The sequence below is a fragment of the Paenibacillus sp. 2TAB19 genome (genome assembly GCF_052115185.1).
GTDB lineage: Bacteria > Bacillota > Bacilli > Paenibacillales > Paenibacillaceae > Pristimantibacillus.
The window spans coordinates 57,672-115,342 of record NZ_JBFRGE010000011.1 but is presented as its reverse complement, the minus strand read 5'-3'; the positions used below and the strand labels follow the sequence as shown (position 1 = coordinate 115,342).

Sequence of the window (57,671 nt, the reverse complement as noted above, 5' to 3'; positions counted from 1 at the left end):
CTCGGCATGGGCTGGATCGACAGTCCGGTCATTTGGCTTCAAGATCCAAAGTATTTGCTTAACATTATGATCATCGTATCGCTTTGGGTCAGCTTCAGTGTAGGCTTCCTCGCCATGTTGGCAGGTCTTCAGACCGTCAATCGCGAGCTTTACGAGGCAGGCCGCATCGACGGCATATCGAATCGCCTTCAAGAAGTGTTCTATATTACGGTGCCTTCGATGAAGCCGCAGATGCTGTTCAGCGCCGTGATGTCGATTGTCGGCACGCTAAAGGCAGGCAGCATATCGACGCAATTGACGGGCTTGCCGATCACGCCTTCTTATTCGGGACATTTAATCATTAACCATATCGACGATTACGCTTTTATCCGTTTCGAGCTCGGCTATGCTTCGGCAGTCTCGGTCATGCTGCTGCTTATCAGCTACTTCGCCATGAGATTTGCCTATCGGCTGTTCGGATCCAAGGAGGAGCTGTAAAACCATGATTCGAAAACTTCGCAGCGTGACGCCGTTTCAAGTAGCGCTCGTCACTTTCTTCACCGCGCTGGCCGCGTTCATGTCGCTGCCGATTATTTTCATACTGAACCATGCGTTCAAGCCGCAGAATGAGCTGTTCTTGTTTCCGCCGAGGTTTCTCGTGCAGAATCCAACCATTCGCAACTTCGAATCACTCATTCTGCATGCATCGAACGCGACCGTGCCGTTCACGAGATATTTGTTCAACAGCATTATCGTAGCCGGATTAACGCTTGCATGCGTCATTATCGTCAGCACGATGGCCGGTTACGTCCTTGCGAAATATCAGTTCCATTTCAAGGGACTCATCTTATCGCTCATTACGCTGTCTCTGATGTTCGCGCCGGAGACGGTCGGCATTCCGAGGTATCTCATCATTAGCGGTATCGGCATCAACAACACGTATTTCGGGCATATATTGCCCGCGCTTGCCTCACCGATTGCCGTCTTCATGCTCGTTGGCTTCATCTCGCAAATTCCTAGCGAGCTGCTCGAGGCGGCGAAGATCGACGGAGCAAGCCACTTCGGGATCTTCACGAAAATGGTGCTCCCGCTGTCTGTACCCGCGATCGCCACAATCTCGATCTTCACGTTCCAAGGCGTATGGGGAGACGTCGAGACTTCGACGCTGTTCATGCAGGACGAGACGATGCGAACGCTGCCTTTCTATGTGAACAGTCTGCTCAGCGGGCTTCAGAACAGTGTCGCCGGGCAGAATATGGCCGCCGCAGCAGGCTTGCTCATGTTCGTGCCCAACCTCATCATCTTCCTGCTCTTCCAGCGGAGGGTGCTCGAGACGATGGTTCATTCCGGCATTAAGTAATTCAAATCAGCAAAGGAAGTCGAAACGATGAAGAAATTGTTATTGTTGTTGCTTCTAGCGGCGACCTCCATGCTCGCCGTTCCGGAAGCGATCCACGCGGAGTTGCCGTACCGAACGTTCTACTACGACAGCAATCAAGCGACATTCCTCCGTATTCAGCCGATCTATACGCCGGCAGATATGGACAGCGCGAGGTTCGCCGAGCCAGTCGACTTGCATGTCGGTGCGGACGACAACGTATACGTCATGGACAAAGGGGCGAATCGGGTTGTCGTCCTTGATCCTGACGGAACGGTTCTGCGAACGATCGGCGCAGATGAGGGAGAGAGCATGCTTAGCGCGCCTGAAGGCCTGTTCGTTACGCCTGAAGGGATAATCTATGTCGCAGACTCTGGCAATCAACGGATTGTCGTGTTCGACAACGAAGGCAACTTTCTCCGTGATTATAAGAAACCCGAGTCCACTTACATGGAGACCGGTCATTTCGTACCGACGAAGATCGTTGTCGACCGCCGGGGCGTCATGTACATCAACCTGAATTCATCCTACGACGGATTGCTTCGCATGAATCAGGACGGGGAGTTCATGGGTTTCTTCGGAGCTAATAAAGCGCAGCAGACGGTGCTGAACTGGCTGAAGAAGCTCATCCTGAACAAGGAGCAGCTGCTCAAAGAAACGGCTAATCTTCCGCGGCCGATTACGAATGTCGCCCTCGACCAGGACGGCTTCATATTCACGGCTACATCGGGCGGATTCGGCCAAGGCGCCATACGCAAGCTGAACGCCGGCGGCGTCGACGCGCTCAAGAACAAGACGCTGGTGAACGGTCACGGTATCGTGGACGTGGCAAGCGATGCGGACGGCTTCCTGTATAACGTCGATATGGAATCCGGACGGGTCAATCTATACGATCAGAACGGCGAGGCGTTGTTCGCGTTCGGCTATATCGACAACGAGACGCAGCAGTACGGCGTGTTAGGTTTTCCAACATCTATCGGCGTTGATTCCAAGAAAGATATATGGATAGCAGACAGCCGCACCGGAACGATTCATAAGTTCGAGCTTACCGAGTTTGGCGGCGACGTTATGAATGCGCTTACGCTGTATCTTGCCGGGAAGTACGAGCAAAGCGAGCCGTACTGGGATAAAGTATACGCTCGCAATGACATGTACAACGGCACGTTCCAAGGACTCGGTAAAGTATATTTGCACGAGAATAATGAAGAAGAGGCGCTCTCATTCCTGAAGACGGCCTTCGACACGAAGGGTTATTCCAAAGCGTTCTGGCAAGTAAGGCTGAACTGGCTGCAAAATAACTTCCTCATGCTCGCATCAGGCATCATCATCGCCTTATTGCTCATTCGGTACGTGCCGCGGTTGGTACGCAGGCAGTTGAAGCGTCACCCGTTGCCGGCTTCATGGGATCGTCCAATCAGCGATTTGCGATTGTTATGGTATGTGATGCTTCATCCGTACCACGGGTTCTACAAGCTGAAGGAGGCTCGCGTATCCTCCTGGATACTCATTCTTATATTGGCCGCGACGATTGGAATGAAGCTGCTATCGCTTTATTTCACCGGATTTCTATTCAATCCGATCGAGACTTCGCAGATTAATCTAGTCAGCAGTCTCGGGTTGTTCGTTGTACCGTGGATCACTTGGATAATCGCCAATTATCTCGTGTGCAGCGTGAAGGACGGGGAAGGAAAGTTCAGGGAGGTTATTCAGGGCAGCACGTACGCGCTCGCACCTTACTTGTTCTTCTCGGTGCCGCTTCTGCTGTTGTCGAATCTCGTGACGCTCGACGAGAGAGTGCTCGTCGATTCGATTAATTCGCTGATGTTCATCTGGATCGGCGTCATGCTTATCGTGATGACGCAGGTAATTCACAACTTCGACTTCTTGGAATCGCTGAAGAACATTGCGATTACGGTGTTCACGATCGGTACGATCTGGCTCTTCGCCTTCCTCGTCTTCGGTCTATCTTACAACTTATACGATTTCTTCTATCAGCTTTACAAGGAGGTCACTTTCTATGGTTGAGTTCATCAAGGGAACGTCCCTCCGCGTAAAGCTGACAACCATCGCTTTGCTTGCGCTAGTTATCATCGTGCTCTCGGTCGTTCTGCAAGGAGAGGATCTGACGCCTGCCAAAGCAATGGAACTCGCGGGTATCGAGACTCACCAGTCGGAGACGGCTGAGCTCTATACGGGAACGCCGTGGAAGCCGGAGACGGGAGCCGATGGTTACGCCGAGGCGCTAAGCAACGAGAAGTTCACTCTTTACGTCGATCCGGCCAACACGCAGATTGCGCTGGTCGACAACCGAACCGGTTATCGCTGGCGAAGCAATCCGAGCGAGGAGGAGCTTGCAGCCGAGACGGTTAAGGGCGTGCTGCTCGCGAATCTGAAGTCGCCTTTCGTTCTAACTTACGTGAGAACGCAAGGCAAGGATCAGACGATCAGAGAAATGCTGAACGCAAATGATCCAAAGATGGTGAAGGAGTTAATTCGAACGGATAAAGGTTTGCAAGTCTCTTATTCCTTCCCTGACAAGAAGCTCGGAGTGTCGTTTCAATACGAGCTTACCGACAAAGGGCTGCAGGTTCGCATCCCGACGAAAGGGATCAAGGAGGAAGGCGATTTCAAAATGTTCTCCCTCGACTTGCTGCCTTACTTCGGAGCGGCAGCGGCCRGAGAGGACGGTTACATCTTCGTACCGGACGGTCCGGGCGGCTTGATCCGCTTCGAAAGCGAACGGCCGGGCGTATCGAGAGGTTATATTCATCAGGTGTACGGTCTCGAGCTGACGAATACGGGCAACTGGAGCCGTTCCGGCGAATGGCGGGAAAATATCGCCTATCCGGTATTCGGCATGAAGCGAGGCGACAACGCTTTCGTCGCGGTGCTTAGAGAAGGCGGTGACTCTGCCGATATCGCCGCGCTGCCGCCGGGGCTGAAGTCCACGACGTACAACGTGTTCGCTAGCCAAATCTATCGCGAGGAATATTTGTACCGGATGAGCAGACTGGCTGCCCCGATCAAGGCGATCCAGAAGCAGCGGCTCGATACCGACCGCGTGCTGGAGTACCGTTTCCTGAACGGAGACGACGCCGATTATGTCGGGATGGCGACCTCCTATCGCGATTACCTGACGGAAACGGAGCAGTTAAAGGAGCAGCTGAAGCCTGTCGATCATACGCCGCTTTATTTGAAAATCATGGGCGGCAATTATACGGAAGCGTATAACCAAATCAAGTATGTGACTGCAACGAGCTTCCCTCAAGCGACCGAAATTGTTAATGCTTTGCGGAAGCGTGGAGTCGAAAGCATGAACGTCATTTATTACGGTTGGCAAAATCAAGGCGATTACGATTTGTACGATCGTTTCCCGATCGAGAAGTCGCTCGGCGGCGAGGCGGAGGCGAAGAAGTTCGTTTCCAGCATGAAGCAGCAAGGCATCGACGTTCTATTCGAGGATGACATGGTATGGATCGATTCGGATAATTCCAATTTGTCTKGCAAGAAGAACGGCATTCGCAGCATCGACGAAACGGTATTTCTCGATGAGGGCTGGTTCATAAGCAAACCGGCGCGCACGGTTGCGATGGCTTACGAGACAATCGATAAGCTGAAGGATATCGGCATTTCCGGCATTCTGTACAATTGGGTCGGCGAAATGGTGTTCCACGATTACGATCCCGACGGCATAATGACCCGCAAAGACACGATGGACGTGTATAGCGGCATGCTGGATTACACCCGGCAGACGCTTGGAAAGTCCAGCGTCTATCGCGGCAATGATTACGTCATCGGCCACACGGACTTTATTGCGAATTTGCCGCATGAATCAAGCTATGACTTCTTGGTCGATCAGACGGTACCGTTCTATCAGATCGCTCTGCATGGCTACGTCGCTTATTCATTCGGAGACGGCAACCTGCGCGGTGAAGTGGAGGATGAGTTCCTCAAAGCGATTGAGTACGGAGCAGTGCCTTCCTTCTACCTGACTTACGATGAGTCGAGGAAGCTGAAATACACAAACTCAGGTTTCTTGTTCAGCAGTCAATATTCGAAGTGGACCGATCGCATTGAGAAAGAATATAAGGCATTCGACTCGTTGGCCAGTCTGCACTCGCAACGAATCGTCGATCATGAGCAGTTGTCCAAAGACCGGTTCGCTACCGTGTACGAGGATGGTACGCGCGTAATCGTCGATTATAGCAGCAAGACGTTCGAAGTTGAGAAAGGAGCTGGCGCATAGTGCAACCGAAAGCAAAAATACGCGCAGAGCGCCTCTATCACTGGAAACGTTACGGCACTGGCTTCCTGTTCATGCTTCCGTGGATTATCGGCTTTGCCATATTCGTACTGATCCCGATCAGTTGGTCGCTGTTCATGAGCTTTAATAAGGTGCAAGTTGCGGTAGGCGGCTTCCGATACGAATGGCTCGGCATGCAAAACTATCGCGATGCGTTTCTGAAGGATAATATTTTCCCGATTGAGCTGATCACATACTTCCAGGAAATGCTGCTGATGGTGCCGATTATCGTCATCTTCGCTCTTCTGATCTCGCTTATGCTGAATCAGCGGTTTCCCGGACGCTTCCTGTACCGCGCGTTGTTCTTCCTTCCGGTTATCTTCGCAACCGGGCAGGTGCTGAACGAGCTGTTCGTGCAGGGCGCCGGCGACATCCCGTTCCTGGAGCAGTACAACCTGCAGCCGCTTGTTGAGGAGTACGTCGGCAAGCAGTTCGGCGAGACCGTCATGGAGGTGCTTGGACGGGCGATTCTCATTCTATGGTATTCAGGCGTGCAAATTCTGATCTTCATCGCCGGGTTCCAAACCATCTCTCCTACGATCTATGAAGCGGTCCGCATAGACGGCGCATCACCGTGGGACAGTTTCTGGAAAATAACGCTGCCGGCATGCGTGCCTTTCATCAGCCTTAATGTGCTGTACACGATCATTGACCTGTTCACGTTCCCGCTTAACCCGGTTCTTGAGCATATCAGGGAGAACATGTTCAAGGTCGATACGGGCTACGGCTATGCCAGCGCGCTCGCCTGGATCTATTTCGCCTTCATCTTCCTGCTGATCGCCATCGTGCTGTGGATGTTCAACCGGAGCATGAAGACAAGGAGGATGCATTCATGATTACTGCGATGAAAACCGAGCTGGAGAAGCTGAACGGGCGAGTACGCGGCATATTCTGGAGCCGCAGGGCGCAGAAAACGAAGATGCTGGTTCTCGGCAGAAGCGTATCGGACGGCTTGCTAGCCAAGCTCATCATCTACATGCTGCTCTCGATCGTCGCTTACCTGTACTTGCAGCCGATTCTGTATATGGTAAGCACGATGTTCAAGACGGTCAGCGACCTGCTTGACCCGACCGTGAAATGGATTCCGCGCGATATGACGTGGGAGAACATTACGAAGGCGTACAAGGGCTTGCAGTATCCGGAGGCGCTGCGGAATACTTCAATAATTGCGCTTAGCTGCTCGCTTGTACAGGTCATTATTTGCGCAATGACCGGTTATGCGCTCGCGCGGCTGGCGCTACCGTTCAAGTGGCTCTTCATGGCACTGATCATATTGACGTTTTTGATTCCGCCTCAGGTCATCATTATTCCGTTATACGTTATTTTCAGCAAGCTGGGGCTTCTGAACACGCTCTTCGTGTTCCTCATCCCCGCCATATTCGGGCAAGGGCTGAAGGGAGCGCTCTTCATTCTCATCTTCCTGCAGTTCTTTAAGTCGCAGCCCGCAAGTCTAGAAGAGGCGGCTAAGCTCGACGGCGCATCGACGACGAGATTGTTCTTCGGCATTATGCTGCCGCTGGCGAGATCAGCCTGCTTGGTCGTGTTCCTGTTCTCCTTCATCTGGTATTGGAACATGTACTACGAGCCGTCCATGTTTTTGGCGAAGGGTTTCACGCCGCTGTCCATCAGACTCAATATGCTTGAGGAAGTGCTGAATCCGGCGCTGCTCGGCAACACGTTCACGATCACCAATCCGATTACGGAAGGAACGAAAATGGCCGCCGCGTTTATGATCATTTTGCCGCCGATCGTTATCTTCATGTTCCTGCAGCGTTGGTTCGTAAGCGGTATTGAAAGAACGGGGATCGTGGAATAGTCCATTAACTTGCTGCCAATCTGACTCACCGAGAGGGGTGATGCTCCAGGATCGTTTTCAGCGATGCAAGAAGCAACAACGGTTAGGATCTAAGGGGTAGGCATTTGGGGGCGAACATGGCTCGTAACTGATGACTCATGGCTCCCACACAAAAACGAGGAGGTTTGCGAAGTGAAAAGAAAACGCGCGTTGACCCTTGCATTAAGTCTGGTACTTATGTTCTCAATGGTATTAACGGCTTGCTCCGGCAACAATTCGAAAGGCAGCAACGCGGGCGAAGGTACGAATGCGCCTGCCGAGACACAAGCACCTGCGGATGAAGCGACTGCTGCGCCAGAGGTGAAGAAAGACCCGGTTACGCTCAAGCTGATCTCATGGTCTGACTCCTACACCGAATTGTATGAAATGTTCACTAAAGAGTATCCATGGATTACGATCGAACAAATTCCGGTTAACAGCCAACCGATTATGGAGATCATTGCTTCGCTCGAAGCGGCTGGTACGCCTGCCGACTTGACTTGGATCGATTCCGATCTAATCACGTTCGACCAAGCAGGACTGCTTGAAGATTTGACGCCTTATATCGAAAAAGATCCTACGTTCCAATCGGTTCAACTTCCTGATGGATTCTACGACACGATGACGTACAAAGGCATGCGTCTTGCTGTTCCTTTCGTCGACGTACCAATGTGGATCTTGGTTAACAAAGATTTGCTCGCTAAGCATGGCGTTGAGATGCCTGCTAACGATTGGACTTATGACGACTTCCGCGAAATCGCCAAAAAAATCACGGATCCAGTGGCTGGCGAATACGGTCTCACGACGCAGCCTGAATTCCAAATGCGCGTGCTTAGCACGAAAGCGATCGCTGACGGCCATGCAGCCAACATTCATTACCTGAATGAAGACTTGACGCAAAGTTTGCTCGCTACGCCTGAAGTTATGAACGACGTAAGATGGCTGTCGGACTTCGTATGGAAAGACGGCTCGATGCAATCCAATGCAAAAGCCGCAGAAACAGGCGACGTGACGAGAGAATTCATCAACGGCAAAACAGGCTTCGCTATCGGCGGCGACTGGGTACTGCCTAACCTGAAAAATAACGCAAACTTCGAGTGGGACGTACTGCCGTTCCCTAAAGGTAAAGTCAGCCAGCCTGGATACAGCATCTATGGCCCAATGTCCTTGCTTAAAGGCTCGAAGCATAAGGAAGAAGCGTTCCTATGGATCGCGTTCCAATTCTCGAAACAAGCGCAAAAGTGGAAGATCGACCAAGGCGCGAACGCTTCGGTTATCGATCCAGAATTGACGGCTTATTATGACGAAACGCCAATGTGGCAAGGTAAAAACAAAGAAGCCGTGAAGATCGCGAAAGAAAACGCGAAAATTCAACCGGGCGTAACGATTCCGGCTTGGGGCGAATACAACTGGAACAATATTTTGAACGAAATCATCTTCGACGGCGCCGACATCAACCGATTGATTCCGGAAACGGAAAAATGGAACAAGCGCACGCTTGAAGTTGCCGAGACGTTGAAGTAAGAGCACATGACAAGGACGGTTATTCATCAAGCATCCGTAAGGACGCTTGAGAATAACCGTCTTTTTTGACCTTAAAAACGAATTAACGGTAATTCCAGCCGTTGCCGATGACAGGATGATACTGCGGATAAGGCGGCTGCTCGTCGCGGTGCAAATAAACCTTTTTGCCTTGACTCGGTACGAACTGGCTTTGCATCGATTGATTCGTATGAGCGACGTTGCCGGTAGCGGCGCCTTGTACTTGATTATTATTGCAATTGGCAGGCGGGCCGATGACGACGGTGTTCGTAATTGGCGCAAGCGCCTCTTCGACAAGCTCTTCATTTAAGCAATACGTGTGGGCGAGTACGCTGGCTGGAGTAAGGCGCAGCATATCGGAAGCACCGATGAATTCCGGTATCGGAGCATCGAAGATGGCGAGCAGATGAGTATTGTCGACGGTCGCGATCTCATAATGCCACCAGCCCTGAGGGATGTTGGCCACTTGACCCGGTTGAATCGGATAATTAAGCAGTTTGCTCGTGAACGGATTAATGAGCGATACGACGGCTGAACCGGTGATGCAATAGACGAGCTCGGATGCATTTTGGTGAGTATGCGGCTCGACCACATTGCCTGTGCTAAGGAAGATGTCCAGAAGCGATACATTTCCTAGCGTATTGAGTTGATTAATCGACAACGTATTGATGTAGTTGCGATTGTCTTTCGTAAACGTATTATTATTACGTAGATCATAAGTAAATTGTACGGTTGGAGAAGTGAAGTCCATATAAGATACAGCCACTTGATTCCCTGCCTTTCGTATGCGCGCAAGCATGTTCGGATTGTAGGCGTATGACCTACCGTATACCATATGTACGCATGACAAAAACCGTTCCGGCGATCGGAAACGGTTATGTGGCGCTGTCTCTCTGGTTTTATGGAATTTAGCGAAACTTGCACGCAAGCTGTGCGTACATACCCCGTATGCCTAATAAGTAATCATATGGAAGAAGTACAGGGGAGGATAAGCGGTGCGGCTTATTTTGGATCAAATCGTCAAGACATTCGATGCGAAGCAAGTATTGCAAAGCGTGGAATATTCATTCGAGCAAGGTAAGATATACGGTCTGCTAGGACGCAACGGTGCGGGCAAGACGACGCTTTTCAATTGCTTGAGCCGGGAAATTGCGACGGATGGCGGCAAAACTTGGCTGGAGCAGGATGGCGTGAAGCGGGAGCTGACGGAGACGGATGTCGGTTATGTGTATTCGATGCCGATTTTGCCAGAGTTCCTTACGGGCTATGAATTCGTCCAGTTCTTCCTGGCTGCGAATCCAAGCATGAAGCGTCAGGATGCTAAGATTGACGAATGGTTCGATCGGATGCGCATGAGCCGAGAGGATCGCCATCGTCTGATCAAGGGGTACTCGCACGGCATGAAGAACAAGCTGCAAATGCTGCTGTTCCTTATTGCGAAGCCGCCAGTCATTCTTCTAGATGAGCCGCTGACGTCGTTCGACGTGATTGTAGCGCTAGAAATGAAAAATATGCTGCGTGAAATGAAAAGTGAACATATTCTTATTTTTTCGACCCATATTTTGCAGCTGGCAACCGATCTCTGCGACGAATTGGTTGTGCTGAACAATGGTCAGCTGACATCGGTGCCTTCCGAGCTGATGCACAGTCCGGAATTCGAACGTGAAGTCATTGAGCTGCTGAAGGACGATCCGACCCATGCTTAAGGCGTATCGGCTGCTGCTAGACGTATCGGTCTCTTCCTTCCTCAATCGTACGGTTTATTACTTGCGCCGGTTGCCGCTTGTCGGCCGCGCCATACCGGAGTCGCTATACGGCAGCTTGGAATGGAAGCGGGCTATCGCTTGGCTCGTTCTTATTGCACAGCTGCTATGGGCGGTCCTTAACAAAGGGATATATCTTGGACTTATGGCGTTCATGCCGGCGATGGCGATAAACGAGCGCAATCCGGAGCTTCATTCGCTAGAGTTGTTTCTAGCCATATTGTTGCCGCTTAGCTTCCTGACGGCAAGCATATGGAATGCCCGAGTGCTCGAGCCGAAGCGCGACAAGTATGTTGCCGTGAAGCTGCTTCGTATCTCGGCAACGGCATACATGAAGGTCACTTTAACGATGCGGTATACGCAATTCTTCTTATCCTTTGCAATCATGCTGTCGTTCTTCATGGCGGTGCTAGGAGGAACGGTGATTGAAGGCGTGCTCGTTGCAGCTGTTATTACGGGCTGGAGGCTGCTTGCCGAGTTGACGCATTTAGTCGTATTCGAACATACGGGCAAAATCATCATTCGAAGCACTCTGCTTGTCTGGTCAAGCATTTTTGCCGGCGGTGCGCTGGCCTATGGACTGCCTCTGCTCGGCGTCTCGCCTGCTTATGGGAGGATATTGCTGTTTCTACCGATTGTTTTGCTCGTTATCGCATCGGGTATAACGGCTGGGCTGCTGCTCGCGCGCTATAAGCGCTACCCGGAGGCGGTAGAGTCGGCGACGAAGCGGGATGATCCACTGCTTAATCTCGGTCAATACATGGCTGATTCGCGGAAGGCAGAGGTAGCGATGAAGACCGATGATCTGACGGAAGAAGAGACCTTCCGCACCGATGGGGCGGCGCTTCCTCGTGCAGACTCGGACGGCTACGATTACTTGAACCGGCTATTTTTCCGCCGTCATCGTCGTCTCGTTAGGAAGCCGCTATGGAATCGGCTCGCGATCAGCGTTAGCGTGAGCGCGATTGCCGTTTTGGCGCTAGCGTTAATCGGTGAGGGAGCAACATTGACCGAGCTGGCGAGGTTCGTGCCGTACTTCGCTTTTAGCGTATTCGTAGGTGAGAAGCTATGCCGCGCTCTATTCTACAACTGCGACATGCCGCTTATGCGCTACGGGTTCTACCGGCAAGCGGTACGGAAGCATTATGTGCTGCGTCTCGCCAGGCTGTCCGGCATGAATTTGCTGCTGTCGGTCGCGGTTGGCGCAGTGCTGACGATTGCGGCAACGTTCACCGGCAGCTTGCCGAATACAAGCGAGCTGATCGCGTTATGGATATTGCTGCTTGCTATGGCTCTGCTAATATCGGTCCATCATATGACGCTTTACTATTTGCTGCAGCCGTATACGACGGAGATGAATGCAAGGAATCCACTGTTCCTTATTGTGAACATGATGCTTTCTGCCGTATGCGCGGTCGCATTCGTCATTAGTCCTCCGATCGCAACACTAGCCATTATCGCACTGACGCTGCTGCTGTTATACTTGGTTATTGCCCTACTGCTCGTGAGTCGCTTCGGAGCGGTAACATTTAGAATCAAATAAGCTTTCGCGATATTCATCGTTGACACTCTTGGGCGGCTGTGTTGCAATCATAGTGCAGTCTAATTTGTGGATAGCGGGTGAGCGGGACGATGGCGAGAGCGCGGTTGTACAAAGATTTTTTTCTTCATACGGATATTACGGTTATGTTCGTGCTGCTGCTGGTGCTTGTTGGGGCGCATCTGGCGTTGTTCGGAGTGGGCATTCGAAGTCTGATCTGCTTCGGGGCGGGTCTCGTTGGGTTTATGTTCAGCGAATATATGACGCATCGGTTCTTCTTTCATCTGAAGGCGCCCCGCAACTCTACGTTTTTGAGATTGCTCAAGCGCTTACATTACGATCATCATACACATCCGAGCGACTTGAAGCTGCTATTCCTGCCGCTCTGGTACAGCTTGCCGAACTTAGTCGTGTTCGTTGGCGTATTTTATCTTATAACAGGTTTGCCAGACGCTTCCGCCGCGTTCGCTGCGGGACTAATTACGATGCTGCTTATGTACGAATGGAAGCATTACGTCGCCCACCGTCCGATGCAGCCTAGAACGAGGCTGGGCAAGTGGGTGAAGAAGACGCATCTGCTGCATCACTTCAAGAACGAGAACTATTGGTACGGCGTATCGACGCCGTTCGTGGATGCAATCTTCGGAACGCTTAAGGACGAGAAGCAAGTGCCGACCAGCGCGTTCGTGAAAGATTTGGAAGGGCGCCCAGAGGGGCAATAGTACGTTGGTGCGAGAAGAGGGGGGCGAGTCGCCCCCCTCTTCCTTTATTTATTCTCGTTTTTTTGTCCTGCGGCAAACTCCGCTTCGTAGATGGAGCTGACGAGCTGAAGTACCTTGCTGCCTTGATCTTGCCTGAAAAAAACGGGTATGTCGCTAGATGAGATGAAGCCGTTCCTAAGCTTGACGACACGTTCCGATCTTATGGATTTTCCAGAGCTTCACGATAGGATCGTGAACCATAAGCGGAAGATTGAGAGCCAGATCGCTTCGCTGCAGGAGGTTGTCGAGTTTATCGATTCGAAGCTGATTCATGGCGAGGCAGTGCCGCAGAATTGCACATTAACCGGCGATAGCAGTCGGAAATTGCCTGTTCGTAAACCGTAGGGCAATTAAACGAGTGGAGGAATTGACAGATGAGAAGATGTCTGTTACGTTAAACCTAATAAAACACAGTTAAATAGTTGGGATTAACGTCGTGTGAAACGGTAATGGCAAGGAGAGGTTCGGCATGAATATTGAGAATATTGAAGCGTTCGTATATGTCATTCACTGCGGGAGCTTCAACAAAGCGGCCGAGGCGCTTTATTTGTCCCAACCGTCGGTAACGGCCCGGATCAAATCGTTGGAGCAGGAGCTTGATTGCCGATTATTCGATCGTCAGGGCAAGCAGGCTCAGGTGACTGAGGACGGGAAACGATTTCTGCCTTACGCCCAGCAGCTCCTTATGATTTATCAAAAGGGGAAGCTTCATCTGAATCAGAAGAAGTCGGAGCTTAGCGAGCTGCGGATCGGATGCACCGTATCGGTATCCAACTATATCATTCCAGAGCTGCTTCCGCGGCTTAAGGAACGGTTTCCCGAGACGCATTACAAATTTACGACAGGCACGACCGACGAAATCGTAAGCAAGGTGTTAAGCAGAGAGGTCGATATCGGATTCGTTCGCAACATCTCGCATCCGAATCTGCAGTCGACGAAGTTCTACGAGGATCCCATTCGTCTCTATGCATACGATGGTCATCCGTTCATTCATAATCATAATCCGACCATTGAAGAAGTCGCCGAGCAACCGCTTGTTTTCTTCGAGTGCGGCTCGATGGATTGGCTCCGCATTCATCGGATTTTCGAGCATTTGGAGAAGTCGCCGAATATTCGGATTCATACCGATAATTCGGAGATGGCCAAGAAGCTGGTCATCCGCAAGACGGGAATCGGCTTTCTGCCCGGTCTATGCGCGCAGCAGGAAGTACGCGAAGGGAAGCTGCATGCAATAAGCGTTCCCGAGGCCGACGGCATATCTCTGCAGACGAATTTGATTGCACAGCACGGCGAGTTTGCCGAAATCATTACTGAAATAATTGATATAGGCAGAAGTTTGTTCGAGGCGAAGCCTAGCCTCTCCGCTATATCTTAATAAGAGTGCGCCCGTTGATCCTACTAGGATTGCGGGCGTTCTGCATGTCGGAAACCAAAGATTGAATTGTTGAATCGACATATAGAATATCTCTATTAGCAATAGCATTGACGAGTCGGCGAGCCAGGTGATAAAGTGAATGCAACACTAATCCTTACTTATCCACTAGGAATTATGAGGATAACAAATTAACCATTATTAGGGGGAAAAGAAAATGAAAAAATCATTATTGCTGTTAGCGTCTTCCGTGCTCGTATTAACTTTAGCAGGCTGCGGCGGAAGCAAGGATAACAACGCCGAACCGGCCAGCGCAGACGGCGCCGGCAAAGTGACAAAGATCGTTGTAGGAACGGGAACACAATTCCCTCAAGTATGCTTTATCGATGAAAACGGCAAGCTGACCGGCTTCGACGTGGAGCTGATTCGCGAAATCGACAAACGTCTGGATGAATACGAATTCGATATTCAAACGCTGGAATTTACGAATTTGCTGCTAAGCCTTGAGACGAATAAGATCGATCTCGTAGCGCATGAAATGGAGAAAAATCCGGAGCGCGAAGAGAAGTACCTATTCAACAAAGAACCGTACGCGCATTGGAGAAACAAAATCGTTGTCGCTAAAGACAACAATTCCGTTCAGTCGCTCGACGATCTGAAAGGTAAAAAAGTGTTGACGACGGCAACGAGCGCGCAAGCAACGATTCTTGAAAACTACAATAAAGAAAACAACAACGCGCTTGAAATCGTCTACCAGAACGGCGGAGCAAATGATACCGTGCAACAAGTGACATCCGGAAGAGTGGAAGCTTTCCTGGCAGCTGACTTCACCCTGTCACTCGTCGATTCGAAGCAAGAATTGAAAACGGTTGGCCCGGCGCTTAGCGAAGCAGATATTTTGTTCATGTTCCGCAAAAACGACCCTGACCAGCAAAAGCTTTCCGATCGCGTCGACGAAGCGATTAAGGAATTGAAGGCTGACGGAACGCTTGGTAAGCTGAGCTCGGAGTGGCTGGGCGATGACTTCACATCGGAAGAATAGTCTAGTAAAAGAGACTGAAGGAGGGGCACACCATGGGAGAGCCGTTTGACTTTCATTACTTGCTTGAATACTTCATAAAGCTGCTGCCTACGTTACAGATGACTCTGCTCATCGTCGTGTGCTCCATCTTGATCGGTCTGGGGATCGGGCTTATCGTAGCCCTTCCCCAGCTTTACAAAATACCGGTATTAAGACGAGTATCGCAAGTCTATCTATCGTTCTTCCGCGGAACGCCGATTCTGATCCAGTTGTTCCTATTCTATTACGGCTTGCCGGAAATATTGAAGATGGTTCAAGTAGATGTCTCGAGGGTTCCTGCTCTGTACTTCGTTATTCTGACTTATGCGCTTCATAGCGGCGCATACATGTCGGAGATGATAAGAGCGGCGGTTGGCGCAGTCGATCGCGGGCAAGTGGAGGCGGCTTATGCGGTTGGCATGACCGGCTTTCAAGCGTTCACAAAAATCGTGCTGCCGCAAGCGGCTGCCATCGCGTTGCCTGTCTTTTCCAATCTCGTAATCGCCAATCTGAAGGATACATCACTTGCCTTCTCACTCGGCATTATGGAGCTGACTGGCAAGTCGCAGACGTTGGCCGTCATGTCGAGACATTTTGTGGAGACGTATATTTCGCTCGCTATTATCTATTTCATTATTAGCTTTGGGCTTGAGAAGCTGTTCCATCTTGTCGAACGGAGGCTGCTTCGCCATGAACGCCAGATCGTTACGGATGAGAAACCATCCCGTTTCGTGAAGTGGAAGCAACGTCGATTCGCTATTACACCGGGCTTCGGCAGAGGGGGGCAAGAGAATGAAGCTTGATTTCGGATTCATCTGGACCGCATTCGTTGCCTTGCTCTCGGCGGTGCCGACAGCGCTTGCGATTACGGCAGTCTCGGTCTTATGCGGACTGATCATCGGAACGGCTGTAGCTGTTATTCGGCTCTATAAAGTTCCCGTCCTTTATCCGCTGGCCTCTGCATACGTAACCGTCATTCGCGGTACGCCGATGCTCACTCATCTCTTAATTATTTATTTCGGGCTTCCCATGCTTATCGATGGGATTGCGGAGTCGCTGGGTCTAGCATTCCGTTCCGTGTCCATACCAATGATTGGCTTCGCGTACATTTCATTCTCGATCACAGCCGGTGCCTACATGTCCGAAGTCGTTCGTTCAGGCTTGCTGGCGGTTAACCGAGGCCAGATCGAGGCCGCGTATTCGATTGGCATGACGACGCCGCAGGCGATGCGGCGGATTATTCTTCCGCAAGCATTCGCGGCAAGCCTGCCGAACCTATCGAATATGGTTATCGGCATGCTTCACGGCTCGACGCTTGCTTTCACCGTGTCRGTCGTCGAGATTAACGCCAAAGCGCAAATAGTCGCAACAACGAACTGGAAGTTTTTCGAGGCATACATCGCGGCAGCACTCATATTCTGGGGATTAACGTTCCTAATCGAGCGGCTGACTGCATTGGCAGAGAAACGATTTAATCTTTATAACCGAGGCGGTGTCTCATGATTAAGCTAACGCAAATTCGCAAGAGCTTTGGACGAAATGAAGTGCTGAAGGGCATCGACCTTACAGTCGAGAAAGGCGAGGTTGTCGCCATTCTTGGGCCGAGCGGTTCGGGCAAGACGACGCTGCTGCGCTGCATCAATTATTTGGAGAAGCCGAATGACGGTCATATCGTCATCGATGACTTCTCGGTGCAATGCAAGCGGCCGGATAAGAAGGATATTCATACGCTGCGCCAGAAGACGGCGATGGTGTTTCAACAATACAACCTATTCAAGCATAAGACGGCTCTCGAGAACGTAATGGAAGGGCTGGTCGTGGTCAAAAAAGTGCCGAAGGAGCAAGCCCGGAAGCGCAGCGTTGAACTGCTGGAGAAGGTCGGACTCGGCAACAAGCTGGATTCTTATCCGAGCGAGCTGTCCGGCGGACAGCAGCAGCGTGTCGGGATTGCGAGAGCGCTGGCGCTTAATCCCGAAGTTATTTTGTTCGACGAGCCAACATCGGCGCTCGATCCGGAGCTAGTCGGTGAGGTGCTGGCTGTAATTCGCAAAATCGCGAAGGAAGGCATCACGATGATCATCGTGACGCATGAAATGGGCTTCGCTCAGGACGTAGCGAGCCACGTCGTCTTCATGGACGAAGGCGTCATTGTCGAGCAAGGCAAGCCGAACGAACTGTTCACGTCTCCGAAGGAGGAGCGGACGAAGCAGTTTCTGAAGCGCATTACGCCCGAGGCGGCCTATTCCATCTAACGAACAGAGGAGAGAGTCAAGATGACACTTACATTTGGCATATTGGATCAAAGCATTGTTTTTCCGGGCCAGACGGCTGCGGAGGCACTTGGCAATACGGTAAAGTTGGCGCAGCAGGCGGAGGCGCTAGGTTATGAGAGGTTTTGGGTTGCGGAGCATCACGATTCGCCGGTGACGGCGGGTTCGTCGCCGGAAGTTCTCATTGCTTTCTTGCTTGCGAACACGAGCTCGATTCGGATCGGATCAGGCGGCGTCATGCTGCAGCATTACAGCCCGTACAAGGTAGCGGAAAACTTTAACGTGCTCGCATCGCTCGCGCCGGGCCGGGTAGAACTCGGCATCGGCCGCGCTCCCGGAGGTCTTCCACGTTCGACGAAGGCGCTGCAGAAAGGGATCGCCGAACCTGCGACGCTGGATGAGAAGCTGACGGAGCTGGAGGGTTTCCTTCATGGCAAGACGGGTGAAGATCACCCGCTCGCTGGTCTTGAGGCGAGTCCTCTCCCTGTACAGCCTGCCGACGTCTTCTTGCTCGGAACGAGTCTATCGAGCGCGAAGCTCGCTGCCGAACGCGGTTATCCATATGCCTTCGCACTCTTCATTAACAACGATCCGGCATTGGCAAGTCAAGCGCTAGACCTTTATCGCAGCAGCTTCAATACGGAGCATGGCAGGAAGCCGAAAGCGATACTGGCACTTTCTGTCATTGCATCGGATTCCGAGGAAGAAGCGAATGCGATAGCAGGACAGATGAAGAGCGTAAGAGTGACGCTCGCCAGCGGCAAAACGGTAAACGTCGGCTCATTGGCGCAAGCGGAGGAGTTCGCGAGACAAGCGGGCGAGACGTATACGGTCGAGGAGCGGGAGGCCGACATTACGAGAGGAACGAAGGAAACGGTCCGCAAGCGGCTGCTCGAAATTAAGGAGCAATACGGCGTAGATGAGTTTATTTTCACGACGATCATTCCTGACTTCGCGAAGAGAGTTCGTTCCTTCGAGCTGCTTAAGGAAGCGTTCCAAGGAGAGCTTGTATGAGCCGCGAGCAGTTGGTTGCGGAAACATTGCAGGTTCGATTAACCGCAATCCGCAGACAGCTGCATGAGCAGCCGGAGTTGTCGCATGAAGAGTTCGAGACGACAGCATCGATTAAGCGCTGGTTGGAGGAAGCAGGCATACGCGTCATCGATTATGGGTTGAAGACGGGCGTAATTGCCGAGGTTGGTGGTACACGCGGTGATGGCGGACCGATTGTCGCCGTAAGAGCCGATATCGACGCTTTGCCCATACAGGAGGAGACGGGATTGCCGTTCGCTTCGAAGGTACCGGGCAAGATGCACGCATGCGGGCATGACTTTCATACGGCATCCATTATTGGAACAGCTTTGCTGCTAAAGGAGCGGGAGGCGGAACTTGCCGGAACGGTGCGGTTCTTGTTCCAGCCCGCGGAGGAGAAAGCGAAGGGCGCGCAGCAACTGATTCGGGCCGGTGCGCTAGCCGGCGTCGATGCGGTATTCGGCTTGCACAACAAGCCGGACTTGCCGGTAGGCACGATCGGGATTAAGGGCGGACCGCTCATGGCGGCAGCGGACGGCTTCGTTGTTGAGGTGGAAGGTCGAGGCAGTCATGCCGCCGTACCGGAAGCAGGGCTTGACCCTATCGTAACGGCAGCGCATATGATAACAGCGCTGCAGTCGATCGTCAGCCGCAACGTTAGCGCGCTGGATAGCGCGGTCATCAGCGTGACGAGACTTAACGCCGGAACGGCGTGGAACATCATCTCGGACAAAGCGGTCTTCGACGGCACGCTGCGGACGTTCGGCGATGAAGTGCGAAGTGTGGTGCGAGAGCGGTTCGAGCAGGTTGTGCATGGCGTGGCGGCAGCTTTCGCCACGAAAGCAGCAGTGAAATGGATCGAGGGTCCGCCAGCTGTACGCAATGATCAGAAATGGGCGGAAGCTGCGATTCCGATTGCCGAGAAGCTAGGGTATAAGGTCATAGCGCCAATCCCTTCACCAGCAGGCGAAGATTTCGCTTTCTACTTGAAGGAGACGGAAGGTTTGTTCGTCTTCCTCGGAACGGACGGTCCGCAGGAATGGCATCATCCGGCCTTCGATCTTGATGAGTCTGCGCTGCCAGTAGCGGCTTCGTTCTTTGCAGCGCTTGCGGATGAAGCTCTTCACAAGCTGTCGGCACAGTCCCGTCAAGGAGGATAGACTATGTCTAATGCGAATGACGTCATCATCATTGGAGCCGGTTCGGCAGGGATGAGCGCAGGTTACGAGCTTGCTTCGCGAGGGCACAAGACGCTGATGTTAGATGCCTTCGATCCGCCTCATCAGGAAGGCAGCCACCATGGCGAGCCGCGCCTCATCAGGCATGCTTATCATGGCGGAGACGTATATGTGAAACTTGCTCTGCGCGCGGATGTGCGATGGCTGGAACTGGAGCAGTTAACCGGGAAGAAGTTGCTGGAGCGGTCAGGCGTTCTGAACATGGCCGATATTAGCTATTACGATTACGCAGGCCGTCTTGACGATGCACAGGCGAATGGCGTTGTAACCGAGTTGCTGGAAGCAGATGAAATCAATCAACGTTTCCGAGGCGTACAAGTACAAGACCGCTTCCGCGGCTTATATGAGCCGAATGCGGGTTACCTGTATAGCGAGCGATGCGTGGCTGCATACAAGCAGTTAGCTATCGCTGCAGGAGCGGAGCTTGTTACGAACACCCTCGTGACGAAGATCGTCCCGCAGCAGTCAGGTGTGACGGTGTATACGAAAGATCGCGTTTATACCGCAGAGCAGGTCATTGTCGCTGCGKGTGCAGCGTTCAACCGGTTATTTTCATACGAGGTTGTTCCAGTGAAGGCCGTTCGCAAAGTAGTAGGCTGGTTCGAGACGAGCAGCGGAAACTTCGATGCCGGCATTTTTCCTGGTTTTACATGGGGCGGCGCATTGGGCGGCTATTATGGATTTCCGAGCATTGACGGTGCCGGAGTGAAGATCGGTCGTCATGATGGAGGCTACGAATGGAAGCCGGGAGAGACAATCGCACCTTTCGGGACATACCCCGAGGATGAAGCCGATCTGCGAAGAGCACTCGAATCCTTTATGCCAGGCGCGGCCGGAAAGCTGCTTCGGGGCGTCGTGTGCAAATACGAGATRACGCCGGATGAAGATTTTATAATCGATGCTCATCCCGAGTATCCGAATGTGAGGCTGGCTGGAGGCTTCTCCGGGCATGGCTTCAAATTCGCAAGCGTGATAGGCGAAGTGCTTGCCAATCAGATTGAAGGCGTAGATACCGGCTATGATCTGACTAAGTTCAAGATCGGCCGCTTCAAATCGCATTGAGTAAATTAGAAACGTTCGTAACGACGAGGGGGAGCTTGCATGAGCCAGATAACTGAAAATGTGAAAGCTTATTTGAACGCCTATGATGAAATCGAACAAGAAATTAAGGGATTAACGGAGGAGCAGCTCAAGTGGAAAGCGGCTCCGGAATCATGGAGTGTGACGGAGGTGCTTACCCATCTTGTGGATCACAGCATCGTCGTCTCCTTCCGTATACGCGAGCTGCTATCTGGATCGGAAGCGAAGCTTCCTGCCTTCAATCAAGATGCTTGGGTGAGCGGTCAGTTTGCGAATGAAGAGGATGTGCAACATATCGTTACGGCAGCTCATGCCTTCGTTTATTACAATAGCTTGTTGTTCAAACGAATACCTACGTCAGATTGGGATCGCACGGCCGTTAATTTCAAAGGCGAAAGCGTATCGTTATCGACGATTGTTAAGGCATTTGTTACTCACGTTAATGGACATTTAGGGCAAATTCGAAGAATTAAGGCGGCTGAGTCGGCTGCACGCAACATCATATAAGAGGGCAGGTGGCAGTATGAGTCAGCAATCTATTAACATCCGTCATGCGGAACAAACCGATCGCGCAGCGATCGAAGAGGTGCTGTTAGACGCTTACGGTCAGTATGAATCGGTGCTGCCTTCGCCATATTGGGAGCAATATAAGTCAAATATATTGGAAGCCATCGATGCCGGTGCGACAAAAGCAAGATTGGTAGCAGAGCTGGATGGAGAGGTTGTTGGCAGTGTGTTCCTGTTTGATTCCTCGGAGCTTGCTTACGGCAATCCCGAGCTGGATATTCAATCTCCGATCATTCGTTTGCTTGCTGTATCGCGCAAGGCGCGCGGCCATGGCGTGGCTACCGAACTTATCCGCGGCAGCGCTAGATTGGCGCTCGAGTGGGGAGCCGAAACGCTGCATCTTCATACTTCCGATATGATGGATTCGGCCGTCCGCTTGTATGAGCGTCTTGGTTTCGAGCGAGCGTTCGACAAAGATATCGTGAACGGTGCAACGCTCGTGAAGAGTTACCGACTGCAATTGAAGGAGACAGCGTTGTTGGAAGCTTGACAATCAGTCAGCAATTTCATGCAAAAATGAATCATATAGGAGGTTGACTACAATGGCGAAGAAGCGTAAATCGATCAAGTTTGGTGCAATTATTCATGGTGTAGGAGGCAATATATCGGCTTGGAGACATCCTGAAGTGCCTGCCGATGCGAGCGTTAATCTCAATTTCTACAAACGGCAAGCACAAACGGCAGAAGCCGGTAAATTCGATCTCGTTTTTATTGCCGATGGACTTTATATTAACGAGAAATCGATTCCTCACTTCTTGAACCGGTTCGAACCGATTACGATCTTATCAGCATTAGCCGCGGTTACGTCAAAGATCGGGTTAGTCGGTACGTTGTCGAGCTCCTATGCCGAGCCGTTCACGGTCGCTAGACAATTCGGCTCGCTCGATCATATTAGCGGAGGTCGCGCAGGCTGGAACGTCGTTACTTCGCCGCTTGAGGGCTCGGCGAACAATTACAGCAAGATAGAGCATCCGACGCATGATGAGCGCTACAAAATTGCCGAGGAGTTTCTCGAAGTAACGCGCGGGTTATGGGATTCGTGGGAGGACGATGCTTTCGTAAGGGATAAGGAAGCGGGCGTATTCTTCGACCCATCGAAGATGCACCGTCTCGACCATAAAGGCGAATATTTCTCGGTCCAAGGGCCGCTTAATATTGCACGTTCCAAGCAAGGGCATCCCGTCATCTTCCAAGCGGGCTCGTCGGAGAGCGGCAAGCGGCTGGCAGGCAAAGCGGCGGACGCTGTCTTCACTGGCCATGAGAATATTGAGGAAGCAAAAGCTTTCTACAAAGAAGTGAAGGAACGTACCGTTGCCGAAGGACGAACGGTTGATGATATTGCAATCTTTCCAGGTATTGGTCCGATTATCGGCCGGACAGAAGAGGAAGCTGAGCGCAAGTATCAGGAGATCGCAGAGCTTGTCTCGATCGAGAACGCGCTGAACTACCTAGGCCGTTTCTTCGAGCACCACGACTTCTCGCAGTATCCGCTTGACGAGCCATTCCCGGATCTCGGCGATCTCGGCAGCAATAGCTTCCGCAGCGGCACGGATAAGATTAAGCAGAACGCCAAAGCTCATAATCTGACGCTTCGTCAAGTTGCGCTGCAATCGGCTACTCCGCGGGGCCAGTTCATTGGTACGCCTGAGAAGATTGCTGACCTTATTCAGCAGTGGCATGAGGAAGAAGCGGCAGACGGCTTCATTATTCACTCCTCCATCCCTACCGGGCTGAACGACTTCGTCGAGCTGGTCGTTCCTATTTTGCAAGAACGCGGCATCTATCGTACCGAATACGAGTCGGATACGCTGCGCGGCAATCTGGGGCTGCCAATCCCTGAAAACCGTTATGCGAAGCAGAAAGTAAACATCTAATTTTAGAGGTTGCATCTTAAGGCCAATTGGCATCAACTGCCGTTTGGCTTTTTTTTGCGATCTTCCGACTCTGTCTGTTAGTAGGAGTAACGAAGCTGAAACGGCAATTGGAGGAATGCATAGTTAGTTCGATCAATAAATCTTCAATCGCTGCGAATGCGAACAAAACTATATTATTTCTGTGTATGTCCCTTCTCTAAAAAAACGCTTTAGCTAACACTCCCAACAGCTCAGGAAACACTCATCGCGATAGCTGAGGAATACATAGATAGGCGAACATTAAGTCGCAAACACAACTTTGATTCCCTGTTTTTTTCAGTAGGCCCACTTCCCAAAACTAAAGTTATCCTCAGCTAAGATTCCCCGCAGCTCAGGAAATGCTTCTCATAAGAACAGGGGAATAAGATGCAAATCATTTTTGTTTTATTTAGTAGGTATTTTAACGAGACAGCGATCTACTCTTTAGTAGGCTATACAGCTTGTTGATAGGGGTTATTTTGTTGTTGATACATAGCCTGATCTTGTTTAAGACATATGTTGAGAAGGGTCTCCATGGCATGCAAGGGAGACATATGCTTTGTGTTTTGGCGGAAACAGAATTCATCCAAATATGGCTGTGCAGAGGAGGAAGGAAGGCCGTAGAAGGAAACATTTATCCAATTAAAAGCTGCTTTTGCGAACTGTTTCAATGGTGAGTGATCTACCAACCCAAAAGCAGGACGACGATGGATTACTAGATTGTTGACGTTCTCGTTGACATGAGCAGCCAGAAACTCCTCTTCGGCTTCTTGGGTAAGCAGTTTTCGCGGCTCTTGTTTGCTGGAAGTGAACTTTATTTTGTAATAGGGAACATCAGCGAGACTCGTCGAACGAGCTACTATGACGGCGCGTTCAGCTTGCTGCTTCTCCACTGTTTGGTAAAGTTTAAGACTGTAGATGGCTGGTTTGACTTCTACTTTGCCAGACAGAAGTATCGTACAATCCATGTCAGAAATAGCACGTCTGATTTTGCCCAGCATGGACCAAGCTGTCTTGTACGATACCGATATAAGCTCGGCGAGCGTAACAGCATTCATCCTCTTCTTGCATGCAGCAACTAAATACATCGTACAAAGCCATTTGTTAAGCGGAGTCTTGCTCTTGTCCATAACTGTACCTGAAGTAAGCGAGGTTTGATGCTTGCATCCGGAGCATTCGTACAAGGGCAATCGGCGAGTATTAATCGTGTATGCGGAGTTGTGATCGCAACGAGGACACCGAAAGCCGGCCGGCCACTTAAGCCGATGCAACAGTTCAATACAAGCTGCTTCATCCGAATATTGTCGTTGAAATAACACTAATTCATCTTCCATCATTAATCGCCTCCACCAAATTATAAGAACATATGTTCTTATTTAATTTTAACATAGCTTTCACGAAATAACAATGTTTGGATGCTCGAAATTTCTATAATCCGAAATGGAGTAGTAGTAACAAGTCGTATGCTAATCGCATACTGCTAGCTGCTAGTTGCAGAAGTTTCAGAGCAAAAAGTAATTTCCTGAGCAGTTGGGAAGCCTGTCTAAAGCGTTTTTTTGAGGGATAGGTTCTTAAGTCAAGGAGGAGGTGGAAGCGCCACGAAAAATGGGATGGGTTCGGACTCTGAGGTGTGAACGAATTTTTTTATTGAACTGGAGGGTGAAGGCTTCAAATTGAAGGATCTTGTTTCCTGAGCAGAAGGGAGATGTGTCTAAAGCGTTTATTTGAGGGATAGGGTCGTACGGTCGAGAATGACGAGGAGGAGGGACCAGCTGGAGATTGGACGTGATTGAATTGTGGAGGCGCGCTGGAGCAGTGAGTAGTAGGTGTTTGCACTTGAAAAGTAATGTGTGCTAGAATCATTTGCTGGATTAGTTGGTTTTTATAGATTGAATTGAGCGTGTTTTTCACAGTGAATGTTAGGATGATGAGGAGTCTTACATATGATTTGGATAAAGAGAAAGAATAGCCGCTTCGGCCGTTTTATGGTCACACTTGGCGCTGCTCTAGCAGGGGGAATTCTTTTCAAGCTGCTTCATGTACCAATACCTTGGCTGTTAGGTCCTATGATCGCTACCTTAATCGTATGTAATACGACGAAAGTAAAGCTTGTGTGGCCGGGACAACTGCGGCAAGCGGCTATGATCACGGTCGGATATACGATTGGATTATCGCTGACCGGTTCAGCACTGCGCGAGATGTCGCTGCAGCTTCCTACCATGCTGTTAATGACGGCGTTATTGCTACTATTTTGCGCTTTCATCGCACTTATTATTTCCAAGCTGTCTCATTCGGATTACAAATCGGCGTTGTTAGGAAGCGTGCCGGGCGGACTCTCTCAAGTGATATTGCTGGCAGAAGAGACGAAGGGCACGAATCTTACAATGGTTACGGTGACTCAGGTTATACGGTTGATGGTGATCGTTATCTGCATCCCGCTGCTCGCCTATAGTCCAATGATTAGTCATTATGACGCAGGATCATCTGCAACTGCAGAAACTACTGTTACTGCTGTTGTTGAAGCGTCCACTTCATCGGCTGCATTATGGAGCGGCTTGTTTCCTAATCTTATTTTGTTCGCGGTAGTAGGTGTAGCGTGCGCATGGATAGGTGACAAAATCAAGTTTCCGACCGCGTATTTACTCGGTCCGGCGATCGGAACGGCAGCGCTGCAGTTCACAGGCGTTCATGGACCGGAACTTCCGTCCTTGTTCGTTAATGCCGCCCAGCTAATGATTGGAGTCTATGTAGGAATGTTGCTTAAGCCGCAGCAATTGGAGCATAAAGTGAGAACGCTGCTTTTGGCTATTGCCAGCGGGCTGCTCATGCTTCTCTGTGCACTTGGTCTCAGCGTCCTGCTCTCAAAGCTTCAATCGGTATCCGAAGCGACCGCTATGCTGAGCCTCGCTCCTGGAGGCATGGATCAGATGGGCATTATCGCCCATGCCATCAATGCCGATCTGTCGATGGTAGCCGGGTATCAGCTTTTCCGCATGCTGTTTATTTTCTTTGTCGTTCCGCCATTAATTAGATTCGTGTTCAAGGTTGTTGACAAACGGCAGAGCAGTGGCATATAATTCAAATAATTTCATCCACAAATGTTACGATTAGAAATAGTAGAAATGTTATGACCTTTCAGAGAGCCGCTGGGTGGTGCGAAGCGGTAACGTCGTTCATTTCGAACTCGTCTATGAACAGCTGCCTGATATGTAGGGTATGCCGGAATTCCACCGTTACAGGGATAGATGGTGACAGCCATCGAAGAAGATCATTTCGCAACGAAATGAATTAGAGTGGTACCGCGAGCTAACGCCTCGTCTCTATACATAGAGACGGGGCTTTTTTGCGTGTTGAATTCCGGGTTCAGCATGCCTCGCTTCACATATAACCGAACAAAATCCCAATACGTAAAGTCCAAGGAGGACATACCTATGAGCCGTAAAATTATTGTATTCGACACCACATTGCGCGACGGAGAACAAGTGCCGGGAGCCAAGCTTAACATACAGCAAAAAATCGAGATCGCTCAGCAGCTCAAGCGGCTGAACGTTGATATCATCGAAGCGGGTTTCCCCGCGTCTTCGCTCGGAGATTTCCAAGCCGTGCAGCAAATCGCCCGCAGCGTTGGCGACAGCGTGTCTATTACAGCGCTTGCGAGAGCAGTCAAAGGCGATATCGACGCCGTCTACGAAAGTATAAAGCTGGCGCAAAATCCGTTGATCCACATTGTGCTGGGCACATCCAATATTCACGTGGAGAAGAAGTTCAGCCGCTCCAAGGACGCGGTGCTGCAGATGGGCGTCGACGCCGTCAAATACGCGAAGACGCTGCTGCCGCAGGTGCAATATTCGACCGAGGATGCTTCGCGTTCGGAGTTCGAATATTTGTGGAGCACGATCGAGGCCGTCGTCAAAGCGGGAGCGACGATGATTAACGTGCCGGATACGGTCGGCTACGCGGTACCTGAAGAGTTCGGCGAGCTGATTCGCAGAATCAACGATCGTCTGAAAAATCTTAACGATCAAGTCATTCTTAGCGTTCATTGCCATAACGATCTTGGTCTTGCTACGGCCAATACGCTGAGCGCAATCAAGAACGGTGCCCAGAAGGTCGAAGTTACGATTAACGGTCTTGGCGAGCGGGCAGGCAATGCTTCCTTGGAAGAGGTCGTGATGGGGCTTAAGGTGAGAGAAAACCATTTCGGCTGCTACACGGATATTAATACGAAGGAGCTGCTCAAATCGTCGAGACTCGTTACTTTGTTAACGGGGCTTGATGTGCAGGTGAACAAAGCGATTACGGGAGACAATGCCTTCGCTCACTCGTCGGGCATTCATCAGGACGGTCTGCTGAAGGATAAGCAGGTGTACGAAATTATGTCTCCGGAGGATATCGGAGCCGACAGCATGGAGTTGATCTTGACGGCAAGATCCGGCAGGCACGCATTCAAAAACGCGGTCGAGAAAATGGGCTTCGATACGAGCGATGCGGAAGACTTCGAAGCGTTGTTCGCCAAGTTTCTAACGCTGGCCGATGCGAAGAAGGAAGTATACGACCATGATGTGTTCTATCTCGTGACGAATCACCGTACGATCGATGCAAGCAGCAAGCAGCTGTTCGAGCTGGAGTCGTTCCAGGTCGTCAGCGGCGACGTAAGTCCGTCAGCGTCCGTTACACTGAGAAAAGGCGCGGAATCGGTTCAAGGAAGCTCGGGCGGAGACGGCCCGATCGACGCGCTCTATAGCGTCATCAAGTCATTGGTTGGCCTTGATGTCCAGCTCAAAGACTACAAGATCAACAGTCTATCCAGAGGCATGGAGGCAGTCGGAAGAGTCAATATCCGAATCGATTACGCGGGCAAGACGTATTCGGGCCGCGCGATGGATACCGATATCATTAAAGCGAGCGCGCTAGCTTTCTTGAATGCAATCAATGCTGTATTGTTGGACAGCGCCAATGAAAGCCAAAGCTAGAAGCATGTTATTCATAAGGGACGCTGGACATCTATGTTCAGTGTCCTTTTTATTTGGATTGGATGTCCGATTTTTTTGGATCGCGGACATTAGGCTGGCATATGACCTTGTGCAGGGTGCAAGGAAGCAGTTATATTTATGAATACTTACTGATGATCGATCAAGGGGGCGGATATATAGATGAAGCAATGGCTGCACAATCTGTTCGTCCAGGTTCGCTTTCGTAAAATTAGAAGCCGTTTCTTCGCCGCCATGATTTTGTTATCCGTTCCGCCGCTGGCGATTCTCGGATATATTTCCTTCAATATTGCCAAAGAGACGCTTATGGATACGAACAAGCAGACGACGCAGGATCATCTTCGCACATCGAGTGAAGTAGCAGACTTAATGTTTCGCAATGTCATTAACCTTAATCGATCTGTCATCTTGAACAATGACATCCGCGACGACTTGAGAGCGAGTCGAAATCCGACTGCCGAAGAGCAAAGCCTCATTAAAGATCGTACAATGGATCAATTGCAAAAAATGATAAACAGCAACTTCCTCGATTCTAGGTTTGTCGATTCGATTTGCCTGTACGACCTTCGGTTCGAAGCGTATTGCTTAGGCCGATCGGACGATGCGGGTATTTATAAGGGTGAGAATAAGTACGAGCAAATCGAACAGAGCGACTGGTATCAGAAAGCTTTTAAACGCCAAGGCGGAGTCGTTTTTTTTAGCAGCAATATCTTGGGGGACAAGTCCAATACGTTCTCTACGGTTAAGCTGTTTCGCGACTCTGATACGAATAACGGAGAACCGATCGGGCTGCTCGTTATTAACATATCGAAGTCCATCTTCGATACGATATTTACGAGAAACATTCATTACAGCGGTGAATTCCTCGCTATCGATTCGTCCGACGACAAGGTCCAAGTGATCTATCCGAAGCAATCTAAAATGATAGAACAGCAGACCAATGACAATCTTGAGGCAACGTACCGCAGACTGCAGGATCAGGGTTACTTGAGCGTCAACTACGAGAATGAGACGACGGGATGGATATTCATCCATGTAATCGCCATGCAGGATCTGTTGAAGGAGTCGAACAAGATTGGCTGGGCGACGGCGCTCATTGCTTCTGTAATCGGATTCATTGCGCTGGTCATATCGTTCATTATTTCGGGCAGCATTACGAAGCCGCTATTGCAGCTCAAAAAAATGATGGTGAAATGGACGACGGGCACACGGGATTTCGACGAAACATTCGAAGAGGATGAGGTCGGCGCGATCGGAGAGTCGTTCAAGCGAATGTCGTCTGTTAACGAGGAGCTCAGCGAAAGACTGCTCCATTCGGAACTGAAGGAACGCGATGCCGAGCTTCGCGCTCTCCAAGCTCAGATAAAGCCGCATTTCTTGTACAATACGTTAGATTCGATCTATTGGATGGCGACGCTACAGAATAATCATGATGTTGCCCAGATGGCCATCTCGTTGTCGGAAAGCTTCAAGCTCAGCTTGAACAAAGGCAAGGAAACGATTCCATTGTACAAAGAATTGAAGCATGTCGAGCACTATATGACGATTCAAAATATACGCTATAATAATCGCTTTCAATATATAGAGGATGTGGAGCCTGCTCTAATGGGCATCGAAATTTTGAAATTGCTGCTGCAGCCTTTAGTCGAGAATGCGATTTACCACGGCTTGGAGCCTAAGGTTGGCGAAGGTACGATCAGCTTAAAGGGACGCAGAGACGGCGAGTTCGTGCAGTTCACCGTGGAGGATGACGGAGTCGGTATCGAAGATATGGCAAAGACCGAGCAAGGCTACGGACTTAGCAATGTAAAGGAACGTATTCTGTTGTACTACGGGGAAACGAGCTCATTCCTTATCGCAAGCGAACCAAACGCTGGCACGAAAATTGAAATACGATTTAAATACCAGGAAGAAGGAGGCGCTGGACATGCTTAAAGCGGTCGTATTCGATGACGAGTATATCGTGCTTAAGGGGTTGCAAGCGATGATCGATTGGACCAGCTTCGGCATCGAGCTGGCGGGTACGGCAAGCGATGGTTACAGTGCGCTTGAGCTGTTCCGAAAGGTGCAGCCTGACATTATCCTGACGGATATACGCATGCCCGGTATGGACGGTCTGCAATTAATCGAGGCGGTCATGAAGGAAGCTCCGAACACGTACTGCATCGTCTTCAGTGGCTTTAATGAATTCGAATACGTTCGGCGAGCTATAGAACTGGGCGTTGCTGATTATTTGGATAAGCCTATTACAATTCAAAGTATCGAAAAGGCGATCCGTAAAATGTTGGTAAAAAAGGAAGAGCAGAAGGAAAACTTGGCGATTAAGCAAAAATGGGAAGAGAGCAAGCAGGAGCTGCTGGAAAAGGCGACGCTGGACTTGCTGCTGACAGGCATAGAATCGATGCCGAAGTGGCGCTCCTGCTTTGGACCGGATGTCGAGCGGATTAAAGGCGTTACGGTTCTGGCCTATAGCGGAAGGTTTGTTTGGACGAAGCACGATCAGGTAGAGGCGGTTGCTGTCAAGCATGGCCAGGAGCATTGGCTTGCGTTATTTCATTATGAGCACCCTACTCATGAATGGTGGGAGTGGCTGGCTTACGATGTTGATCTTAATGACCAAGAAGCGATTGCGATAGGGATTGGCCATACGTATTCGGACCTAGAGCAAGCGTCAACAAGCTGTAAGGAAGCGGTTCGCGCTTTGCGTTCGGCTCGCTTACTGCAGACGAAAGGGATCGTTCGGTTCGAGGAGCTCGGCGAGGCGATGACAACACCTAAGGGGCTGAGCGAGCGGGAAGAAGCAATCGTACTTAGCATCCGTGCGGGCAATAAGGCTGGATTGCTGGAGCAAATTGATTATTTTATCGCGTGGATCCAAAACGAGAAGGTTGACCCGGAAATCATAGAGCGGGAGATGCTGAAGCTTATTTATATGACGCTGCAGGCTGCTCATGAATCGGGCTTGGACGCTAAGGCGGATGAGTTCCAGCGCCGTTACATGCCTCATGTTGAAATCCGAGAAATGGCTGTCAGCGGACAGCTGCTTCCATGGTTTCGCGAGCAAATCGAGAAGATCGCTGACTTGACAATGGAATCGAGAGAACAAACGAAGCATGCTGCCGTCGAGCAAGCTAGAGCATATATCGAGCTGAACATTTCGCGTGATTTGTCTCTTCAGGAGGTTGCAGGCCATGTCGGCTTGAATGCAACGTATTTGAGCGTGCTGTTCAAGGAAGTGATGGGTGAAACGTATATTAAGTTTTTGACCCGCTATCGGATGGAATATGCGAAGATCCTGCTTGCCAAAGGGTTGAAGGTGAATGAAGCGAGCGAGAAGGTCGGCTATCATACGTATCGGCATTTTTCCGAGGTATTCAAAAAGTATACAGGGTTAACGCCGGGTCAATATAAGGATGAATTAGGGAATCCGTCGTGACTCCCTATTTTTATGTACATATTCATTGGTATCCAAAAAAAACAGACACCAATCGATGAAATGCAGCACTGCAAACGCATACAACATCCGGTTTATAATCATATCAGAGGGTACCCGGGCCCTAACTGCCATATTAATTTCGAAGAATCAGGGGGATTTAAGCATATGACGAATACAAGAAAAGGCTTGATTACTCTTTTTTGCGGGGTACTGATGACAAGCATGCTTGCAGCTTGCGGCAGCAACTCGAACGGAACGAACGACAACCAGGCGCCAGCAGCTAATGACAATGCAACGTCGGCACCGGCAACTAACGATAACGGCGCTTCCGACAAGAAAGTGACGATCTCATTGCTGACTGACAATACGCAGGATGCGGTGAATACGGCCAAAGCAGTTATCGAAGCGTTCGAGGCGAAATTTCCGAACATTACGGTCGAGCATGAAACTCGTCCCAGCGGCGGCGAAGGCGACAACTTCGTCAAAACTCGTCTATCGACCGGCGATATGAACGACGTCTTCTTCTATAACTCCGGATCTCTTATGCAGGCTTTAAATCCGGAACAAAATATGGTGGACCTCACGAACGAGCCGTATATGGCTAATGTTCTTGATACTTTCAAGACGACGGTCGCTTTCGACGGGAAAGTGTACGGCGCGCCTGCAGGAGCGGCAATGGGCGGCGGTTGGTTTTACAACAAAAAGGTGTATGCGGATCTAGGTCTTTCCGTTCCGAAAACATGGGATGAGCTCATGGCAAACAACGAGAAGATCAAAGCAGCAGGCATTACGCCGGTCATCGGCACGTACAAGGACGACTGGACCAGCCAACTGATTCTTCTCGCCGATTACTATAACGTACAAGCGCAAGCGCCGGCTTTCGCTGAGGAGTATACGGCTAATAAAGCCAAATTCGCAACAACGCCAGCTGCCTTGAGAGGCTTCGAGAAGCTGCAGGAAGTGTTCGATAAAGGTTATCTKAACAAGGATTTCAAGGCGACAACCTACGATGCGGGCGTGAAAATGCTGGCAGAGGGCAAAGGCGCGCATTATCCGATGCTGACTTTCGCGGTGCCTGTCTTTGAACAAAACTATCCAGATACGCTTAACGATATCGGTTTCTTCGCTCAGCCTGGCGACAACGCGGACGATAACGGCTTGACGGCTTGGATGCCTGGCGGCGCGTATATTTACAAAAATACGGAGCATCTGGAAGAAGCGAAGAAATTCGTCGAATTCGTCGCTTCGGCAGAGGCAATGGAAGTATGGGCAAAAGTGTCGAAACCGACCGGTCCATATCTGATTAAGGACGCTAAAATGCCGGAAGATACTTCGCAAATCGTCAAGGATATGCTTCCGTACTTCGAGAACAACAAGACGGCTCCTGCGCTTGAGTTCGTATCGCCGCTCAAAGGACCTAGCTTGCCGCAAATCACGACCGAGGTGGGTGCGGGCTTCAGACCAGCTAAGGAAGGCGCTGAGCTGTATGACAAGGACGTAGAGAAGCAAGCGCAGCAGCTTGGAATTGAAGGCTGGTAATAAATAAGGGCAATTGAATAGCGGCACAGTCGGCCCTGATCTTCAATCAGGGMCGACTTTATCGAACAATCGGGAGGGGACAGCATGAACAAGGTATGGAAAAGGAACTATTCGTATACCTTCCTACTGCCTGGAGCTATCATTTATTTCATTATCTTTATATTGCCGACCTTCATGTCCTTTTTCTTCAGCATGACAAGATGGTCGTTGCTCGATTACGAGTTTATCGGCTTTGATAATTTCATTACGTTCTTTCAAGAGCCATCACTTACGATYGGATTCAAAAATACGTTCATTTACGCACTTGTGACCTGTGTTCTTAAAGTCGTATTAGGTCTGCTGCTAGGTGTGTTCCTCACATCGAAGATCAAGTCCAAAGCGTATCTTCGCTCGGTCGTGTTTTTCCCGACCTTGGTCAGTACGATCGCGATCGGAACGGCCTTCAGCATGATGATGCATCCGACCGAAGGGCTTATCAATTCCGCATTAAGCGCAATCGGAATTGCCGGACCCGACTGGCTCGGCGATACGCGGATGGCGCTGCTGTCCGTCGCTTTTGTTGATGTATGGAAGGGTGTAGGCTTCGCTACCGTTATTTATATTGCAGGCATTATGTCGATTCCGGAAGAGTATTACGAGGCGCTGCAAATAGACGGGGGCAATGCTTTCAATAAGTTCTGGAATATTATCGTTCCCTTGAGCCGACCGGCAACGAACTCGGTCATTACGCTTGCTTTTATAGGCGGCTTGCGTTCCTTCGATCTGATCTGGGCGATGACGAAGGGTGGACCGGGATTCACGACGGACGTGCTTGCATCGGTTATTTACAAGCAATATCAGGGCGGATTCTACGGTTTAGCGACAGCGGGCAACGTTATATTATTTATCTTCGTAACCTTACTCGTATATCCACTCACGGCATATTTGAACAGAAAAGAGGTTGACCTATGATTCGATCCTCCCGCAAGTTCATCGTTGAAATTATCGCAATCCTAGCGTCAATCATTATTTTCTGGGTGCCTTTCTATTTCATCATCGTTAATGCAATGAAGGATGCGAAGGAAGCGTCGCTTATGAACCTCTCATGGCCTTCCCGCATTCATATCTGGGATAATATTGTCGAGGTTATTTCGGTTCGCGATTATATGCTCGTTCGAGCGTTCTACAACAGCACCTTGCTGACGGTTCTATCAATCGTCATAATGGTCGTCGTCTGTGCCATGACCGGCTTCGTCATGCAGCGCCGCAGAGACAGATTCACCCCATGGCTTAGCTTCTTCGTCCTTGCAGGTCTTATTATCCCTCCTGCCATCGTGCCAACTATATGGGTACTTGACGGGATTGGCTTATTCAAGACGATGACCGGTATTGTGCTTGTAGAGGTTGCGCTCGGATTTCCTTTCGGCGTGCTTCTCTATCGCGGTTTTATGAGCGGTATTCCCCGCGAGATCGACGAAGCGGCAACGATTGACGGCGCTGGTGGATACCGATTGTTCTTCCAAATGATTCTTCCGCTGCTGAAGCCAGTCACAGCAACGATTATCGTTACGTCGTCCGTCTCTATCTTTAACGATTTCACGAATCCGCTTTATTTCTTCCCGGGTTCCAAAAACGCGACGGTTCAGCTCACACTCTACAATTTCACGAGCCAGTTCGTGTCGCAGTGGAATTTGTTGTTTACGAACATACTGCTTATTACGATTCCGCCTTTGCTGCTGTTTATTTTCTTCAATAAGAAAATTGTAGCCGGTATGACCGCTGGATCGGTTAAAGGCTAATCAAATATTTGATTCAGTAGGAAAGTGAAGTCCTGTCGGTGGTTGGCAGGACTTTTTTTGCTTTTGTAGGTTGAGTTGACTTTAATAGATCGTTTCGCAATACTTAAAGGAGGAATTTGAGAGGAGCGATAGGCAATGAATGTACTCCTATTCGGCGCATCAGGCATGGTCGGTCAAGGCGCGCTTCGCGAATGTTTGCTTGATCCTGAAGTAACAAACGTGCTGTCAGTTGGGCGAAGCGGGACGGGGAAGCAGCATCCTAAGCTTACGGAGATTATACATAAAGATTTACTTGACCTAGCTGCGATCGAGGATCAGCTTACCGGCTATGACGCCTGCATCTTCTGCCTTGGCGTATCCTCTGCCGGCATGTCCGAAGAGAAGTATCGGGCCATTACTTACGATATTACGATGAGTGTAGCGCGTACGCTTGTTAAGCTAAACCCTCAAATGACATTCCTGTATGTGACGGGCACAGGGACGGACAGTACGGAGCAGGGCCGAAGCATGTGGGCAAGAGTGAAGGGCAAGACGGAAAATGATTTGCTGAAGATTCCTTTCAAGGGTGCGTATATGTTCCGTCCCGGCGCGATATTGCCGAAGCATGGCGTAAAGTCCAAGACGAAGCTGTACCAATTTTTCTACGTCATATTGAAGCCGTTATATCCATTGATGGAGCGTATGAAATCGGTCACGACCTCGGATAATTTGGCTTGGGCGATGGTCAAGGTTGCCAAGCATGGCCATGGCAAGGCGATAATCGATAGCGAAGAGATTAATCGGATTGCAGCCGTGCGTTGAGCATTTCTTATCCGCTGCTCCTTATGAGGGAGCAGCTTTTTTATTAGCGCATAAAATGCTTCCTATTGTCGGAAATTGTTCGATCTCCCATTGAGTTGTCCCCGTCCTCCGCTTATAATATAACGAGACTAATAATTGAAGAAAAGGTGTTAATCAATGAGCATATTAAACGTAGAAAGACTAAGCCACGGCTTTGGGGATCGTGCGATCTTCAATAACGTGTCGTTTCGCTTGCTTAAGGGCGAGCATATCGGGCTGATCGGCGCCAACGGCGAAGGCAAGTCCACCTTCATGAACATTATTACAGGCAAGCTGCAACCGGATGACGGCAAGGTCGAGTGGTCGAGAAGGATGCGTGTCGGTTACCTTGACCAGCATGCCGTACTAAGCAAAGGCATGACAATGCGGGATGTATTGAAGGGCGCGTTCCAATACTTGTTCGACTTGGAGCAAGAGATGAACGACAGCTACGCGAGAATGGGCGATGTAACGCCGGAAGAACTTGAGCAGTTGCTTGAGGATGTCGGCACGATTCAAGATACGCTGACGAATCAGGATTTCTATATGATCGATGCGAAGATCGATGAGACGGCTCGAGGTCTTGGACTTACGGATATCGGCCTCGACAAGGACGTTAACGATCTAAGCGGCGGTCAACGCACGAAGGTGCTTCTTGCTAAGCTGCTGCTCGAGAAGCCAGACGTGCTTCTGCTCGATGAGCCTACCAACTACTTGGACGAACAGCATATTGAGTGGCTGAAGCGTTATTTGCAAGAATATGAGAATGCCTTCATTCTTATTTCGCATGATATTCCGTTCCTGGACAGCGTTATCAACCTGATCTACCATATGGAAAACCAAGAGCTGAACCGTTATGTAGGCGACTACAGCCACTTCCAGCAAGTGCATGAAATGAAAAAGCAACAGCTGGAATCGGCTTATAAGCGTCAGCAACAGGAGATTGCAGACTTGAAGGATTTCGTCGCGCGCAACAAAGCGAGCGTTGCAACACGTAACATGGCGATGTCGAGACAGAAGAAGCTCGACAAGATGGAAGTCATCGAGCTTGCGGCCGAGAAGCCGAAGCCGCAATTCAACTTCAAAGACGCGAGAGCGTCAGGCAAACTTATTTTCGAGACGAAAGGTCTCGTTATCGGTTATGACAGCCCGCTCTCCAGGCCGCTTGATCTGCGGATGGAACGCGGACAGAAGATTGCGCTTGTCGGTGCGAACGGTATCGGTAAGACGACGCTTATGCGCAGTATCTTAGGTGAAATCCCTGCTCTTGAAGGAACGGTCGAACGCGGCGAGCACCAGTACATCGGCTATTTCGAGCAAGAGATGAAGGAAGCGAATTACAACACCTGTATCGAAGAGGTATGGAAGGAGTTCCCTTCCTTCTCGCAATTCGAGGTGCGTGCGGCGCTTGCTAAATGCGGACTAACGACTAAACATATTGAGAGCAAGATCGCAGTACTGAGCGGCGGCGAGAAAGCAAAGGTTCGCCTATGCAAGCTCATTAACCGCGAAACGAATCTGCTCGTGCTTGATGAGCCTACGAACCATTTGGACGTGGATGCTAAGGAAGAACTGAAACGAGCGCTTAAAGCCTTCAAAGGCAGCATTCTGCTTATTTCCCACGAACCTGAATTTTATCGGGATGTTGTGACGGAAACTTGGAATTGCGAGTCTTGGACAACAAAAGTATTTTAATATTAATGAATGAATAAGGAAAGCCTGCCTGACTGCTGCAGTCAGGCAGGCTTTCGCATATTTTAGCCGATAAATTCTTGCACCCATTCACCTTTGTAATAAGCGACGCCGATCTTCGTGAAGCTCGACTTAAGAATGTTCGCTCGGTGGCCCGGGCTATTCATCCAGTCGTTCATGACTTGCTGCGGGGTAGGCTGGCCTTTGGCAATATTTTCGCCTGCATATTGATAAGTGATGCCGAATTGGCGCATCATATCGAATGGCGACCCGTATGTCGGCGAGTTATGATCGAAGTAGTTGTTGTCGAACATATCCTTTGCTTTGACCATCGCCATATTGGCAAGCTTCGCATCCATGCTCAGCGCACCAAGCCCAGCGCTCTGACGCTGCGCATTAACAAGCTTCAGCACTTCCTGCTCGAAATCGCCCGTACCTTGGCTAGTGCCCGTATTCGGGTTCGCGTTCGGAGCGTTCGTTACGGTTGGAGCCGGTGAATTGGAAGGATTTTGTACATAATTGCCATTTCCGTAGTTGTAATTGCCATCATTCGTAGTACCGCCCGGATAACCGATCTGTATTCTTCCCATCAGCCAGTCAGGCAAGTTAAGCGATCTTGTTCTCATCGTATTGTCCGGCTGTCCGTGTGGATACGTAAGAGAAGAAGAAAAAGTGCCATTCTGCGAGTTGATCTTCATATTGCTGTCGGTATGAGGGATGGTTGTCCGCGTATTGGCATAATTGTTGATCCGCATATGCTCGCCAGTCGATTGTTTTTCAACCGTGTTAGGCGTGGAGGAACAAGCAGTAACAAGCAACAAAGCAGCCAGCGCAACGTATTTCTTCATGAAATTCGATCAGCTCCTCGGCAAAGTATGATGTCGTGCGGGTTCGGCATTATGGTTGCCCGTTCACGCTTCCGCTATCCCGACATTCCGAGTCAAACGATGCCAATTTGCCATTCTTTGATGGCAATGGAGTATATTATTTCAGAATGACGTTGAAACTAGAATGAAATATGCTATCATAAAAATAAGTGATTAATCAAGCAAAAAGAAAAGCTGCTTTGTGGAAGGAGTAGTAACCCTGAACGCCGCAATGAAGATGTTGAAAAAGACAAGCCGTACTTTTTTTATTCCCATTAACCGTTTGAAAGCAGGCTTGAAAGAAGCTGTTAGTTCTGCTTATTTGTGTATGAGAGCGATCGATGAGATTGAGGACCACGAGACTCTCCCCGATGATCTGAAGGTGGAGCTGCTGTTAGCGATCCACGAGGCGTTTCAATCCGAGGATGTCGTTAAGAAGACGCAGGAAGTGCTTGCTCCGCACAGCAAAGTGCTGCCTGAAGTAACGATGATGCTTCATGATTGGGCGTTGTTATGCCCTCCGACGGTTGCGCCGGTTGTGTATCGCTATATTTCCAAAATGTCCAAGCAGATGGCCGATTGGGTGCATACGAGCTGGAATATCGATACGGAAGAGGATCTTGATCGTTATACGTACAGCGTTGCCGGCATGGTTGGCGAAATGCTCTCCGAAATCTGGCTGTGGTTCGACGGTACGAAGAGCGACTTCGCAAAAGCGGTTGCATTCGGCAGAGGTTTGCAGGCGGTTAACATTTTGCGTAATCGCAAGGAAGACTTGGAACGAGGGGTAGACTTTTTCCCTAACGGCTGGGGCTCTGAAGAAATGATAACGTACACTCGCCGCAATCTGAAGCTTGCCGATGCTTACATCGTGGAGTTGAAGGGCGGACCGGCACTCGATTTTTGCAAAATACCGCTCACTTTAGCTCATGCAACAGTTAATCTCATTGCCTCCGGCGGCAACAAGCTAACGAGAGATACGGTTTTGAAGCTCGTGAACAGTATTACTTAGCGGAACCGCGCGAACCGACTAAAGTCTAATCTCACTTCGATTGAGTGATGGTTAGGCTTTTTTTTGACGTATAGGAAAGTATATGATATTGCACATACTTTCTCTATCCGTTTCGACGAAACGTTGGCGTCTATAGAAAAGAAGCCGTTAGGCGTTTCTTCTTATGCTTCATTGTAATCGTTTGTCATCTGTTATTCACACTCCGTTCATGTTGCGTTCCTAAACTTGGAGCTATTCGAAGGGAGGAGAAAGCCATGTATCTAGCTCTTAGAGAAATGCGTCACGCCAAGACGAGATATGCTTTAATCATTACGATTATGCTGCTCGTTTCTTTTCTGGTGCTGTTCGTAACGGGGCTTGCGCGAGGGCTGGCCTATGCGAACGGTTCGGTTATCGAGAATATGGAAGCGGATTATATGATCCTGCAGGATGATGCCGATCATCGATTGATGCGATCGGAACTTAGTGCTCACCAGCTGGGGGCTGCCGAAGCCGTATTGGGGAAGGAACGCGTGTCAGCCTTTAACTTGAAAATGACAACATTGTCGCAAGAAAACGGGCAAGGAAAAGCGGACGTCGCGTTAATAGCTATTGATCCCGATAGCTGGATCGCCCCCGTCGTCACCCAAGGCAAAACGTTGACGGGGGATATTGAAGGGGCGATTGTCGTCGATCGCAAGCTAGCGAAGGAGGGTTATACGATTGGTAAGGTTGTTGTGGATCACGCAAGCGGTACAAGCTGGACAATAAGCGGTTATACCGACGATCAGTCGTTCAGCCATACGCCGGTCGTGTTCCTGAATCCGCTGGAATGGAGCAAGCTGCAGGCCAAGATGGCACTCGGGAGAGATGCTCGTACCGACATCGGTCAATACAACGCTTTTGCCGTACTAGCATCGGAGGATGAGGCTGACCAGTTACGTACGATAGTAGAGGGAGTCGAAGTGATTTCGAAGGGCGAAGCCGTGTCGGCAATACCGGGTTATAAGGAAGAACAGGGCTCTTTAATGATGATGATCGTATTTTTGTTCGTTATTTCGGCTTTTGTACTGGCGGTATTTTTCTATGTCGTCACGATTCAGAAATCTGGCCAATTCGGCGTACTGAAGGCGATTGGAACGAAAACGGAATATCTTGTAGCCGGTGTCGTCGGACAAGTGCTGGTGCTTTCGGTAGGCAGTTTGACGGTTAGTTTGCTTCTTATATGGGCAGCTGAAGCCGTTCTTCCTAACTCGCTGCCTTTCCAACTGGAGAGCGGAACATTGGCGTTCGTGTGCGGTTCATTCGTCGCCATGTCGCTAGCCGGTTCATTGCTGTCGGTGTATCAGGTTGCCAAGACAGACGCTTTAGAAGCTATCGGGAGGACGACATAATGGCCATTAAGCTGCAATTGGATGATGTAAGCCGTACGTTTCAAGACGGCGGTACAACGCTTACCGTACTGAGCAAGCTGTCGCTCCAAGTGAAGGAAAACGAATTGATCGCGGTAATGGGACCTTCGGGTTCCGGAAAAAGCACGTTTCTGTCTATCGCCGGCGCGTTGCTTACGCCAACGAGCGGGGAAGTATTCATTGGCGGCGAAGAAGTCTCGGGTTTGAAGGCGAAGCAGCTTGCCGATTTAAGGCTCCGCAAGATCGGCTTCGTCTTTCAAAGCGCCAACCTCATCCCCTACTTGAAGGTTGAAGAGCAATTACTGCTGATTGCCAAGCTGGCTGGCCTAAGGAAAGAGGAAGCGCGCATACGTGCCAAGTCACTACTAGAGCGGCTGGGACTGTCGCATAGAAGCCGATTCTATCCAAGCCGTCTGTCAGGTGGGGAAAAGCAGCGAGTCGCTATTGCAAGAGCGCTAATGAACAAGCCCGACGTGCTGTTCGCCGACGAGCCGACGGCGAGTCTCGATGCTGAGCGAGGAGCAGCTGTCGTCAAGATGCTGGCGGAAGAGGTGCGGGCCGAAGGCCGCGCTGCAGTAATGGTAACTCATGATGAACGCGTTTTGTCTTATTGCGATCGTGTGCTTTATTTAGAGAAAGGGGCTCTACGTGAAGCTTAGCCTAATGTAAAGCTATATAGCGGAAGCTGCCTGGGAAAAAGGATCCTAGGCAGCTTCTTTTTTTTTGGTAAAAAAGAAAATTACTTTACAACTAAAGTATTTTGGAGTAGCATACATTTTATCGTTATAAAGAACGAAAAGTCATTATAGAGAAAAAGGTGTGAAGAGAACAATATGAAACAGAACGATCTTAACCATGTACGATTCTGGCCGGTAATGCTTGCGATCTTTATCGGATCCTTTCTGTGCGTGCTTGCATCAGCAAGTATTAACCTTGCATTGGAGCCGCTCAAGGATCATTTCCATACGACCTTAGGCTCGGTGCAGTGGACGCTAACCGGCTTCATGCTTGCAATGGGTACGACAGCGCCTATCGCCGGCTACTTAGGGGAGAAGCTGAGCTATAGACGCTTATACTTGTACTCCTTAATTGGCTTCACGCTTGCGTCCGTATTGTGCGCGGCAGCTTGGAGCGAGGGATCGCTTATCGCGTTCCGCGTTATGCAAGGCGCGTTCAGCGGCTTGATCATTCCGGCTACGATGTCTATTATTTATCAAATTATTCCGAAGGAAAGACAAGCGATGGCTGTAGCCTTCTGGGGCTTGTCCGCGATGCTCGCTCCAGCCTTCGGACCAACGATCAGCGGTTGGGTGCTTGAGAACTTCAATTGGMATTGGCTATTCCTAATGAACATTCCGATTGGACTTATTGCGATCGGCTTTGTATATGCCTATATTCCTTATTACCGTATGAATGTGCCAAAGGCGTTCGACGGTATCGGATTCATTACTGTTATCATAAGCAGCTCATCCTTGCTGTTAGCGTTAGGGCAAGGACATGGCTGGGGATGGAGCTCGATCAAGGTTATTGGCTTGTTCGTAGTTGGCGGTATTTCACTGATCTTGTTCATATGGCGTGAATTGACCGCGGAGACGCCGCTTCTGAATTTGCGCGTGTTCGCGAACGGACGATTTACATTGAATGCGATTATCGCGAACATTATTACAATCAGCTTATATTCGGGTACGCTGCTTACCCCAATATTCCTGCAACGCATCCAGCATGTATCAGCCATGGACACGGGGATGATACTTCTCCCGGCTTCTCTGGCTATGGCGCTGTTGATGCCCGTTGTCGGCAAGCTGTACGGCATTATCGGTCCGCGCTGGTTGATGTCGATCGGCATCGTGCTCTTGTCGGTCGGTACGCTTGCACTTAGCTGGCTTAGCGTAGATGTATCCCATTCCTACGTCATCTGGTGGATGGTCGTTCGAAATCTCGGCATCGCCTTCGTCGTAATGCCGTCGAGCAACGCGGCGATGGAGCAAATTCCGGCGGAGCTGTCCGGACACGCATCAGCGATTACGAACTGGACGCGGAACGTATTCGGTTCGTTCGCGATTGCGATCTTCACGACGATGTTAACGTCAAGGTCGATCGGCCATGCTACGGATTTCGTGAAGGCAGGCGACACCGATCCGCTGCATATTGAAATGATGTCGTTCACGATGAGCGTGAATGACGTGTATGTAGTGGCAACGATTATTGCCATCGTTGCATTGCCGCTAAGCTTGTTCGTCGGCAAGTTAAATCGTGCAACACCGGTGGACAAAGCAACTGCCAAGTCTGCTGATGGTCAATTGACCGCGAAAGTCGCATCGAAATAATAAAGCAAATGGAAGAAGCAGACTGCTCCGCGCAGTTTGCTTCTTTTTGCATTCTTATGCTCAGCGCTCGATCAAGCATAATTCCATATTTAGTCCGCATAGTTCCATTTACTGACGTTGCTCTGCGGATTAGTATGAGAGGGATTGCACATACGACATGCAGCATAAGGAGGAGCTATCGATGACAACCGCACCTTTCTTCAAAGGGATGACTTATGGATGGGGCTCAAAGCACGGAGAGTATCGTCAGCCATACGCCATCGATTCTATGCGCAAGCTGAGAGAGACAGGTAGCGAGTGGATTGCTTTATCATTCTGGACATACCAGGATACGATACATGCTACTCAAATTTATTTTGATTACGGCTATACGGTAACCGATAGAGACATTGAGTTTGCGGTGAAGCAAGCGAAGAGTCTTGGGCTTCGAGTATGTCTGAAGCCGGTCGTCAATTCACGTGACGGCATATGGCGTGCGCATATCGGCTTCCCGAACGATAACGATGCTTCACCGTATTGGGAGAAATGGTTCGAATCCTATTCGAATTTCTTGTGCCATTATGCGGAGCTGGCTGAAGAGCTGGACTGCGAAATGTTATGTATCGGGTGCGAGATGGTGAAGACGGAATCGCGCTCTGCACAGTGGCGCACACTTATTGCCAAGCTCCGCACCATCTATAGCGGACCGATTATTTATAACGCGAATCACGGCAAGGAGGAGGGTGTTGATTGGTTCGATGCGGTAGACTATATCGGTACTAGCGCATATTATCCGGTTGGCGTGAAGCCGGGAGACAGCGCGCAGTCGATGGCAACCAATTGGGAGCGGTATAAGCCGGGGCTTGCCGCCTTGTCGGCGAGATTCAATAAGCCAGTCGTATTCATGGAGATTGGCTGCCGAAGCGCGCTTGGCTGCGCGACGATGCCGTGGGACTTCACGCATAAGGAGCTTCCGGCGAGCGAAAGCGAGCAGGCTAACTTCTATCAATCTACGCTACARGCGTTTTGGGACGAGCCGTGGTTCGCCGGATTTTTCTGGTGGGACTGGAGCGCGAAGCTGTACGCTGCTGAGGATGCTGCATCAAATCGGGGATTTGGTATATACGGGAAACAAGCGGAGCACATATTAAAAGAGTATTATGCGAAAACCGTTGTGAAGCAACGATTGTAATAAGCGGCATAGCTGAGGGGCGTTCGAAGGCGAACGCCCCTTTGTTATGTTGCGCGGATCGGGTTTACTTCTTGTTGAAGCTCAGAGCATCGTTGAATCGCTCGTTAATCGTATCCATGTCGATGTTGCTTATTGGGCCATCGTTATCGCTTAGCGCATACTTGGCTTTCAGCGCCAATATCCGATGGACATGCTCATCGATCTTTTCTTTGCTTAGTTCGCCTGAGGCAGCGCTTGCCTTAAGCGCATTATACACTTTGTTCTGCATTACGTTGTCATGCCCCACTAATACGATATCGGTGCCAGCCTGGATGGAACGAACGGCCGCTTCACCAATATCATGATGGTTAATAATACCGCCCATCGTCATATCATCAGTCATAACGACACCATCGTATCCGAGCTCGTCACGCAGCAAATCGGTGATGATCTCTTTGGACAAGGATGCTGGATTAGTATCATCTATGGACGGAATGAGCAGGTGCGCAACCATTACCGCGTCGGCATCATGAGCGATCGCCTCCTTGAAGGGAAGCAGTTCAAACTGTTCCAGCTCGGATAAGCTCTTGCCGACTACAGGCAGCTCTAGATGAGAGTCGACCGATGTATCTCCATGCCCGGGAAAATGCTTCACGACCGCCGCTATTTGATTCGACCGCAGTCCTTCCATCGTGCCGATACCATGACGTATGACCGAGTCTGCATTCGAGCCAAAGGATCGGCTTCCGATAACGGGATTGTTCGGGTTGCTGTTAATATCGAGAACGGGGGCGAAGTCCATATTGAAGCCAAGCGACTTAAGCGCTAGACCGGTTGCCTGGCTAACGGCTTGCGTATAGCTGTCGTTATCCGCTGCGCCGATGGACTTCGCGGTAGGGATGGCAACAAAGGATTTCGGCAGGCGATTCACTTTGCCGCCTTCCTGATCGACGCTCAGCCATAACGGGACTTTGTTCGATTCGTTCTCGGACTTAAGCGCATTCAGCAGGGAGATGATCTGGTCAGCGCTGCTCATGTTGTCTTTGAACAAAATAAAACCGCCAATCTTATTCTCTTTAATCATTTTAATGGCTTCCTTATCGGCTTTCGTACCTTCTAATCCGATAATGATCATTTGGCCGATCTTCTCATTAAGGGTCATTTCATCAATCTGCTCCTGTATAGGATCGATAACGGGTTTTGCTGTTTCGGCAGGCGGCGGATCGGTCTGAGCGGCGGTTGTAGCAGTTGGTTCGGGTTCGGTAGATTGGATAGGCGGGGTTTCGTTTGGCACATTCGTATTGTTGGCCTGGTTCGAGCCGCAGCCCGCAACGATTAAGCAAATCATTAGCAGTACAAGAAGATGGAATGACTTTCTGTGCATCATGCATCCCTCCATTATTGAATGGCTGTACCTATCATTGTAATCAATGTCGCGGAGCGATACAAATCGTCTGCATGCATATGAAAAAAATGGCAAACAAAAAGACAAGCCGGCGTTTAAGCCGGCTTGCCTCTCACTCTTATATAAACGACGTTAGTCGGGAATGCTTAGCATTGTTCTTGTTGCGGCTATCGTAGTTGTCCAGCAGCTTCACGGCCTGCAGTTGATCGGTCAGCTCTATGAACCAAGCTTCATCTCTAGTCGCCAAAGCAAGATCGATCATGCTTAACAATTGCTGTGCATTCAGTGGTGCGTCTTCGGGAATTTTTTTGATCCAATGCTCGCGAACGGCGGTAGGTTTGCCTACTGAATCTTCATTGTCCGATTTAATAACCTGCACGGTGACGATTCCTTCAAGAGAATCGATATGCTCGATAAATCCTTGAATTAATTCTCCGTTGCTCGTTCTTCCTTGTACCCAATCGCTTGTTTCAAATCTCATCTTTTCCACCGCCCCTATTCAAATGTGTTTAACTGTAATCAATGTTGTTACTGTAATAATATAATATACAGTTAGAACTGTCAAGCGGGTAATTGCTTATTTTTTCAAGTGAGATTTAACGCTTGACAGTCTAACTGTATCATAATATAGTACAGTATACAAAATAGTTACAGTTTGAGCTGAAGCTATATATGAAGTATATACAATGAGGAGTGTTGAAATGAAGGAACAATACAAACCACTGTTCGAAAGCTTTACGTTCAAAAGCGGTGTTCAGATAAAAAATAAAATCGTAATGGCTCCAATGACTAACTTTTCTTCCCTTGAGGACGGAACGGTATCTGAGGATGAGCTTCATTATTATGAACGCAGAGCGGGCGGCGTGGGGATGGTTGTAACGGCCTGCATCTACGTATCTCCGAATGGCAAAGGCTTTCCCGGTCAATTCGCGGGCGATCGCGATGAAATGATTCCAAGCATGAGCCGCGTAGCGGCCTCCATTAAGGAAAAGGGCGCTAAAGCAGTGCTTCAAATTTATCATGGAGGCAGATTGTGCCCGGCAGCGTTAGTGCCTGGCGGCGATGTCGTCGGCGCAAGCGCCGTTGCTTCCGAACAAAATGACGGCGTTGTGCCAAGAGCGTTAACGGAGTCAGAGATCGAGTCGATTGTGCGCGATTTCGGCGCAACGACAAGACGGGCTATTGAAGCTGGGTTCGACGGCGTGGAGATTCATGGCGCTAACGGATATTTGCTGCAGCAGTTTTTCTCCGAGCAATCGAATACGAGGGATGACCGTTATGGCGGCGATATCGACAGACGCCTCGTCTTCCCGTTAGCGGTTGTTGATGAAGTGAAACGAGTTGCAGCGCAGCATGCGAAGGAACCGTTCCTCGTTGGATATCGGTTCTCCCCTGAGGAAGCGACGACTCCGGGCATTACGATGGAGCATACATTTAGGCTTGTGGATGAATTGGCAAGGAAGGATCTAGACTACCTGCATATATCGCTCATGGAGGCGGATTCTTTGCCAAAACGCGGAGCTGAGCCTATCAAATCTCGTCTCGAGTGGATTCAAGAGCGCGTAGGGCATCTCGTACCGATTATCGGGGTAGGCTCGATTCGCACGCCTGACGAAGCGCTTCGTACGCTTGAAGTCGTACCGCTTGTCGCGATTGGGCGGGAGCTCATTATGGAGCCTGAATGGGTGGAAAAAGTGGAGAGCGGACAAGAGGAGCAGATTAGAACGAAGCTGTCGAGAAGCGGGCAAGCGGATCTGACCGTGCCAACCCCGTTATGGGAGATGATCGTAAGACCGACGAACTGGTTCCCGGTTGGAGATTAATCTAATATAGTAAGCCGCAACGGCTGCCTGGGTGATGCTTTAGCATCATCTATGGCAGCCGTTTTCTGATCGTAGATGCTGTAACCGTAGTGTAACGCTCTATTTCGTATACTATATAAATGAAGGATTGCGGGGGAGAGTCGAAGAGTCGGATGAATACGAACACTAATCTTTACTTTAATCGGATTGAGCTTGTAGGCGTACTTACCTACGTCCCTGGGCAGCCCATGCAGACGGGCAAACGTTTAATACATAGCATGAAGATGGAGGCAAAACGGCCTAACGGAGCCGTTGATGAGCTCGATCTTGTATGGTTCGACCGAAAGGATGTTCCATATAAGGCAGGGGATTCGGTACGGCTGGAAGGCGCGGTGATAAGCAGTGTTTATGATAGAAAGGGTTATAACGTAGATAAGCTATATCAAAGTGCAGTAGAGCATTATTATAATTTGTTTCGAGAATATCCGACTACGAGAGTTCCTGTGTCCGGCAAAGGGGAAATCATCGATTGGGATAAGCTCGTAAATCGCGGACTCATCCCTTTTATGCCTCATGATACGTTATTTCAGTCACAAGGGAATAAGCTTCGCGGTGAGGATGCCGAATACTTATACGAAGTTAACGAGCATTTGACGGTTACGAAGAAATCACCGCATACCGCTTGTCAGGTTATGGTGACTGCTATGCAGCCCGTGAAAGCGGATGATAACAGAGTGCAAAAAGGGGTCAATCAAGTCCATATTCAAGGACATATCAATAAAGTGATTTCATACTTTCCAGAACACGGGGCGCGGAAAATTCCATATTTGAACCTTGGTATAACCGTAAATGCACATGGCTTCAAAAGTTATTTGCATTTGACTTGCTGGGGAGAGATAGCTAAACGGAACGCGGATCTGATCGTTGGCGAGTTTGTGCAAATAAGAGGGCATCTGCACAAACGTTTCTATAACGTCAATGTGATGAAGAAGCGCAAAGAACAGCAATATACGAACTTCACTAGAGAGATATACGTCAACGAGCTGACACGGATTCCCAAAGGAGCGCACTAATATGACGGCTGCACGGAAGCAAGTGCAAGGTGCAAAAAGAGGCATCAGACTGTTCTTATCGTCGCCGTTTCTCGATATGGATGCGGAGCGTGACGAGCTGGTCACGAATATTTTTCCCGAATTAAGGAGTATATGCGCAAAGCGCGGTGTCGTGTGGAGCGAAGTAGACCTGCGATGGGGCATCCAAGAGGAGAAGATCCACGCTAAGGAAGTGCTGCCCATCTGTTTAAGTGAGATTGACAGCTGCATTCCGTTCTTCGTCGGTATACTCGGAGAGAGGTACGGCTCGTCGCATTCGTATCCGGAACATATTGTTCATCAATATCCGGAGCTGGCGCCTTATATGGACCGTTCGATAACGGAGATTGAGATTCGCCATGCGCTCTCGCAACCTTCCGTGCTCAGCAACGGCTTCTTCTACTTCCGCGATCCTGCGTTCCTGGAGACGGTTGCCGAAGATGAACTTTATAAATACGTAGAGCAAGTGCGGGGAGATGAAGTGCGCGACCTAGACGAAGCGCGAGCGAAAGAGCTGATGCTGGATCGGCAGAGCAAGCTTGCGCAGCTTAAACAAGATATTAAGGCCAGCGGCGTTACTTGCAGAGACGGCTTCCGAGACAGACAGGAGCTTGGACAATRGGTGAAACGTGATTTCATCCATCTTATTAATAGTTTGTTTCCCGAGGAGAAGCGAGCAGACGATGTAGAACGTGAACGGTACGAGCATGAGGTGAATGCCTTGAATCTCGTAAACGAAACGTTTATCAAAAACTCGCATTATTTCGAGGAGCTTGATCGCCTTGTGCTAGCAGAAGGCAAGTCTATCGTGGTGCACGGCATGTCGGGGCTGGGCAAGTCTGCGCTGCTTAGCAACTGGATGCATGAGAAGCTCGAGGAGCAGGCGGAAGGCAAGAGCTCGCTTCAAGGCATTGCTCATTTCGTCGGTCTCACGAGGAACAGTATGACCGCGCTCGGCACGGTGAAGAGGCTGATCGCCGAGATGAACGGTTTATTTGCGCTGCGCATCGACAATCCCATTCAAGCTGATCTCGTTAGAGATGCATTCTTAAGATGCCTAAATTCCGTCCCGGCGACGGAGAAGCTGCTGATTGTGATCGACGCGATTAACCAATTCGAAGATGCAGCAGACGAGGAGTTTTTCAGCTGGCTGCCGCTTGAAGTGCCGAACAACGTTCTGATCGTCGTTTCCAGTACAACCAATTGCGCGCCGAAGCACGACAAATGGAAGTCTCTCGAGATCGGGCCGCTCAATCGAGAACAGAAGGAACAGATCATTAATCAAGTGCTGACCGTAATGCACGGCAAATCGCTTGAACCGCGGGAGCATAAAGCGATTGTTGAATCGGTGCAAACGAATAATCCGTTGTTTTTGCGGGCTCTTCTGGAAGAAATAAGACTGATCGGAGATTCGCGAAGCAGGCTGCAGAACGAACTGGCTAATTATTTGCAAGCAGAGACGCCTGACGTTCTCTATGAACAAATATTGAGTCGTTTCGAGCGTGTGTATGACGAATGGATCGTTCCGGGCTTCGTAAAAAATACGCTGCTGCTGTTATGGTCTTCGCGTTCCGGCTTGCTTTACAGTGAGCTCAAGCACATATGGAGCCGCATCGGACACAAAATTCCGGATACGATATGGGCAACGTTCATGGTTGCGCTAGAGCCTTACTTGACGCATCGTTCCGGACCGCTTCGCATCTATCATATGTATATGCGGATCGCTGTTCAGAGGCGGTATGGCAGACAATCGCAAGATGTGTCGTATGCTCGAGGACAAATTATAAACTACTTCCAAAGCGAGATCGGGTTAGAAAATAAAGGCCGTCTCATTGACGAACTGCCTTGGCAATACATTCAAGCAAATGAGTGGGAGCTTCTCAAACATCAGTATCAGGATACGGACTTCCTGCTCGCAGCCTGGAACAAAGACGCCTATTATGTGAAGGAAGTATTATCGACGCTGGAGCAGAGGACGCTTCCTTGGGAGAATGCCGGCATCGAACAGGTAAAGCTGCCCTACATGTACAGCAATGTCATGTATAACAAAGCGGATTACGCCAAAGAGATTGTATTGCTTCTTGCAGAGCTTCTCGCCGACAGTTATCCCGATGAATCTCTTGCGTTATATTCGAATGCCGAAGATAGATATAGAGAAAGCAATGAACTGAAAACGTTACAGCACATTTTGTACAAGCAAGCGCTCATTCTGCAAGACCGCGGTAATTTTCCAGCATGTAGGGAGAAGCTTGTCCTGCAAAAGGAAATTTGCTTAGCTAATGATTACATTGACGGTTTGCAAAATTGTCTTGGACTCGAAGCCGGCGTGCTTAGTTCGCAAGGCCGCATGGAGGAAGCATACGAGCTGCTATCGAAGCAGCGGGAGCTTCTTGGCCGACTGGCAACTTTCGAAGGGCGCAAACAATACTTAATTCGCCGTGCGGAGATGAACCGGATACGCTTTCGATTGGATGAGGCTGCAGAGCAATTGAAGGAGCTGGAACAGCTCTGCCTGGCGACAGGCAATCGCGATGCGCTGCAGGAGTGTCTTGGCGAGCAAGTGTGGCTGCAGTTTGAAATCATCTATATCGGCAATAAGGAAGGGATCGACGCGGCGCTTCGCTTGCTCGATAGAAGAGAAGCGATTTGTTCTGAAATTGGACATCACCGGGGTTTATTGCAGACCTCGTTAATGCGTTCGGACCTTATGCGGCTGAAAGGCAATTATTATGAGGCAAGATATTCGGAGAAATATCAAATTCATATGAACCGCCAGTTGAAGAACGACTACTTGGAGCAGCAAGCTTATGGCGTTCATGCAGCGATTCTTTTCCACAGCGAGGTGGAGATTGCGAGAACTTCCGGCCGCTTCATACGGCATAATCGATGCAATCGAGCGCTCGAAATGCTTCGCAGCCGCGAGACGATCTGCAAGGAGTTGCAACTGTACGAGGAGCTTCAGGATACGTATGGAATGCAGGCAAGTATTCTATACCGCGGCATGCGCAACAAAGATGGCGTCGTCGAAGAGGCGTTGGAGAAGCGCGAGAAGCAGGAAAGCATATGCCGCAGCATTGGCTACACTATGGGGCTTCAACGAGCGTTGAAAGGCAAAGGCCTAATCTATGAGTATTTGAAAAACTACCCTGAATCGATTCGTACGTTCCAACAACAGATCGAAATTTTGCGCGAGTGCGGCATGGAGAATGGCAACCAGATGCAATATGCGCTGGGCAACTTGTCCAAAGTGTATATCCAGTTTTATAAGCAAGAGCCGGTCAAGGCTTATCTGCAGCATGCGATTGCGAATTTGCAGGAGCAGGAAAGGATTAACGCGCTGCTCGATAATGGGAAAGGCGTATTATTCTCGCTCCTAAAGCAAGCGGAAGTGCTGGAGCTGCTGCATCGGCAGGAGGATGCGCTTGTTATTATCGACAGATATTTGCTTCTCTCCGAACAGAATAGGTGGGAGAACGAGCAGCGTACTGGCGAACAGTTCCGCCAGAAGCTGCTTGCGAGGATGAATGGGATAGAAAAAGCAGCTGCAGCGGCCGTCAACATTACCGCCCAAGGTGAGCCTGACGCTTCACCATTGTCGGAGGAAGAAGAAGCTTTGCTGGAGCGGATTGGAAGAACCGGACATTCAAGAGGGCGGAAACTTTATTCGGGAGAAGTAGAGTGGCATGTTATGCTTAAGCAGCTCAAGCTGCTAGAGAAGCGAGGACTTGTTTTGATCCATGTGAACAAGTACCAATCTATGCATACGAAGGGCGAATATAGGCATCTACTCTTCCAATTGACGGATAAGGGGAGAGCGATATATTCGGAGAGATGGAGGCTGATTCCAGCCGACTCCGAATACGACCAGCTTGCAAGCAGTCCTTACGGAATTAAGTACCGGTATTTGCTGGCGGAGACAAAGGATAATTTGACTGCGTTAGGCTATGAACTGGATGTTTCAAAAGATGACAGGCTGATCCAACTTAACAAGGAGGATACCGGGTCGTTGCTATACATTGCGCTTGAGTCGGATACAGAGGCGGTTATGTTCCATTTGTTCGAGGATTGGTCGATGCGAGGAAGTAAACAGCCTCATTCTCTGCACGTGCTAAGTACGAATGATGAATTCATTTATAACCAAGTGATGCCTAGATTTTATAAGTGGCTCTTCAACAAATACGGACAATTGAGCGAACTCCAGGAGCAGTATATCGTGCAGATTATCCCCGTATCGTTCTCAATGAATCCAAGGCCGGAGAAGCTGCATACGCATGACGTACTAATACATGCCCATATGGAATAGGAGTAAGAAGAATGAATACGAGTGAGCTAACACCGCTATTGTTCGGAGTCAGCGGACATATTGATTTGTTCGAAGAGCATAAGCAGTTGCTAAGGGCAACCATAAGAGAACAACTGAGGCAATACCTCGAGAAGTATCCGCATACGCCGATCATTATGCTATCGCCGCTGGCTGCCGGAGCCGATCAGATCGCAGCCGAAGCGGCCATCGAGTTGCGGGACAGCGGACAGCCGGTGAAGCTGTATGTTCCGCTTCCGATGGCAGAAGCGTCCTATTTGGAGCTGTTTCAGGAGGAGCAATCCCGCGCAAGCTACTATTCGCTGCGGGACAAGGCCGACTATGTATACGTGCTGGACGAGCCTGCGATTAGCGCTGGAATGACGCTGCAGCCGGAGGATTATTACGGGCAGGTGTCGGACCATATTACGAAGTACTGCCATGTGCTGCTAGCACTCTGGGATGGCGTCGAGAGAGACGATCTGAAGGCGGGAACCTCTTATTCGGTTCGTAATATGCGCTACGGAATCGAGTCGGAGATAGCTGGCGCGAACAAGCTGCTCGATCCGGTAACGAGCGGGATCGTCATTCATATCCGCACGCCGCGCAAGTCCAATGGCAGCGTAAACGATAAAATAGCCGAGYCTGTTCCCATCTATCCGGCTAATTTTCAGGATGCGCAAATGACATTCGACCGCATCTTAACGAACATCGAAACATTCAACGAAGACATTCATTTGAAAGTGGCTCCCGATTCGGATGTTCGTGAAGCCATAGACAATCTATGTCCTGCAGGTCGCGTGCTCCCACCGATATTGGAATCGTTGGCGCTGAAGTATGCCGCTAGCGACAAAATGGCTGTCAGATTAAAAAATATGCGCAAAAAAGTATTCAAGATGCTTCTTATAACGGGGGTTCTGCTAGTCGCTTCCTATGAGCTGATGAGCCAGCTGCCTATTATCGTTATTGCGTACATCATATTGTTGGCTTGGGCCGGCTACAAGTATAAAGTAGGAAGGAAACGGGAGTATCATCGCAAGTATCTGGATTACCGCGCTTTATCCGAAGGTCTTCGCGTGCAGCTATTCTGGTATTTGGTAGGCGTCGATCAGGATGTATCGGACGTCTACTTGACGCAGCAGAGAAGCGAGATTGAATGGATATGCAGCGTTATACGGACGCAAAATTATTTGATCAAGGTACAGAAGGCGAGCAATCGGATCAAGGAATTTGAATGGGTGAAGGTTAAGTGGATCGAGGATCAGATCAGCTATTTCAATGGGTCCAAGGAAACGAAGAAGCGGGAGGGGAAGAGAGCCGCTCTGCAATCCGATTGGCTGTTTCTATCCGGCGTTGTGCTGATCGCATTGGTCTACATATGGAATGTGTTCGAAAGCCCGTTGGCGATGGAGACATGGGCGTCATGGCTAATGGTCCCCGCAGCTGTACTAGTAGCCGCCGGAATCGTGAGAACGGATTTCGATTCGCAAATGTCGGACAACTCGCTGTCGGGCGAGCATGCGCGGATGCATGTGCTTTTCACCTACGGCCTCAACAAGACGGAGCAATATTTGAATCCGAAGGATGGTTCATCGGCTAATGAAGCATCCGCCAGAGAAGTCATCTATAAGCTCGGCCAGGAATTGCTTGACGAGAACGGCTCGTGGATTTATGTGAATCGGGAGAGAGACGTCAGATTGCCTATCGGCTTGAAATAGGAGTCGTTTAGAAGCATTTAGCAGGAGAGCGAGAGTGAATGACAGCGTGTCGAATACAATCATAGAGGGATCGACGTCCGCGAGTGAGCGATCAGAGCGATTCGAGGCAGCCTTCAATAAAATTCATCTGAAGCTGAAGCAGCTATGCGCCATGGACGGMAGTTTCGTTGAGCTCGTTGGCCGGGCTCAGCCTCGATATGCCATTATCCGCCAATATGCGGACGCATTACGCTCATTCGCGAGGCTTCGGAACGTCATTGTTCATGAGAAAATAAAACCTAACTATTATATAGCCGAGCCGCATGTGGAAATCGTACAACAGATCGAGAAAATATGCGATCAGCTCTGCAATCCGCCGGTAGCGATAAATATCGCATCGCGCAACGTCGTCGCTTTCGATGCAACCGACCCGCTCTCCCTTGTACTCGCAGAGATAAGCGATACTTCGTATTCGCAATATCCGGTTTACAAGGATTTCAAATTTTGCAAGCTTATTACCGCTGACGGAATCTTGAAATGGATGCATGCTGTCGTCGTTGACGGGTTGCTGGATCTGAATGGGGTAAAGCTCGATCATATTATGCCCTATGAGCTAAAACAGAATTGTCGGTTCGTTAGCAGAAGGACGAGCGTGTTCGAGCTGGAGGAGTTGTTCGAGGACTGTTATCACAGCGGAAACAAGATCGATGCGGTACTCGTAACCGAGAATGGACGAGAGCAAGAGGGGGTTCTTGGGATCGTGACGGCGTGGGATCTCATAAAGATCGATGAAGATTATTTGGACAAACGGTTGGCTGGCTATTAATATGGAGAAAATATGAATAGCAGTTTGCGAGCTTTGGAGGTTGAGAGAATTCATGGGATATAATCCGAAACCGATTGATACAAGCGGAGTAGAGCTGGGCGACGACATATTGGAACTGACGGAGAAGCTGGCTGAGAATACGCATGATGAGTGGGCTCTGCAGCGCATGTCGGACGGTTGGACGTTAGGCGCACAGCGAGACGACGTCAACAAGCTGCATCCAAGCCTTATTCCTTATGCAGATCTGACCGAGAGCGAGAAGGAATACGATCGTATTACAGCGTTAAAGACGCTGAAGGCGCTTATCGCCCTCGGTTATTCAATCCAGAAGAAGTAGCGGGAAGTTATAGTGAGAAGCGAACCGTATCCGCCTGGGATACGGTTTTTTTGTGCGCTTTCGCTGCGAAAAATTAGTTCTAATCGGGCGCGCAAACCGCTATAACTAAATAACATGGAGTAAAGCAGCGGCAATTGAAGGCAAGCGTGGCAACGTTGTTTTGGGGAAGGGAGAGAGGAGGAGTAGTTCTGGAGGACATTCGGAATTTGAACGATTTCCTTGCCGTGTTCGGGCTTCCTATCGCGATGAGTCTTATCGGGGGATTGATCGGACATTTTGTTAAAAATGGGATAGTCGAACTGCCGAAGTTCGTCATAGAATATGACGAGGAAGGGGCTAACTTCTCCAGCAGCAAGCTGATCCGCGCTGTACAGCGGCCGCTTCGCTTCCTCTTCTTTATGATTGGATACCGCAATGGCGGCAGCGCCAAAAAAAATATATTTTTTGACCTCGGCTTCCTTGGTGACCTGCTTATAGCCATCGGCACGGGCATCGTGGCGAAAAGCACGCTGGYCATGGCCAACACGGACAATATATATGCCGTTGTCAGCAGCTCCCTGCTGGCCGGCTATGCGGGATTGTCTTACTTGAAGGCGAAGCAAAGCAAGGAGATCGCCGATACGGTAATCGAGCAATTGGAAGTGGATCATAAGGGAAAGGAGGAGGGCGCGCGTGGCGAGAGCAACAGCTAAAGTAACGCCGGACGAGATGAAGCAGCTTAAGATGCTGGCCGAAATTGTGAAGAACCCTCAACTTCCAATGTCCGACAGAAGAATAGCGAAATCGCAATACGAGACAATTATCAAAAATGCGAAAGGTTTAAAACGCGGTATCATATCCTCATTTTCAATTTAATAGCTATGTAAGTCGTAAGCCGCTCCCTGGTGGGGCGGCTTTTTGCATGTTCTTTATTGACGCACGAACCTATGTTGGATTCTGGCAGTAACTTTCTGCAGTTTGGGTCATATTGGGAAGCTATAATGGACAATTGCAATAACTTTATCCTCCATGGCTTGGAATTAGCTCGTTTTGATCAAAGTTAGTGCTGATATCCAAGATAGCCTTCTAAACCTTTTCTATCGAACGAAGTTAATGCAGATATCCAATTTAGCTTATTCTACAAGTTCGGAAAAACCAATATTCAAAGGTATAAAAAGGAAATAAAATGAATGGAAGGGAATATGTGAGCTGGAGGCAGCAGGCCGATGAAGCTTGTAGAAAGTATTGAGTTGAAAAATATTAACGTTCAGTGCAAGCCGCGGATTTTTGGAGTAGATGCGCATTGGGATCAATTAACCCATTTTAATTACCGTCTCAGCTCGTCTAAGGTTTATGGTGTTGTAAGTAAACCGGGAGCAGGGGCTTGGGTACTTTCTTATTTGTTAGCGGGACAGGTGAAACAAGATTCGGGATATATATTTGCCAATAATGGCAGCTTATTGACCCAGGCACAGCTTAAACAGAGCAGTTGTTATGTCGGTGACATCATTTATAGAAGAAATAGGTTTGGCATAAAATATTATCCGACTGTGCGACAATTGCTCGAAGAAGATCCTAAAATGAACGAGGAAGCCGTTCAGAGCGTCGTGGAAGAGCTGGAG

Annotated in this window: 50 protein-coding genes and 1 other annotated feature (2 of these 51 cut by a window edge); of the genes, 45 read left to right on the top strand and 5 right to left on the bottom strand. The window is 49.8% G+C overall.

From position 1 onward, the window contains the following. The 7 genes from AB4Z33_RS07505 to AB4Z33_RS07475 all read left to right on the top strand — a co-directional run. Positions 1–477: the 3' end of a carbohydrate ABC transporter permease gene (locus tag AB4Z33_RS07505; protein WP_442049327.1), read on the top strand. Its footprint begins 495 nt before the window's first position; 477 of the gene's 972 nt are visible here — the last part of the coding sequence; its start codon lies beyond the left edge, outside the window; its stop codon occupies positions 475–477. A gap of 4 nt (positions 478–481) precedes the next feature. Next, complete coding sequence (locus tag AB4Z33_RS07500; protein ID WP_442049326.1) at positions 482–1,339, top strand: carbohydrate ABC transporter permease; 858 nt, start codon at positions 482–484, stop codon at positions 1,337–1,339. A gap of 27 nt (positions 1,340–1,366) precedes the next feature. After that, complete coding sequence (locus AB4Z33_RS07495; protein WP_442049325.1) at positions 1,367–3,382, top strand: YIP1 family protein; 2,016 nt, start codon at positions 1,367–1,369, stop codon at positions 3,380–3,382. Further along, positions 3,375–5,603 (top strand): DUF5696 domain-containing protein, encoded by a 2,229-nt coding sequence (locus AB4Z33_RS07490; protein WP_442049324.1) that lies wholly within the window; start codon positions 3,375–3,377, stop codon positions 5,601–5,603. Before AB4Z33_RS07495 ends, AB4Z33_RS07490 begins: the two co-directional genes overlap by 8 nt. After that, positions 5,603–6,496 carry a carbohydrate ABC transporter permease gene (locus AB4Z33_RS07485; protein WP_337099263.1) on the top strand — a complete coding sequence of 298 codons (894 nt, stop codon included), beginning with the start codon at positions 5,603–5,605 and terminating at the stop codon, positions 6,494–6,496. Before AB4Z33_RS07490 ends, AB4Z33_RS07485 begins: the two co-directional genes overlap by 1 nt. Next, a complete protein-coding gene (locus AB4Z33_RS07480) occupies positions 6,493–7,476 on the top strand; it encodes a carbohydrate ABC transporter permease (protein ID WP_337099264.1) in 984 nt (327 codons plus the stop codon). Before AB4Z33_RS07485 ends, AB4Z33_RS07480 begins: the two co-directional genes overlap by 4 nt. Positions 7,477–7,647: 171 nt before the next feature. Further along, entirely contained in the window at positions 7,648–9,018 is a 1,371-nt protein-coding gene (locus AB4Z33_RS07475; protein WP_442049323.1) for an ABC transporter substrate-binding protein, read from the top strand. A gap of 82 nt (positions 9,019–9,100) precedes the next feature. Here AB4Z33_RS07475 and AB4Z33_RS07470 read toward each other — a convergent pair whose 3' ends face one another. Continuing rightward, positions 9,101–9,802: a cupin domain-containing protein gene (locus tag AB4Z33_RS07470; protein ID WP_442049322.1), complete on the bottom strand. Its 702-nt coding sequence runs from the start codon at positions 9,800–9,802 to the stop codon at positions 9,101–9,103. Positions 9,803–10,031: 229 nt separating this feature from the next. On the opposite strand from AB4Z33_RS07470, the gene AB4Z33_RS07465 reads away from it, so the two are divergent. The 15 genes from AB4Z33_RS07465 to AB4Z33_RS07395 all read left to right on the top strand — a co-directional run bounded on the left by AB4Z33_RS07465 (position 10,032) and on the right by AB4Z33_RS07395 (position 23,593). Then, positions 10,032–10,742, top strand: coding sequence for an ABC transporter ATP-binding protein (locus AB4Z33_RS07465; RefSeq protein ID WP_442049321.1), 711 nt, complete (start codon positions 10,032–10,034; stop codon positions 10,740–10,742). Beyond that, positions 10,735–12,342, top strand: coding sequence for a hypothetical protein (locus AB4Z33_RS07460; RefSeq protein ID WP_442049320.1), 1,608 nt, complete (start codon positions 10,735–10,737; stop codon positions 12,340–12,342). The genes AB4Z33_RS07465 and AB4Z33_RS07460 overlap by 8 nt, the downstream gene beginning before the upstream one ends. A gap of 89 nt (positions 12,343–12,431) precedes the next feature. Then, a complete protein-coding gene (locus AB4Z33_RS07455) occupies positions 12,432–13,061 on the top strand; it encodes a sterol desaturase family protein (protein WP_442049319.1) in 630 nt (209 codons plus the stop codon). A 132-nt stretch (positions 13,062–13,193) separates the two neighbouring features. Next, entirely contained in the window at positions 13,194–13,445 is a 252-nt protein-coding gene (locus tag AB4Z33_RS07450) for a hypothetical protein (RefSeq protein WP_442049334.1), read from the top strand. 124 nt (positions 13,446–13,569) lie between these two features. Further along, positions 13,570–14,475: a LysR family transcriptional regulator gene (locus AB4Z33_RS07445; protein WP_442049318.1), complete on the top strand. Its 906-nt coding sequence runs from the start codon at positions 13,570–13,572 to the stop codon at positions 14,473–14,475. Positions 14,476–14,689: 214 nt separating this feature from the next. Beyond that, positions 14,690–15,514 carry a transporter substrate-binding domain-containing protein gene (locus AB4Z33_RS07440; RefSeq protein ID WP_442049317.1) on the top strand — a complete coding sequence of 275 codons (825 nt, stop codon included), beginning with the start codon at positions 14,690–14,692 and terminating at the stop codon, positions 15,512–15,514. Between the two features lie 32 nt (positions 15,515–15,546). After that, positions 15,547–16,335, top strand: coding sequence for an amino acid ABC transporter permease (locus AB4Z33_RS07435; RefSeq protein WP_442049316.1), 789 nt, complete (start codon positions 15,547–15,549; stop codon positions 16,333–16,335). Next, entirely contained in the window at positions 16,325–17,035 is a 711-nt protein-coding gene (locus AB4Z33_RS07430) for an amino acid ABC transporter permease (RefSeq protein WP_337099276.1), read from the top strand. The genes AB4Z33_RS07435 and AB4Z33_RS07430 overlap by 11 nt, the downstream gene beginning before the upstream one ends. Next, the gene (locus AB4Z33_RS07425; protein ID WP_337099277.1) at positions 17,032–17,784 is read left to right on the top strand and encodes an amino acid ABC transporter ATP-binding protein; all 753 of its coding nucleotides are present in this window, start codon (positions 17,032–17,034) and stop codon (positions 17,782–17,784) included. The genes AB4Z33_RS07430 and AB4Z33_RS07425 overlap by 4 nt, the downstream gene beginning before the upstream one ends. Positions 17,785–17,805: 21 nt before the next feature. After that, positions 17,806–18,816, top strand: coding sequence for an LLM class flavin-dependent oxidoreductase (locus tag AB4Z33_RS07420; protein WP_442049315.1), 1,011 nt, complete (start codon positions 17,806–17,808; stop codon positions 18,814–18,816). Next, positions 18,813–19,994: an amidohydrolase gene (locus AB4Z33_RS07415; protein ID WP_442049314.1), complete on the top strand. Its 1,182-nt coding sequence runs from the start codon at positions 18,813–18,815 to the stop codon at positions 19,992–19,994. Before AB4Z33_RS07420 ends, AB4Z33_RS07415 begins: the two co-directional genes overlap by 4 nt. A 3-nt stretch (positions 19,995–19,997) precedes the next feature. After that, positions 19,998–21,134 (top strand): N-methyl-L-tryptophan oxidase, encoded by a 1,137-nt coding sequence (solA, locus tag AB4Z33_RS07410; protein WP_442049313.1) that lies wholly within the window; start codon positions 19,998–20,000, stop codon positions 21,132–21,134. A 39-nt stretch (positions 21,135–21,173) separates the two neighbouring features. Then, complete coding sequence (locus AB4Z33_RS07405) at positions 21,174–21,659, top strand: DinB family protein (RefSeq protein ID WP_442049312.1); 486 nt, start codon at positions 21,174–21,176, stop codon at positions 21,657–21,659. Positions 21,660–21,675: 16 nt separating this feature from the next. Further along, on the top strand, positions 21,676–22,209 hold the full coding sequence (locus AB4Z33_RS07400) for a GNAT family N-acetyltransferase (protein ID WP_442049311.1): 534 nt from the start codon (positions 21,676–21,678) through the stop codon (positions 22,207–22,209). Between the two features lie 52 nt (positions 22,210–22,261). Then, complete coding sequence (locus AB4Z33_RS07395) at positions 22,262–23,593, top strand: LLM class flavin-dependent oxidoreductase (RefSeq protein ID WP_442049310.1); 1,332 nt, start codon at positions 22,262–22,264, stop codon at positions 23,591–23,593. A 470-nt stretch (positions 23,594–24,063) separates the two neighbouring features. Here AB4Z33_RS07395 and AB4Z33_RS07390 read toward each other — a convergent pair whose 3' ends face one another. Beyond that, positions 24,064–24,948: a transposase gene (locus AB4Z33_RS07390; RefSeq protein ID WP_442049309.1), complete on the bottom strand. Its 885-nt coding sequence runs from the start codon at positions 24,946–24,948 to the stop codon at positions 24,064–24,066. 606 nt (positions 24,949–25,554) lie between these two features. Between AB4Z33_RS07390 and AB4Z33_RS07385 the strand changes: the two genes are divergently transcribed. The 9 genes from AB4Z33_RS07385 to AB4Z33_RS07345 all read left to right on the top strand — a co-directional run bounded on the left by AB4Z33_RS07385 (position 25,555) and on the right by AB4Z33_RS07345 (position 37,869). Then, positions 25,555–26,688, top strand: a complete 1,134-nt coding sequence (locus AB4Z33_RS07385) for an AbrB family transcriptional regulator (RefSeq protein WP_442049308.1) — start codon at positions 25,555–25,557, stop codon at positions 26,686–26,688. A gap of 17 nt (positions 26,689–26,705) precedes the next feature. Further along, positions 26,706–26,936: a binding site (T-box leader), on the top strand. Between the two features lie 106 nt (positions 26,937–27,042). Beyond that, complete coding sequence (locus AB4Z33_RS07380; RefSeq protein ID WP_442049307.1) at positions 27,043–28,584, top strand: 2-isopropylmalate synthase; 1,542 nt, start codon at positions 27,043–27,045, stop codon at positions 28,582–28,584. A 180-nt stretch (positions 28,585–28,764) separates the two neighbouring features. Next, the gene (locus AB4Z33_RS07375) at positions 28,765–30,537 is read left to right on the top strand and encodes a cache domain-containing sensor histidine kinase (RefSeq protein WP_442049306.1); all 1,773 of its coding nucleotides are present in this window, start codon (positions 28,765–28,767) and stop codon (positions 30,535–30,537) included. Further along, positions 30,530–32,038: a response regulator gene (locus tag AB4Z33_RS07370; protein WP_442049305.1), complete on the top strand. Its 1,509-nt coding sequence runs from the start codon at positions 30,530–30,532 to the stop codon at positions 32,036–32,038. Before AB4Z33_RS07375 ends, AB4Z33_RS07370 begins: the two co-directional genes overlap by 8 nt. A gap of 165 nt (positions 32,039–32,203) precedes the next feature. Next, the gene (locus tag AB4Z33_RS07365; protein WP_442049304.1) at positions 32,204–33,577 is read left to right on the top strand and encodes an ABC transporter substrate-binding protein; all 1,374 of its coding nucleotides are present in this window, start codon (positions 32,204–32,206) and stop codon (positions 33,575–33,577) included. An 84-nt stretch (positions 33,578–33,661) separates the two neighbouring features. Continuing rightward, on the top strand, positions 33,662–34,528 hold the full coding sequence (locus tag AB4Z33_RS07360; RefSeq protein WP_442049303.1) for a carbohydrate ABC transporter permease: 867 nt from the start codon (positions 33,662–33,664) through the stop codon (positions 34,526–34,528). Beyond that, the gene (locus AB4Z33_RS07355; RefSeq protein WP_442049302.1) at positions 34,525–35,355 is read left to right on the top strand and encodes a carbohydrate ABC transporter permease; all 831 of its coding nucleotides are present in this window, start codon (positions 34,525–34,527) and stop codon (positions 35,353–35,355) included. The genes AB4Z33_RS07360 and AB4Z33_RS07355 overlap by 4 nt, the downstream gene beginning before the upstream one ends. Before the next feature lie 135 nt (positions 35,356–35,490). Then, complete coding sequence (locus tag AB4Z33_RS07350) at positions 35,491–36,156, top strand: NAD-dependent epimerase/dehydratase family protein (protein ID WP_442049301.1); 666 nt, start codon at positions 35,491–35,493, stop codon at positions 36,154–36,156. A gap of 156 nt (positions 36,157–36,312) precedes the next feature. Then, positions 36,313–37,869: an ABC-F family ATP-binding cassette domain-containing protein gene (locus tag AB4Z33_RS07345; RefSeq protein ID WP_442049300.1), complete on the top strand. Its 1,557-nt coding sequence runs from the start codon at positions 36,313–36,315 to the stop codon at positions 37,867–37,869. A 62-nt stretch (positions 37,870–37,931) separates the two neighbouring features. On the opposite strand, the gene AB4Z33_RS07340 is transcribed toward AB4Z33_RS07345, so the two are convergent. Next, positions 37,932–38,714 (bottom strand): CAP domain-containing protein, encoded by a 783-nt coding sequence (locus AB4Z33_RS07340; RefSeq protein ID WP_442049299.1) that lies wholly within the window; start codon positions 38,712–38,714, stop codon positions 37,932–37,934. Positions 38,715–38,964: 250 nt separating this feature from the next. Between AB4Z33_RS07340 and AB4Z33_RS07335 the strand changes: the two genes are divergently transcribed. The 5 genes from AB4Z33_RS07335 to AB4Z33_RS07315 all read left to right on the top strand — a co-directional run bounded on the left by AB4Z33_RS07335 (position 38,965) and on the right by AB4Z33_RS07315 (position 44,633). Beyond that, entirely contained in the window at positions 38,965–39,744 is a 780-nt protein-coding gene (locus AB4Z33_RS07335) for a phytoene/squalene synthase family protein (RefSeq protein ID WP_337099300.1), read from the top strand. Between the two features lie 254 nt (positions 39,745–39,998). Continuing rightward, on the top strand, positions 39,999–41,117 hold the full coding sequence (locus tag AB4Z33_RS07330) for an ABC transporter permease (protein ID WP_442049298.1): 1,119 nt from the start codon (positions 39,999–40,001) through the stop codon (positions 41,115–41,117). Continuing rightward, positions 41,117–41,794 carry an ABC transporter ATP-binding protein gene (locus AB4Z33_RS07325; protein WP_442049297.1) on the top strand — a complete coding sequence of 226 codons (678 nt, stop codon included), beginning with the start codon at positions 41,117–41,119 and terminating at the stop codon, positions 41,792–41,794. Before AB4Z33_RS07330 ends, AB4Z33_RS07325 begins: the two co-directional genes overlap by 1 nt. Before the next feature lie 174 nt (positions 41,795–41,968). Continuing rightward, positions 41,969–43,462 carry a DHA2 family efflux MFS transporter permease subunit gene (locus AB4Z33_RS07320; RefSeq protein ID WP_442049296.1) on the top strand — a complete coding sequence of 498 codons (1,494 nt, stop codon included), beginning with the start codon at positions 41,969–41,971 and terminating at the stop codon, positions 43,460–43,462. A 181-nt stretch (positions 43,463–43,643) separates the two neighbouring features. Next, entirely contained in the window at positions 43,644–44,633 is a 990-nt protein-coding gene (locus AB4Z33_RS07315; protein WP_442049295.1) for a glycoside hydrolase family 113, read from the top strand. A 64-nt stretch (positions 44,634–44,697) separates the two neighbouring features. Here the strand turns inward: AB4Z33_RS07315 and nagZ are convergent, their stop codons facing one another. After that, positions 44,698–45,999, bottom strand: coding sequence for a beta-N-acetylhexosaminidase (nagZ, locus tag AB4Z33_RS07310; protein WP_442049294.1), 1,302 nt, complete (start codon positions 45,997–45,999; stop codon positions 44,698–44,700). A 136-nt stretch (positions 46,000–46,135) separates the two neighbouring features. After that, positions 46,136–46,498, bottom strand: coding sequence for an IDEAL domain-containing protein (locus AB4Z33_RS07305; RefSeq protein WP_442049293.1), 363 nt, complete (start codon positions 46,496–46,498; stop codon positions 46,136–46,138). Between the two features lie 220 nt (positions 46,499–46,718). On the opposite strand from AB4Z33_RS07305, the gene AB4Z33_RS07300 reads away from it, so the two are divergent. The 9 genes from AB4Z33_RS07300 to AB4Z33_RS07260 all read left to right on the top strand — a co-directional run. Beyond that, positions 46,719–47,840, top strand: a complete 1,122-nt coding sequence (locus AB4Z33_RS07300) for an NADH-dependent flavin oxidoreductase (protein ID WP_442049292.1) — start codon at positions 46,719–46,721, stop codon at positions 47,838–47,840. A gap of 152 nt (positions 47,841–47,992) precedes the next feature. Continuing rightward, positions 47,993–48,892, top strand: a complete 900-nt coding sequence (locus AB4Z33_RS07295) for a hypothetical protein (protein ID WP_442049291.1) — start codon at positions 47,993–47,995, stop codon at positions 48,890–48,892. Between the two features lies 1 nt (position 48,893). After that, complete coding sequence (locus AB4Z33_RS07290; RefSeq protein ID WP_442049290.1) at positions 48,894–53,213, top strand: DUF4062 domain-containing protein; 4,320 nt, start codon at positions 48,894–48,896, stop codon at positions 53,211–53,213. An 11-nt stretch (positions 53,214–53,224) separates the two neighbouring features. Then, positions 53,225–54,928, top strand: coding sequence for a hypothetical protein (locus AB4Z33_RS07285; RefSeq protein WP_442049289.1), 1,704 nt, complete (start codon positions 53,225–53,227; stop codon positions 54,926–54,928). 34 nt (positions 54,929–54,962) lie between these two features. Then, positions 54,963–55,733 (top strand): CBS domain-containing protein, encoded by a 771-nt coding sequence (locus tag AB4Z33_RS07280; RefSeq protein WP_442049288.1) that lies wholly within the window; start codon positions 54,963–54,965, stop codon positions 55,731–55,733. 52 nt (positions 55,734–55,785) lie between these two features. Beyond that, positions 55,786–56,070, top strand: a complete 285-nt coding sequence (locus AB4Z33_RS07275; RefSeq protein ID WP_442049287.1) for a RyR domain-containing protein — start codon at positions 55,786–55,788, stop codon at positions 56,068–56,070. 146 nt (positions 56,071–56,216) lie between these two features. Continuing rightward, entirely contained in the window at positions 56,217–56,762 is a 546-nt protein-coding gene (locus tag AB4Z33_RS07270) for a hypothetical protein (protein WP_442049286.1), read from the top strand. Beyond that, a complete protein-coding gene (locus AB4Z33_RS07265; RefSeq protein WP_337099311.1) occupies positions 56,743–56,925 on the top strand; it encodes a hypothetical protein in 183 nt (60 codons plus the stop codon). The genes AB4Z33_RS07270 and AB4Z33_RS07265 overlap by 20 nt, the downstream gene beginning before the upstream one ends. Before the next feature lie 350 nt (positions 56,926–57,275). After that, on the top strand, positions 57,276–57,671 hold the 5' portion of the coding sequence (locus AB4Z33_RS07260; protein WP_442049285.1) for a hypothetical protein. Its footprint extends 261 nt past the window's final position; the window shows 396 of its 657 coding nt (coding positions 1–396); its start codon is at positions 57,276–57,278; the stop codon falls past the right edge of the window.

Excerpts from the sequence above, each read along its gene's own strand:
- AB4Z33_RS07325 (WP_442049297.1), top strand. The coding sequence starts at position 41,117 with ATGGCCATTAAGCTGCAATTGGATGATGTAAGCCGTACGTTTCAAGAC.
- AB4Z33_RS07415 (WP_442049314.1), top strand. The coding sequence starts at position 18,813 with ATGAGCCGCGAGCAGTTGGTTGCGGAAACATTGCAGGTTCGATTAACC.
- AB4Z33_RS07295 (WP_442049291.1), top strand. The coding sequence starts at position 47,993 with ATGAATACGAACACTAATCTTTACTTTAATCGGATTGAGCTTGTAGGC.
- AB4Z33_RS07370 (WP_442049305.1), top strand. The coding sequence starts at position 30,530 with ATGCTTAAAGCGGTCGTATTCGATGACGAGTATATCGTGCTTAAGGGG.
- AB4Z33_RS07375 (WP_442049306.1), top strand. The coding sequence starts at position 28,765 with ATGAAGCAATGGCTGCACAATCTGTTCGTCCAGGTTCGCTTTCGTAAA.
- AB4Z33_RS07300 (WP_442049292.1), top strand. The coding sequence starts at position 46,719 with ATGAAGGAACAATACAAACCACTGTTCGAAAGCTTTACGTTCAAAAGC.
- AB4Z33_RS07445 (WP_442049318.1), top strand. The coding sequence starts at position 13,570 with ATGAATATTGAGAATATTGAAGCGTTCGTATATGTCATTCACTGCGGG.
- AB4Z33_RS07380 (WP_442049307.1), top strand. The coding sequence starts at position 27,043 with ATGAGCCGTAAAATTATTGTATTCGACACCACATTGCGCGACGGAGAA.
- AB4Z33_RS07305 (WP_442049293.1), bottom strand. The coding sequence starts at position 46,498 with ATGAGATTTGAAACAAGCGATTGGGTACAAGGAAGAACGAGCAACGGA.
- AB4Z33_RS07400 (WP_442049311.1), top strand. The coding sequence starts at position 21,676 with ATGAGTCAGCAATCTATTAACATCCGTCATGCGGAACAAACCGATCGC.
- AB4Z33_RS07395 (WP_442049310.1), top strand. The coding sequence starts at position 22,262 with ATGGCGAAGAAGCGTAAATCGATCAAGTTTGGTGCAATTATTCATGGT.
- AB4Z33_RS07385 (WP_442049308.1), top strand. The coding sequence starts at position 25,555 with ATGATTTGGATAAAGAGAAAGAATAGCCGCTTCGGCCGTTTTATGGTC.
- AB4Z33_RS07340 (WP_442049299.1), bottom strand. The coding sequence starts at position 38,714 with ATGAAGAAATACGTTGCGCTGGCTGCTTTGTTGCTTGTTACTGCTTGT.
- AB4Z33_RS07435 (WP_442049316.1), top strand. The coding sequence starts at position 15,547 with ATGGGAGAGCCGTTTGACTTTCATTACTTGCTTGAATACTTCATAAAG.
- AB4Z33_RS07350 (WP_442049301.1), top strand. The coding sequence starts at position 35,491 with ATGAATGTACTCCTATTCGGCGCATCAGGCATGGTCGGTCAAGGCGCG.
- nagZ (WP_442049294.1), bottom strand. The coding sequence starts at position 45,999 with ATGATGCACAGAAAGTCATTCCATCTTCTTGTACTGCTAATGATTTGC.
- AB4Z33_RS07440 (WP_442049317.1), top strand. The coding sequence starts at position 14,690 with ATGAAAAAATCATTATTGCTGTTAGCGTCTTCCGTGCTCGTATTAACT.
- AB4Z33_RS07455 (WP_442049319.1), top strand. The coding sequence starts at position 12,432 with ATGGCGAGAGCGCGGTTGTACAAAGATTTTTTTCTTCATACGGATATT.
- AB4Z33_RS07500 (WP_442049326.1), top strand. The coding sequence starts at position 482 with ATGATTCGAAAACTTCGCAGCGTGACGCCGTTTCAAGTAGCGCTCGTC.
- AB4Z33_RS07345 (WP_442049300.1), top strand. The coding sequence starts at position 36,313 with ATGAGCATATTAAACGTAGAAAGACTAAGCCACGGCTTTGGGGATCGT.
- AB4Z33_RS07390 (WP_442049309.1), bottom strand. The coding sequence starts at position 24,948 with ATGATGGAAGATGAATTAGTGTTATTTCAACGACAATATTCGGATGAA.
- AB4Z33_RS07480 (WP_337099264.1), top strand. The coding sequence starts at position 6,493 with ATGATTACTGCGATGAAAACCGAGCTGGAGAAGCTGAACGGGCGAGTA.
- AB4Z33_RS07460 (WP_442049320.1), top strand. The coding sequence starts at position 10,735 with ATGCTTAAGGCGTATCGGCTGCTGCTAGACGTATCGGTCTCTTCCTTC.
- AB4Z33_RS07335 (WP_337099300.1), top strand. The coding sequence starts at position 38,965 with ATGAAGATGTTGAAAAAGACAAGCCGTACTTTTTTTATTCCCATTAAC.
- AB4Z33_RS07425 (WP_337099277.1), top strand. The coding sequence starts at position 17,032 with ATGATTAAGCTAACGCAAATTCGCAAGAGCTTTGGACGAAATGAAGTG.
- AB4Z33_RS07355 (WP_442049302.1), top strand. The coding sequence starts at position 34,525 with ATGATTCGATCCTCCCGCAAGTTCATCGTTGAAATTATCGCAATCCTA.
- AB4Z33_RS07405 (WP_442049312.1), top strand. The coding sequence starts at position 21,174 with ATGAGCCAGATAACTGAAAATGTGAAAGCTTATTTGAACGCCTATGAT.
- AB4Z33_RS07495 (WP_442049325.1), top strand. The coding sequence starts at position 1,367 with ATGAAGAAATTGTTATTGTTGTTGCTTCTAGCGGCGACCTCCATGCTC.
- AB4Z33_RS07420 (WP_442049315.1), top strand. The coding sequence starts at position 17,806 with ATGACACTTACATTTGGCATATTGGATCAAAGCATTGTTTTTCCGGGC.
- AB4Z33_RS07275 (WP_442049287.1), top strand. The coding sequence starts at position 55,786 with ATGGGATATAATCCGAAACCGATTGATACAAGCGGAGTAGAGCTGGGC.
- AB4Z33_RS07330 (WP_442049298.1), top strand. The coding sequence starts at position 39,999 with ATGTATCTAGCTCTTAGAGAAATGCGTCACGCCAAGACGAGATATGCT.